Origin of the sequence: Actinacidiphila acidipaludis, assembly GCF_019890725.1 — a bacterium.
GTDB classification, from domain to species: domain Bacteria; phylum Actinomycetota; class Actinomycetes; order Streptomycetales; family Streptomycetaceae; genus Actinacidiphila; species Actinacidiphila acidipaludis.
Genome location: NZ_JAINZZ010000006.1, coordinates 57,672 through 113,907 on the forward strand (window position 1 = coordinate 57,672; position 56,236 = coordinate 113,907).

Consider the following 56,236-nt stretch of genomic DNA (forward strand, 5'->3'; position numbering starts at 1 on the left):
CAGCCGCGCCGCCTCGGACCGGACGTCGATGGCGAACGCGGGCGCGAAGGTGGCGAGTTTCGCGGCCTGCCGCTGGATCGCCTCGACCACCTTGGGGTGCTGGTGGCCGATGTTGGTGTTCACCAGCTGGGAGGAGAAGTCCAGATAGCGGTTGCCGTCGTAGTCCCAGAAGTAGGAACCCTCCGCGCCGGCGACCGCCAGCGGGTCGATGACCTCCTGGGCCGACCACGAATGGAAGACGTGCTTGCGGTCGGCCGCCTTCACCGCGGCCCCGGTCTCGGGGTCGGCGACGGGGGCGCCGGGCAGGGTGTCGGCGGGCTGAGCAGGCAGGGTGGTCATGGGTCCAGGCTAGGGAGGCCCGGCGCGAACGGCACAGCGGCAGCCTGTATGGCCGTGGGCCGCGACGGCGACACGCTGTCAAGGCGCCCGCCCGCACGACGGGTGCCGCCGCGTCTTCGTGTGGGTGACCGCCGTGTCTCCGTGTGGGTGAGCGCACCGTCTCCGCAACGGTGAACAGGCCGTCTCCGTGCGGGTGAAGGCGACGGGGCGAGCAGAGGGTGACGGTCCGCGCCCACCACTCACCCGCGGGCGTTCGTACGCATATTCTTCGGCCGTACGAGTGTGGGGCGGCCGGCTGCCCGCGCCGGCCGAGACGGGGGGCATCGATGGACGAGCTGCGAGCCGCCGATCCGCGGTGGATCGGCTCCTACCGGCTGCTGGGGCGACTCGGCACCGGCGGCATGGGCCGCGTCTACCTCGCCCGCTCCCAGCGCGGCCGCACCGTCGCCGTGAAGCTGGTCCGCGCCGAACTCGCCGAACAGGAGGAGTTCCGCACCCGGTTCCGGCGGGAGGTGCACGCCGCGCGGCGGGTCGGCGGCCGCTGGACCGCGCCGGTGCTCGACGCCGACACCGAGGCCGCGATCCCCTGGGTGGCGACGGGGTACGTCGCGGGGCCCTCGCTGCAGCAGGTCGTCGCGAAGGACCACGGCCCGCTGCCGGAGTCCTCGGTGCGGGTGCTGGCGTCCGGGCTCGCCCACGCGCTCGCGGACATCCACGCCGCGGGCCTGGTGCACCGCGACCTCAAGCCGTCCAACGTGATGATCACCATCGACGGCCCCCGGGTCATCGACTTCGGCATCGCGCGGGCCCTGGAGACCGTCGCGGACGACGGCGACGGCACCACCGTCACCACCACCGGGGCGATGGTCGGCTCGCCCGCCTTCATGTCGCCCGAGCAGGTGCGCGGCGACCGGGTCACCCCGGCGTGCGACATCTTCTGCCTCGGCTCGGTGCTCGCGTACGCCGCGACCGGGCTGCAGCCGTTCGGGGCGGCCGCGAGCGGCGTGCACGCGCAGATGTTCCGCATCGTGCAGGAGCCGCCGGACCTGGACGCCGTGCCCGCGGGCCTGCGCGACCTGGTCGCCGCGTGCCTGGTCAAGGATCCGCTGGAGCGGCCGTCGCTGGCGGAGGTGCAGGAACGGATCGCCGCGGCCGAGGCGGCGGCTCTCGAAGCGACCCGCGGCACGCGGGACGCGGGCGCCGCGGACGGCACGAGCGGCGGGCGCGTCGCCCCCGCGGAGCCGTGGCTGCCCGGCGCGATCGTCGCGCAGCTCGGCCGCCAGGCGGTGCGGCTGCTGGAACTGGAGGCGGCCGAGACGGGTTCGATGCCGGTGGTGACCGCGGCGGAGGCCGCGACCCGCGTGCAGCGTCCGGCAGCCGCCCCGCCCGCCGCACGCCCGGATGAGCCGGAGGCCGCACGCGGGCCGGAAGCGGCCGGGCGGCCCGCGCCTGAACCCGTCACCGCCTCGCTGCCCCGGCCGCGGCAGCCCGCCGAGGACAGCACCCTGTACGCCGGACCCGCGGAGCAGCCGGCACCCGCCGCGCACTCCACCACCGCCGCACACCCCGCCGCCGCACCGGCGGACCCCGCCGCACCGGCCGACCCCGCCGGCCGCCGGCCCGCCCACCGCGAGCCCGCCGGCCCCGGCCCCGAGTCCGCCGCCCCCGGCAGACGGAAGCGCCGCGGCGCCCTCGTCGCGGTCCTGGCCCTGCTCGCGGTGGTCGCGGGCGGTGCGACGGCCCTCGTGGCGCTGCGGGCCGGCGGTCACGGCAGCGGTGGCGACGCCGGCCGGACGCACACCGCGCCCCCGCAGACGGCGCCCGCCGGCCGGGCGGCCACCACGGCGCCCACGCCCGCCGCCGGAGCCGCCGCCGTCCCCGCGCCCGCCGGCCTCGTCGGCACCTGGCACGCGGTGTTCGACAGCGGGCAGGGCGGCCAGAGCAGCGAGAACGAGCGGACGCTGACCGTCCACCCGGACGGCTCGGTGGTGCTGACCGGCAGCGGCGGCACCTACGACTGCGCCTGGTCGATGCACGTCACGTCCGCCGGTCCGCCCACCGCCCTGAGCGCGTCCGAGGTCACCCGTGGCGAGCCGGCCGGGGCGTGCCTGCCGGGCGTGGAGACCTCCCTCACCCTCCTCGACCCCACCCACCTGCGCCGGGACAACAACCCCGACGCGGGCAAGGCGCCGCTGACGTACGAGAAGACGGGCTGAGAGCACGCGCCCACGCGGCCACGCCCGGCCCCGGACACGGCACTGCCCGGCGCCGAGGTGACGGCGCCGGGCAGGACGGCCGGGGGAAACCGGGACCGGAGACTCAGAGGAAGGGGTTGACCTCGATCGTCTCGGTACGGCCGGGGCCGACGCCGATCGCGGAGATGGGCGCGCCCGACATCTCCTCCAGCGCCTTGACGTACGCCTGGGCGTTCTTCGGCAGGTCCGCCACGCTCTTGGCCTTGGAGATGTCCTCCGACCAGCCGGGCAGGAACTCGTAGATCGGCTTCGCGTGGTGGAAGTCGGTCTGGCTGTAGGGGAGTTCGTCGACGCGCCGGCCGTCGATCTCGTAGGCGACGCAGACCGGGATCTGCTCCCAGCCGGTGAGGACGTCCAGCTTGGTGAGGAAGAAGTCCGTCAGGCCGTTCACCCGGGTCGCGTAACGGGCGATGACCGCGTCGAACCAGCCGCAGCGCCGGTTGCGTCCGGTGGTGACACCGAACTCGCCGCCGATGGTGCGCAGCTTCTCGCCGTCCTCGTCGAGCAGTTCGGTCGGGAACGGCCCGGAGCCCACGCGGGTGGTGTACGCCTTGAGGATTCCGATGACCCGGGTGATCTTGGTGGGGCCGACACCGCTTCCGGTGCAGGCGCCGCCCGAGGTCGGGTTGGACGAGGTGACGAAGGGATAGGTGCCGTGGTCGACGTCGAGGAGCGTGCCCTGGCCGCCCTCCATGAGCACGACCTTGCCCTCGTCCAGGGCGTTGTTGAGCACCAGCGTGGTGTCGGCGACGTAGTCCTTGATCTGCTCGGCGTAGCCCAGGTACTCCTCGACGACCTGGTCCGCGCTGATCGCCCGCCGGTTGAAGATCTTCACCAGGATCTGGTTCTTGTCCTGGAGGGCGGCGTCGACCTTCTGCCGGAGGATCGACTCGTCGAAGAGGTCCTGGACCCGGATGCCGACGCGGTTGATCTTGTCGGCGTAGGCCGGGCCGATGCCGCGGCCGGTGGTGCCGATCTTGCGCGTGCCGAGGAAGCGCTCCGTCACCTTGTCGATGGTCTGGTGATACGGCGTGATCAAGTGGGCGTTACCACTGATCAGCAGCTTGGAGGTGTCGACGCCTCGCTCGTTGAGGCCGCTCAGCTCGGAGAGCAGCACCGCCGGGTCGACGACGACACCGTTGCCGATCACCGGGACGCACTCCGGTGACAGGATTCCGGAGGGGAGGAGATGCAGTGCGTACTTCTGGTCGCCGACGACGACCGTGTGGCCGGCGTTGTTGCCGCCCTGGTAACGCACCACGTAGTCCACTGAGCCACCGAGCAGGTCGGTGGCCTTCCCCTTGCCCTCGTCACCCCACTGAGCACCGAGCAGCACAAGTGCGGGCACAGGCGTACACCCCTTCCGGGCGGGGCATGTCCAACGTGCAGAGTGCCGTCGAACCTGCCCCGGAATAGACGAAGCCCCTGACGCAAAGGCGCAAGGGGCTCTTGCACCGAGATTTTACCTGAGGAAGGACCACCGTGTCGGCTCACGTCCCGGCCGGACAATCCCTGCTCGTCGTCGTCGATCCCGCGGCACGGGCAACCGACGGCGAGTCCGTGCGGATCGCCAAGGACGTGCTGTGCGCGGGCGCGGCCTCCCTGAAGATCGTTCTGCCGGAAACGGCGGCCGAGGCCGAGCACGCGCTGGTGCACCGCGGCAGGCGGCATCCGGTTGTGCTCGGCGACGACGCGGCACTGCTGCGCACGGTCCGGATCCTGCACCGCGACCGGTCGTTGCGCGAGGCGCCGGTGTCGGTGGTGCCGATCGGGCCGCGCTCGACGCTGGCCCGCGCGCTGGGCGTCCCGGACCAGGTGCCGGCCGCCGCCCGCGCGGTGCTCGACGGCGCCGAGCGCGAACTGGACCTGCTGGTCGACGACAGCGGCGGCATCGTGCTGGGCGCGCTCAGCATCCCCTGCGGCAACCCCGTCGCGCACACCGCGGCGCACTGGTGGACGCCGGTGGAGAAGACCGCCCGCTCCCTGGTCCGCACCCTCACCGCGCCGATCCCGGTCAACGGCCAGCCGCCGCAGCGTCAGCAGCGGCTGCGGGTCGAGGCGGACGGTGTGCTGCTCGCCGACCTGGACCAGCCGGTGCACGAGGTGTCGGTGCGCACGGCGCCCGCCGGCTTCGCCGAGGTGTCGGTCCGCCGTGCCGAGGGCGACGCTCAGGTGCGGACGCGGGCCCGCACGGTCACCGTCTCCGGCCGGGACTTCCGCTACCGGGCGGACTCCGCGGTCACCGGCCCGGTGCGCACCCGCACCTGGACGGTCGAGCCGTCGGCCTGGCGCCTGACGGTTCCCCGCGTCACCAGGTGACGAGCATCTCCTCGGGCCCGCGGATCACATAGCCGGGACGCCACTTCGGCTCCTCGACCAGGCGCATGCCGGGGGCGTCGCGCAGCAGCGTGCCGAAGGACGTGACGAGTTCGAGGCGGGCCAGCGGGGCGCCCAGGCAGTAGTGGATGCCCGCGCCGAAGGACACGTGCTTGTTGTCGGCGGCCGGCCGCGTCACGTCGAACCGGTCGGGGTCGGTGAAACGCGCGGGGTCGCGGTTGGCGGAGCCGAAGAGCAGCGCGACCTCCGAGCCGCGCGGGACGACCGTGCCGTCCACCTCGATGTCGTCCAGCACCCACCGCTCGAAGAGCTGCAGCGGGGTGTCGTAGCGCAGCATCTCCTCGACGCCGTCCCGCAGCCGCTCCGGGTTCCGCTGGAGAACCGCCAGCTGGTCGGGGTGGTGGAAGAGCGCGAGCCACCCCAGGACGGTGGTGTTGACCGTGGCCTCGTGGCCGGCGTTGAGCAGCAGCACGCAGGTGGAGATCATCTCCTGCTCGCTGAGCACGTCACCGCCGTCGTGCGCCGCGATCAGGGCGCTGATCAGGTCCTCGCCGGGCTCCCGGCGGCGGACCGCGATCAGCTCCCGCAGATACGCGGAGAACTCCTCGCTGGCCCGCACGGCCAGCCGCGCGGTCTCCTCGCTCGGGTTCAGCTCGAACATGCCGGTGATCGCCGCGGACCAGGGACGCAGCAGCCCGCGGTCGGCGGGCGGCACACCGAGCATCTCGGCGATCACCGCGACCGGCAGCGGCTCGGCGACGCGGGCCAGCAGGTCGCCGCCGCCGTCGGCGCGCAGGGACGTGATGAGCTCGCCGGCCAGCCGCGTCACGGTCGGCGCGAGGTCCTCGACCATGCGCGGGGTGAACGCCTTCGAGACCAGGCGGCGGATCCGGGCGTGGGCCGGGTCCTCCAGGTCGAGCATCCCCTCGCCGTTGAGGGTGACGAACGGCTCGTGCTCGGGCGGCGGGGCCTGACGGCCGAACTCCTCGTGGGTGAAGCGGTGCAGGTAGGTGCGGCCCAGACGCCGGTCCCGCAGCAGCGCGCTGACGTCGTCGTGGTGCGGGATCAGCCACTGGTTCGTCGGCTCGAACCAGTGCGCCCGGCCGCCCGCCCGCAGCGCCTCGTACGCCGGGTACGGGTCGGTGACGAAGGACGGCTCCCAGGGCCTGAACAGCGACGTTGACGCCTTGGACGCTGTTGACGTCATGCACGCCGTTGACGCGTTCGACGCACTGAGCGGGGTCGGTGATGTCGGTGAGGTCGGTGAGGTCATGGCAGCTCGATCAGTCCGTGTTCCCGCAGGTAGTCCATCTGCGCGCGGACGGACAGCTCGGCGGCGGGCCACAGCGAGCGGTCCACGTCGGCGTAGACGTGCGCGACGACGTCGGGGGCCGTGTGCAGCCCCGACTCGACGGCGGTCTCCACCTGCGCGAGACGGTGGGCGCGGTGGGCCAGGTAGAACTCGACGGCGCCGCGCGCGTCGGCGAGCACCGGGCCGTGCCCGGGCAGGACGGTGTCCACGCCGTCCTCGACGGTCAGCGCCTGGAGGCGGCGCAGCGAGTCGAGGTAGTCGCCGAGCCGGCCGTCGGGATGGGCGACCACGGTCGTGCCGCGGCCCAGCACCGTGTCGCCGGTCAGCACGGCGCCGTCGGCGGGCAGATGGAAGCAGAGCGAGTCGGCGGTGTGCCCGGGCGTCCCCAGCACCCGCAGCTCCAGGCCGCCCACGGTCACCGTGTCGTCCGCGGACAGACCCTCGTCGCCGAGCCGCAGCGCGGGGTCCAGGGCGCGTACCGGCGTCCGCGTGAGTTCCGCGAACCGGGCGGCGCCCTCGGCGTGGTCCGGGTGGCCGTGGGTGAGCAGGGTCAGCGCGACGCGCTTGCCGAGCGACTCCGCGGTGGCGATCACGTTCGCCAGGTGGGCCTCGTCCAGCGGACCCGGGTCGATGACGACGGCCAGGCCGGAGTCCGGCTCGGACACGATCCAGGTGTTGGTGCCGTCCAGGGTCATCGGGGAGGGGTTCGGCGCCAGCACGCACAGCGCCCGGGCGCTCGCCCAGCCGCCGATCGTGGCCTCCGGCCGCCCCGGCGGCACCGCGGCGGTCACCGGCTCTCCCCCGCCGCCCGCACGACGCGGGTGAACTCGTCGTGCCCCGGCCAGGTCAGCACCACGTCACCGGCCGCGTCGAGCTCGGCCCTGGCCAGCACCGGCGCCAGGTCGCGTCCGGGCGCGGCCGCCAGGGCCGCGTCGGCGGTGGGGTACGGCAGCAGGGCGCGCAGCGTGGTGACGGTCGGCGGCAGCATCACCATCTCGCCGCGCTCGTAGCCCGCGACGCCTTCGCCGGGAGCCAGCCACACCGTGCGGTCGGCCTCGCCGGACACGTCCCGGGTGCGCTGCCCCTCGGGCAGGCGGGCGAGGAAGAACCACGTGTCGTAACGGCGCTCCTCGAACTCCGGGGTGATCCAGCGCGCCCAGGGCGCCAGCAGGTCGGAGCGCAGGGCCAGGCCGCGGCCGGCCAGGAAGTCGGCGAAGCCCAGGTCGCGGGTGACCAGGGCCTGGCGGTCGCGTTCCCAGTCCTCGCCGGTGGTGTCCGCGACGACCGTGCCGTCGTGCGGCCCGGCCAGCAGCACGCCCGACTCCTCGAACGTCTCCCGGACCGCCGCGCAGACCACGGCCTGCGCCCGCGCCTCCGGGACACCCAGCACCTCGGCCCAGTGGGCGGGGCCGGGACCGGCCCACCGCACCTCCCGCTCGTCGCGCGGGTCGACACCGCCGCCGGGATAGGCGTAGGCGCCGCCCGCGAAGGCCATCGAGGTACGGCGCCGCAGCATGTGCACCAGCGGCTCGCCGCCCGGGCCGTCCCGCAGCAGCAGCACGGTCGCCGCGGCGCGCGGCGCCACCACCTCGAGCTCGCCGCGGGCCAGCGCCCGGATCCGCTCGGGCCACGCAGCGGGGAACGCGGAGCCGTCCATCGAGGTCATGCCCCGAGGCTACCGGCTCGCCCCACGCCCGGTCCGCCCCGCCCGGAACCCCGCGAAACGCCCGGCCGGACGGCGGGCGAGGGGTGGCGGCGGGGCCTGCGACGGGCTGGTCACCAGGCCTGTGACGAGGTGGTCGCCGCGCTCCGCGGCGCGGGCGACGTCCCGCCTACGGCTCCAGCTCGACCTGGATCTCGACCTCGACCGGGGCGTCCAGCGGCAGCACCGCGACGCCGACCGCGCTGCGGGCGTGCACGCCCTTGTCGCCCAGCACCTCGCCGAGCAGTTCGCTCGCGCCGTTGACGACCGCCGGCTGGCCGGTGAAGTCGGGCGCCGAGGCGACGAAGCCGACGACCTTGACGACCCGGGCGATGCGGTCGAGGTCACCGGTGACGGACTTCACAGCCGCCAGCGCGTTGAGCGCGCAGATCCGCGCCAGGTCGTACGCCTCCTCGGGCGTGACCCCGGCGCCGACCTTGCCGGTGGTGGTCAGCTTGCCGTCGACCAGCGGGAGCTGCCCGGCGGTGAACACGTACGCGCCCGAGCGCACCGCCGGCTGGTACGCCGCCAGCGGCGGGACCACGTCCGGCAGGTTCAGCCCCAGCTCGGCGAGCCGGGCCTCGACGGTCCCGCTCACGCCTGCTTCTCCCGCTTGAGGTACGCCACCAGCTGCTCGGGGTTGTTCGGACCCGGCACGACCTGCACCAGCTCCCAGCCGTCCTCGCCCCAGGTGTCGAGGATCTGCTTCGTCGCGTGCACGAGCAGCGGCACGGTCGCGTATTCCCACTTGTTCGCCATACGGGCGACTCTAGTGCCTGGGCGCCCCCGCTCCCGCCTGGCCCGCCCTGCCGTCGCGCGCCCCGTGACCGGCCCGCCCGCCGCCGCGCGACCCGCCCGGCGACAGCCCCGCGGCCGGGCCGCGCAGAGCCCCGGAACCGGCCCGCGCGAGGGCCGCCGCGCCCCGCCCGGGCCGGACGAACCGCCGACCGGCCGAGTGTCAGGGGCGTTCACTGGTTAGGCTCGCAAGGTGAGCCCTCAACAGTCATCTGCGGTCCGGCTGCACGTCGTGACCGGCAAGGGCGGCACGGGAAAGACCACGGTCGCCGCCTCCCTGGCACTCGCCCTCGCCGCCGAGGGCCGCCGCGTGCTGCTGGTCGAGGTCGAGGAGCGGCAGGGCATCGCCCAGCTCTTCGAGACCGAGGCGCTGCCGTACGAGGAGCGGAAGATCGCCTCCGCGCCGGGCGGCGGCGAGGTGCACGCCCTGGCCATCGACGCCGAGCTGGCGATGCTCGACTACCTCGACATGTTCTACAAGCTCGGCCGCGCCGGCCGGGCCCTGAAGAAGCTCGGCGCGATCGACTTCGCGACCACCGTCGCGCCCGGCGTGCGCGACGTGCTGCTCACGGGCAAGACGTGCGAGGCCGTCCGCCGCAAGGACCGGGCGGGCTGGCCGGTGTACGACGCCGTGGTGCTCGACGCCCCGCCGACCGGCCGCATCACCCGCTTCCTCAACGTCAACGACGAGGTCGCGGGCCTGGCCAGGGTCGGCCCGATATACAACCAGGCCCAGTCCGTGATGTCGGTGCTGAAGTCCCCGCAGACCGCGATCCACCTGGTCACGCTGCTGGAGGAGATGCCGGTCCAGGAGACCGTGGACGGCGTCACCGAACTGCGCGCGGCGGGACTGCCGGTGGGCGCGGTGATCGTCAACATGGTCCGCCCGGTGCTGCTGACCGACTCCGACCTGGCCGACGTCGTCGACGGGCCGCGCCGCACGGCCGTCGCCAAGGCGCTGTCCCAGGCCGGCCTGGGCGGCGCGCGCCGCGGCGGCCTCGCCGAACGTCTCGTCGACCCGCTGCTGGCCCAGGCGAACGAGCACGCCCAGCGGGTCGTCCTGGAGCGGGCGCAGCGCGCGGAGATCGCCGGACTCGGCCTGCCGGTCCGGGAGCTGGAGCTGCTGCCGGACGGCGTGGACCTCGGCGGCCTCTACCGGCTGGCGGAGAGCCTGCGCAAGCAGGCGGTCGCGACCCCCGCCGGGCCGAGCCGGGCCGGGAACAAGGCGGAGTACGGCGAGGACGGCCCCTACGGCGAAGAGGGTTCGTACGACGAAGGGGATGCGTACGACGAGGCCGCCGAGGACAACGAGGCCGCCGAGGCCGCCGAGAACAGGGACGGGGACGACGCATGAGCCTGGAGAGCCCGGTGCTGGACATCGACCCGCTGCTGGACGACCCCAAGACCCGGATCATCGTGTGCTGCGGCTCGGGCGGGGTGGGCAAGACCACCACCGCCGCCGCCCTGGGCGTGCGCGCCGCCGAGCGCGGCCGCACCGTCGCGGTCCTCACCATCGACCCGGCCCGGCGGCTCGCGCAGTCCATGGGCCTGACGGAACTCGACAACACCCCGCGCGACGTGGCCGGAATCGATCGGTCCGCCGGCGGATCGCTCCAGGCGATGATGCTGGACATGAAACGGACGTTCGACGAGGTCGTCGTCCAGCACTCGGACTCCGCGCGCGCCCGGGCGATCCTCGACAACCCCTTCTACCAGTCGCTGTCCGCCGGATTCGCCGGCACGCAGGAGTACATGGCGATGGAGAAGCTGGGCCAGCTGCGGGCCAAGGACGCCTGGGACCTGATCATCGTCGACACCCCGCCGAGCCGCAGCGCGCTGGACTTCCTCGACGCGCCCAAGCGCCTCGGGTCGTTCCTCGACGGCAGGTTCATCAAGCTGCTGACCGCGCCGGCCAAGGTCGGCGGCCGGGCCGGCGTGAAGTTCCTCAACATGGGGATGTCGATGATGACCGGCACCCTCAACAAGGTCATGGGCGCCTCGCTGCTGCGCGACGTGCAGACCTTCGTGGCCGCGATGGACACCATGTTCGGCGGCTTCCGCACCCGCGCGGACGCCACCTACCGGCTGCTCCAGGCCCCGGGCACGGCGTTCCTGGTGGTGGCGGCGCCGGAGCGGGACGCGCTGCGCGAGGCGGCGTACTTCGTGGAACGGCTGGCCGAGGAGGACATGCCGCTGGCCGGCCTGGTGCTCAACCGCGTGCACGGCAGCGGCGCGGACCGGCTCACCGCCGAGCGCGCCCTGGCCGCGGCGGAGTCCCTCGAGGAGCTGGCTGACACGGCGCCAGAAAATCTTGCACCCGGCCGCATGGCGGATCACCCGGCGGGGAAGGCTGATTCAGGTGCCCCGGAGGGCGCCCAGGACCGTACCGAGCACCTCACCGCCGGACTTCTCCGTCTGCACGCCGAACGCATGCAGGTGGTCGCGCGTGAACGACGCACCCGCGACCGCTTCGTGTCCGTGCACCCCGAGGTCCCGATGGTGGACGTGACGGCCCTGCCGGGCGACGTGCACGACCTGGAGGGGTTGCGGGCGATCGGCCGCCTGCTGTCCGGAGACGAACCGGCGGCCGCGTGACCGTCGCGCGGGCAGGGCGTCCGCGCGGTCTGTCCCGCGCCCGCCTCACCCGTGCGTCCGCTCGGTCCAACCCGGTCTATCCCGCGGCCGCGTAGTCCGCCTCGTCGCCGAGCGGCAGCAGACCCGTGCTGCGCTCGTACTCGGTGCGGGCGGTCTCCAGCAGCCGGCGCCAGGAGGTCACCGTGGGGCGGCGGCGCAGCAGCGCCCGGCGCTCCCGCTCGGTCATACCCCCCCACACACCGAACTCGACCCGGTTGTCGAGCGCGTCGGCCAGGCACTCGGTCCGCACCGGGCAGCCGGTGCACACCGCCTTGGCCCGGTTCTGGGCCGCGCCCTGGACGAACAGCTCGTCCGGATCAGTCGTCCTGCACGCCGCTTGCGTGCTCCAGTCGGTTACCCAGCTGCTCATGCTGGCGCCGTCCTCTCCCGAATCGAGGCTCCCCCACGGCGGCAAACGGCATATTCACCGTTGCCAGTTGAGGACGTTACGGAAGGTAGGCGCGGCGCAACAGCCCTTTCAGGCCCAATCTTGCATGGCCCGAATGGACTATGCGTACTCGGGAGATCACCCACCGGAGTGAGCGAGGATGAATCCGGACACTTCAGGGCGAAGGACCCAGCCTTGCCTAGCTCGGGGACCAAGACCCCCGGCATATGTCGGAATTCGGGCAGTTCTCATCACTCACAAGAGTGAAGAGGGAAGACAGGCGCACGCACGACGATCGCGCCCTGTCTGTTACAGAGTAGGCGAACAGATGGGCGCTCGTCCTCAGATTCGCAACGTAGGCTGCTCCCCATGGCTCACAAGCGTGTCGGCGGGGGGCTGTCCACGGCCCAGCAGGCCGCCAAGTTCCTCGGTGTCAGTGTGCTCGCCGGTGTGGTGCTGGCAGGGATCGCCCTGCCCGCCGCCGGCGCACTCGGCCTGTCCGCGAAGGGCACGGCGGCCGGCTTCGCCGACCTCCCCGGCGAACTCAAGGCTCCACCGCTGAGCCAGGCCTCCAAGATCCTGGACGCCAAGGGCGGCCTCATCGCGACTGTGTACTCCCGTGACCGCACGGTGGTGCCGATCACGCAGATGAGCCCGAACATCCTCAGCGCCATCGTCGCCATCGAGGACTCGCGCTACTACCAGCACGGCGCCCTCGACCTGAAGGGCATCCTGCGCGCCCTCAGCCACAACGGCTCCGGCGGCAGCACCCAGGGCGCCTCCACGCTCACCCAGCAGTACGTGAAGAACGTGTTCGTGGAGGAGGCCGGCGACGACCCGACGAAGGTCGCCCAGGCCACGCAGCAGACCGTGGGCCGCAAGATCAAGGAGATGAAGTACGCGATCCAGGTCGAGAAGGAGCTTGGCAAGAAGAAGATCCTGGAGAACTACCTCAACATCACCTTCTTCGGCGAGCAGGCCTACGGCGTCGAGGCCGCGTCCGAGCGCTACTTCAGCACGCACGCCAAGGACCTCGACCTGACCCAGGCCGCGCTGCTGGCCGGCATGGTGCAGTCCCCGAGCCGCTACGACCCCATCAACGACCCGCAGGAAGCGCTCAAGCGGCGCAACACCGTGCTGGCGCGGATGGCCCAGCTCAAGGACATCACCCAGGCCCAGGCCGACGCGGCGGAGAAGAAGCCGCTGGGCCTGAAGGTCAGCACCCCCAAGAACGGCTGCATCACCGCCGTCAACGGTTCGGGCTTCTTCTGCGACTACGTGCGCGAGACCTTCCTGCAGAACGCCGCCTTCGGCAAGACGAAGGAGGCCCGCGCCAAGCTCTGGAACACCGGCGGTCTGACGATCAGGACCACGCTGGACCCGACGGCCCAGGCCGGCGTGCTGCAGGGCATCAGCAACCACGTCAACAAGAGCGACAAGGTCGCCGCGGCCGCGGTCCTGGTGGAGCCGGGCACCGGCAAGATCGTGGCGATGGGCCAGAGCCGGCCGTACGGCTTCGGCAAGGACGAGACCCAGATCAACTACTCGGTCAACGCCAACATGGGCGGCGGCCAGGGCTTCCAGAACGGTTCGACGTTCAAGCCGATCACCGCGGCCGCGGCGCTGGAGGCGGGCTACAAGCCGTCCCAGTCCGAGGACTCGCCGAACAAGATGACGTACCCCGACGTCACCAACTGCAGCGGCGCCACCCTGCACGGCACGGACCAGACCGGCAACGAGGACCCCTCGGAGAAGGGTCCGTACATGATGCCCGAGGCGCTGAAGAAGTCGATCAACACCTACTTCCTCCAACTGGAGAGCCAGGTCGGCCTCTGCCCGATCGTCAACATGGCGTCCAAGCTCGGTCTGACCCGCGCCGACGGCAAGCCGCTGAACCAGATCGCGTCGCTGACCCTGGGCACCAACGAGGTCTCGCCGCTGAGCGTCGCCGCCGCGTACGCGGCGTTCGCCAACCGGGGCACCTACTGCACGCCGGTCGCCGTCCAGGCGGTCACCACCAACACCGGCAAGAGCCTGGCGGTGCCCAAGACGATCTGCTCGCAGGCGATGTCGCAGAACACCGCGGACACCATCAACACGATGCTCAAGGGCGTCGTCGACGACGGTACGGGTACCGCGGCCAACCTGGACGACGGCCGGGACACGGCCGGTAAGACCGGTACCACCGACGACCGGTGGGCGGCCTGGTTCGCCGGCTACACCCCGAACATGGCCGCCGCGGTCTGGCTGGGCGACCCGCGCCACGTGCAGAGGATGATCAACGTCACCATCGGCGGCCACTACTACGACAAGGTGTACGGCGCCGACGGCCCCGCGCCGATCTGGAAGGACGCGGTCGCCGCGTCGCTGGTCGGCAAGCCGGTCATGACCTTCATCACGGTGCCGCTCGACCTGCCGAAGACCGACCAGCCGAAGTCGCCCGACCCGAACAACCCCAACAACCCGACCGACGGCAAGCACCACGGCAAGCACGGTGGGCCCGGCGGCGCGACGGTGATGGGCGCGACCGGAGGCATCATCGGCGGCGTGGGCAACACGACCGGAGGCACGACGGCCGGCACCACGACGGGTGCGACCGGTGGGAGCAACGGGGCGCCGAACCCGTTCCCGACGTTCACGCTGCTGCCGTCCGGCGGTGGGGGGCCGGGGACGCCGTGACCAAGGGATGGGCGGGCCGTCAGGTCCGTTCGAGCCGGTCGGTCCGGTCGGTCCGGGCCGTCGCGGGTCCGTAGGGCCGCGCAAGGCACACGTAAGGGGTGCCCCACAATGTGGGGCACCCCTTACTCGTCTCCTCGTCCGGCGTGCGTCGGGCCGGACGTTGCCCGGGGCTCAGCCCGCGAGCTGCTTCTTCACCTCGGCGGCGACCCGGCCGCCCTCCGCCTGCCCGGCGACCTTCGGGTTGACCGCCTTCATCACGGCCCCCATGGCCTTCGGCCCCTCGGCGCCGGTCTCCGCGATCGCGGCCCGCACGAGCTCCGCCAGCTCCTCGTCGCCGAGCTGCTTGGGCAGGTACGCGGCCAGCAGCTCGCCCTCCGCGCGCTCCCGCTCGGCCGACTCGGGCCGGCCGCCCTGCTCGAACGCCTCGGCCGCCTCACGCCGCTTCTTGGCCTCCCGGGTGATCACCTTGAGCACCTCGTCGTCGGAGAGCTGCCGGGCCGTGGAGCCCGCCACCTCCTCCTTGGTGATCGCCGAGAGCGTCAGCCGGAGGGTGGCCGAACGCAGCTCGTCACGGCTCTTGATCGCCGTGGTGAGGTCGTCGTGCAGTCGCTGCTTGAGCGTCGTGGTCATGCCCCGATTTTCGCACTCGCGGCGGGGCGGTGCCGCGTATTAACGGGCGCGGTTCGGCGGGCGCCGCTCAGGGGCACGGGCGGGTGGGCCTCAGGAGGCAGGGGCGGGCGGCGGGCGACGCCGGGCTCGGCCGCGCCCTCGGTTCTCCGTGACGTCTGACACGATGGAGACATGCGCGCGCGATACGGAGTACCCCTGGGTGTGGTGGCGGCCGGCGCAGCCGGTGTCGCCTATGCGGCCGGCTTCGAGGCACGGTCCTTCCGCTTGCGACGCGTCGAGGTACCCGTCCTCCCCGCGGGCATGCGCCCGATCCGCATCCTCCAGGTCTCCGACATCCACATGGTGTCCGGCCAGACGAAGAAGCGGCGCTGGCTGCAGTCGCTGGCCGGGCTGCGTCCGGACCTGGTGGTGAACACCGGCGACAACCTCTCCGATCCCACCGCCGTGCCGGAAGTCATCGACGCGCTGGGGCCGTTGATGCAGTTCCCGGGGACGTACGTGTTCGGGTCGAACGACTACTACGGCCCCAAGTTCCGCAATCCGGCCCGGTACTTGGTGGAGAAGGCCCGCGGCCAGCACGGGCTCAACGGGAAGAGCCACAGCGCGCACGGGGTGATCCGGAACCCGTGGGGCGAGCTGCGGGACGCGTTCGAGGCGGCCGGCTGGGTGGGGCTGAGCAACTCGCGCGGGCGGGTCAAGCTGGAGCACGGGCCGGTGCTGGGCCTGACCGGCCTGGACGACCCGCACATCAAGCGCGACCGGTACGGCGCGGTGACGGGCGGGCCCGACTTGGACGCCGACTTCAACCTGGCCCTGGTCCACGCGCCCTACCTGCGGGTGCTGGACGTTTTCACCGCCGACCGGTACCCGCTGATCCTGGCCGGCCACACCCACGGCGGCCAGGTCTGCATCCCCTTCTACGGGGCGCTGGTCACCAACTGCGACCTGGACACCGGCCGGGTGAAGGGCCTGTCCCGGCACACGGCCACGGGGTGGACCTCCTACCTGCACGTCTCCGCGGGCTGCGGCGCCAACCGGTTCACCCCGGTGCGCTTCGCCTGCCCTCCCGAGGCCACCCTCCTCACCCTCACGTAGCCCCCGCGCGGCCCGGGCCCCGACCTCGGCAAAACCGGATTTCGTCTCCGGGCGCGGGTCCGCTAGAGTAATCGTCGTTGCACCGGGGTGTGGCGCAGCTTGGTAGCGCGCTTCGTTCGGGACGAAGAGGCCGTGGGTTCAAATCCCGCCACCCCGACTGGTGAAACAGCAGGTCGCCGGACCAGATACGGTTTCCGTATCTGGTCCGGCGACCTTCGTTTGTGCACCGGGGAGCCACAGGGGGAGCCACAGGCGTCGGATCAGCCAGGCTCGCCGCCCGCCTCTCCGTCGCCTACCGAGAAGATCTCGTCCATGGCGCCGGCGCCCTCAGTGATCACCGGCCGAAGCTGCTTCCTGTAGACCGCTTCTGTTGTGGCCGTGCTGGTGTGACCGACGACACGCGCGATGACCTCCAGCGGGATGCCGTGGTCCGAGAGCAAGGACACGAAGCTCTGCCGGAGCTCCCGCGGCGTCCACTCGCGAGCGAGCCCAGCTTTGACGACGATGGCCTTGAAGTCGCGTCGTACGTGTGAGGCGTCCAGTGCGTTGGCTGTCCTCGTTGCGAAGACCAGGCCCGTGCCGGACCACTCCAGCCCGGCCCATGCGCGCTCCTGCTGCTGCCACCTCCGATGCTGCTCCAGCACCTTCACGACGTGTTGCGGCAGAGCCAGCGTGCGGCGGCTCCTCCGTGTCTTGGTGTCACCGTGCCGGCGCACAGACCGCCAAACCTCAACGTGCGGAGCTGTGCCCTCTGCCGGCGACAGATGGACGTGGTCCCACGTGAGGGGGCGGGCCTCTTCCGTCCGAATGCCAATGAGCAGCGACAGCACAACGTAGGCGTACAGCCTGGTTCCCTGTGCTGCTGCGAGGACGGCTTTCGCCTGGTCCAGCGTGAGGGCCTTGCTTGGCCGGCCGGGGCGTCCCTCCGGCACGGTGACCAGTTCGGCGACGTTGCGAAGCACCTTGTCCCGTCGCTGGGCGTGTGTGATGGAGCGCCGCAGCACCGAGTGCGTCTCTCGCAAGGAACGCGTGGCGAGCACGTCGGCGCGGTCATCCAACCAGTCGTCTACGTCGTCGGCCGTCAGGTCCTTGAGCTTGGCCTTGCCGAGGAACGGGATCACGTGGTTGTCACCGAGGCTGCGGCACTTGTCGACGGTCTTCTGATCCCGTCCCTTGAGCCCGCGGGCGATCCAGTCATTCACGGCGTCGGACACGGTGTAGTTGGCGGGCGTCTTCACGCCCGTCTCGACCTCCTTCTTGAGGTCACGAAGCTTGGCGCGTACTTCGGTCTTCGTCTTGCCCCGGACCTTCACGCGCCGCCGCTTGCCGGCCGGGGTGAAGCCGAGGGAGACGGCTCCCACGAACCTGTTCTTGGACGCGTCCCAGTAGATGGAGTCAGCGCCGTTTCCCGCCTTACGGGGTGTCTTCGGTTCCGTCGTCATGCTGCGTCGTGTCCTTTCAGCGGAAGGGCCGCGCTCGTGCGAGCGCGGCCCTTCGTCGGGTAGATGGAGGCGGTTCAGGCGGCGTTGATGGCCTCGGCCTTGAGCAGGTCGATGTACTCCTCGATGTATTCGGTCGGGATCAGGCGGCGACGGCCGACGCGGACCGTCCGCAGCCTCCCCAGCCGGATCTCCTCGTAGGCGGTCGAGCGGCCCACGCCGATCACTTCGGCGGCCGACTCGACACAGTGCAGGCGCCGCGCAACGGTGGGCGGAGCAGCGTCCGTGACAGCGGTGGTCACTAGGTCTCCTTCGCGCTGATGACGGTTGCAGGGAGATGAGGGAGCCAGCCCCCTCCCCCTCAGAAGTCCGCTACATCCGCTTCACCGCTACATCGCAGGTCAGCGGCTTGTTCGGCGTAGCGGTGAGGTGGCGTGTAGCGGCTGCGGCCGTTTCCGCGCGCGGTGGCGGCGGTGCGGGTGCAGCCGCTACACGTGGGGGTGTCCGCTACGCGGGCGGGTGCTCTGAGCTGGGCTGTAGCGGCTGAAGCGGATGTAGCGCTTCTGCGGGAAGGGGGGCGCAGTAGCGGGCCCACGCGTCGGTGAGGTCTTCGGCGTAGTAGCCCTTGAGGACCCCGCCTGCGGTGCGGATGTTGCGGGAAGCGATGGGCTCGTTGTCGGCCGTCATGTACTCCCCGAGCATCCGCGACAGGCGGCGGGAGTCCAGCGGCTTGCCCTGGAGATCGGCCCAGGGGGCGTCTTCCAGGGCGTTCAGCCGGTCCAGGACGGCCACGGTCGGCAGCCGGTCCACACCGATCAGGACGTGATCCCGCAGATCGGTGAGCAACCGGATGCCGAGCGAGTGCTTGTCCCCGATCTGCGATGCCTTGACCAGCGTCACGCAAGCCGCGCGGGCACGTGCCGGCCACTCACCGCCCGCGGCATCGGCGACCGCGAGCAGCGGTTCCCACACGTCCGCCGGCCGGTCGGTGACGCCCTCGGGCATCTGCGGCCAGGCGTTGACGACCTGGCCCCGCACGCTCTCCGCCCACCTGGCCAGGCGGTCACGGAGCTTGCCGCCCTCGTGCTCATGGATCCGGGCGCGGAAGGCTTCCACGCGCTCGTTGCGCGCCCGCCGCCGCATCCGCACGATGACCGAGCGCGTGAGGATCGTGTCCGGCAGCGAGCCGAGACCGGCGACGGCCACCGCGCAGTAGGACGGGAAGGCTTGCACCGTCTGGTTACCGCCATCGCCGATGCACCGGTAGGTGACACCGGAGCGGCGGTGACCGGCGTTAAGGAACCCGCGCAATTCCTCGTTGTCCCCGGCCTTGGGGCCAAAGATCGTGTCGATCTCATCGAACAGGATGGTGGGGCGACCGTCTCCACCGGACACGGCGCGAAACAGGGCGGCGGCCGAGGCGTTGACCGCGACCATGGGGTGAGGGGTGAGGGTTTCGACCACTTCCAGGGCCCGGGACTTTCCGGATCCCGGTTCGGGGCTGAGGAAGGCCAGGCGGGGTGTGGAGTCGAAGCAGTCGAGCAGGTGCGCGTGCGCGTCCCACAGGGTGACGGCCACGTAGGCGGCTTCCCGGGGGAAGACGTTGAATCGGCGGTGGAAGGCTTCCACCTCGTTGAGCAGGGCGGCGCCGTTCTCGCTCATACGGCCAGCCTCCTTTCCGGTACGGGGTGACGCAGGCGGCATACCTGTCGGTGGTCGTTGTGGGCTTGGACGAGGGCGAGCACGTCGCGTCGGCCGGAGGCTTCGACGTGCCGGCCGCACAGGCAGTCCGAGGTGGCCCACGGGATCGTGTTCCAGCTCGGCGGCGCGATGACGTGCAACCACGCAACGGGCTGGCGCTCGTCTGTCGAGCGCGGGTGAGGGAGAAGGGCTGGAAGGACGCCTTCGGCGACGACCTTCGGCGCGTTACTCGCCGCGGGAGCTCCGGGCGGTGTGGCGGAGCCGGGGTGGTCGGGGGTGGGCGTGGGGCGTTTCAGCGGCGGGGTGGTGGGGGTGGTCATGAGGCTTCCTGCCGGGGTCGCACGGTGCGCTTGGAGTAGGCCAGTGCGCTGCGGATCGTGGCGCGGCACTCGACCGCGGTGAGTCCCGCCGACTCCCCCGCCGCCTGAAACGCCTCTTCCACCGTGGCGCGGCCGATGTCCCCGCGAGCCACGTACCGGCCCACCCGGATCACCGCCCGCAGCAGTTCCGTGTTGCGCGCCCCGACATCGCGACGCGCGGCCACAGCGGCGCTCTCGCGTTCCAGGGCTACCGCAGCGCAGCGGGAGGCGTCGCGGACCGGCGGGACGCGGAACGGGCCCGCCACGGGCCCCTGAGAGGGCGTCAGGGCGCTTTGCAGCCATTCGGGCAGGTCTGCAACGGGTGCGTCGCCCAGGACCGTGTACGAGCCCCCAGGGGTCACGGACCCGGGGGCGACGACCTGTCCGCCCCATGCCCGGGTATCCACGCGCGGGGCAAGAGTCCCTGCGGAGTTGGTCAGCCGGACGCCGGGCGGGGCGGTGAAGTACAGGTGCGTGCCGCCGCTCGCGGTCCGGATCGTGCGCGTGGTGGGGACGGGCTGTCCGGCGCGCTCGCAGAGCGCCAAGAAGTTCGCCGCGCCGTCAGGCGTGCCCTTCTCGTCTGTCGGCTTGCACCTGTCGAGATCGACCACCAGCAGCCCGGCGGGACCGGTGGCGATCCCAACGTTGAACGGACCGGCAGCCCAGCACCGCTCGATACGGGCGGGATCGGTGGTGGCGCGCTGCTCGAACGTCTTGTGCCCGGTGCGGCAGTCTCCGGTGCGGTGACAGGCACGCTCGCCGTGCAGGTTGGGGATCTTCCGCCCGGGCCATAGCGGGATGACGGGCCAGCCTCGTTCGGCGGCGTCCAGCGCGGCGCGCAGGAGGTGTTGGTTCATGCGGCCACCGCCAGGGTGTGGGTGGTGAGGAAGGCGCGGCCGATCCATTCGCCGTAGGCGGGCGGGACGGCTTCGGTCAGTTCCTCGCGTACGTCGTCCACGTGATGCCCATCGCGGCTTGCAGTTCGGGGACGGTGCCTTTGCCGCCGCCGTTGCCGTAGGCGGCGACATAGGGGCCGTCTTCGTACTTGCCGTGTCGCCATCCGCGTACCTTCCCGCGATGCGGCAGGTGCGCCGGCCGCAGGGCGCTCCACCCGCCCAGCTCGAAGTTGCGGTGCCGCAGCACGCCGAGTCCGAACATCTCCCCGCACAGAGTGATGTCCTTGCGGATCTTCGCGCGCCCGTTGGGCTGCTCCAGCACGTACGGCAGGCCGGAGCGTTCGAGCAGGGCCCGGGTCGGCGCGACGAGGTCGACGTGTTCGCGACCCCAGCCGCGTGCGGTGTTGGTGCCCACGGTCAGAGCGCACTTGGCCTGGCAGGGCGGCGCGGCGTTGACCAGGGTGTAGCGGCGGATCTTCCCGGTCCGGATCAAGCGGTCGAGGTGTTCGAGGGCGTCGGCGACGGTCAGCCGGAACGGGTAGTTGGGGCGGTCGACGTGGTCCACGCCGTGGACGTCGAATCCGGCGCGTGCGAAGCCGGTCGCGATCCCGCCGGCGCACGAGTACAGGTCCAGCAGTAACGGCCGATCGGGCCGTCGCCGGTTGCGGATGGGATGGGTCATGCTGGGTGTCTCCAGTTCCTTGATGGGGTGCTGGTTGCCGGGACGGCCGTGGTCTTTGGTGAGAGGCGGCCGTCCCGGGTGCGGTCGGGTGGGGGCGAGGTGTGCGATCGGCGGATGTGCCGGATGGTGTCGGGTCGCGTCGAAGACTTCGTGGCTCGCCAACGGTTCAGAGGTTCTTCGCTGTCGCAGTGAAGACGTCAGTACGTCAAGGTCAGAAGGGGGCAGTGGTGGTGTCGCTGCAAGAAGTGCACGACTTCCTCGTCAAGTGCATCGGTGAGGAGGTGAAGACCGCCCATGCAGTGCAGCCGAACCTGGACGGCGAATGGCCGGCGTCGTGGTGGCAGGGTGCTGGCCCGGACTTTTCGACGCTGATCCTCGCGGGGCCAGAGGGTCCGGACTTCGACGCGGGTACGCCAGAGAGAGCTGCCTTCGTCGTGAAGAACGACCCCGCGCATGTTCTCCGCTTCGTCGATTACCTGCGATGGATCGTCAAGCAGCACGAGCCTGTTCTCGTGCCTGCGGAGAAGGATGGCGAGACGGTCGCCGAGGAGGTCTGTCCCATCGACGGCGCGGAGTGCGAAACTCTGCACTTCATGGCGGCCGAGATCTTTCACGACCGCTCGGGCTTCAAGAGGGAGTGGCGGCGGAAGTAACGGCAAGGGTGAGCGATCTTGACGATCGGAGCTCTCCTCGATTTGCCGTTCCGTCCGTAGACCGGGCGGCACCCAGCGTGCGGGCCTGCCGACGAGGTGCAGTCTTCAGTATCCGCCGAGTCGTACGGGCGGGATGCTGGCCGGAAGTTCGGCCAGGACCTTGGTGCGCCAGTTCAGGGCGTAGGGCAGGCAGTTGGCGCAGTTCTTGTGGGTGGTGTGGCCGGGCATCGGGGGTCGTCTGCGGGCGTGGTAAGACCAGGCGGCCGAGTCGGCGGAGCCCATGAGGTGGCCGACCTTCTTCAGGCCGAGGGTTTTGAAGCCGAAGCCGTGTAGGCGTATGCCGTGAGTGGCTAGGGTCGTGACGATCGCGGCGCCGTCGTTGGTGGACTGTCGACGGCAGACCGACCCCAGGCCGACGAGCAGTTCGCGGGTGAGGTCGATGCCGGCACGGTGGTACAGGCTCACGCAGTGCTCGTAGTCCGGGAGCTCCCAGCCCTGGAGCACGGGAACGATCGGCAGGTCCGGAGCCAACTCGCGCAGGTGCAGGTAGTTGGCCACGGTGCGGCGCTGGTGTTCGGCGACGCTGAGGCCGGTTCCGGTGAAGTGCTGTCCGCCGTAGGTGCCGCCGTGGATGATCGCGGGTTCGCACATCCAGTCCTGCGGTGCGGCCCAGTCAAACGGGCCGACCTCATCGCGGATGCGCCGCAGGTCATCCACGTACTGCTGCGGGGTGGTGGTCCAGCGTCCGAACCGCTGCAGGATAGTGAAGCCCCCGGAGTCGATCGCGTAGCGACCGATCGCGCGCGGCAGGCTGCGGGCAGTGCCCACGCCGAAGTGCTCGTACTTCAGGAACAGCGGCACGTCGGTGAGGGCGATCCAGTGCCGTTTGTGAGTGGTCAGGTAGAACCTCATGCTGCCTCCTTCGATGCAGCAAAGGAGGCCCAGTCGCCCAGCGAGCATTACGGGCGGCTCAGGATGGGGCACCCTGGGGGTCTCCTGTTCTGATTCGTCGGGATGGGGAGACCGGGGGCGGCGGGCTGTCCTTGTCCGGGAGTGCCGTCGCCCTCGGGCGTCTTCAGGTGTCTGCGCCGCGCGTGCCGCCGCGCGCGACGAGCGCCGCAGCGCGCACCACCGCGAGCGCCTGTTCGCCGGACACGTGGGGATGTTCGTTCCAGCGGGGGTACGGCTGGACGATGCCGCGGGCCCGCAGCACGTTGTTGATGTGGTCCCCCGCGGCAGTGGCGGTGTCCTCGGTGCCATAACCGAGGAGGAACACGGTTCGCTGTGCGCCGAGGATGCAGCGGCGCCCGCCGCAGGTGCGGAGGCGCTCGCCGGTCTGGGCCCAACCCCATCGCTCCAGCACGAGGGCGGTGAGGTCGAGGTGCTGCGCGGGGGTGATCCGCAGCCGGGCGACGGCTTCGCCGCGGCGGGCGGGGTGCAGGGACAGCAGTCGGTCGGGCAGCACTCGCCACAGCCCTCCGGGCAGGCTCATGCCTGCCGGGTCGCCTGCGGGTGCCGGCGGGAGTGCGGCGAGTGCGTCGCGCACGAGCTGGTCGGTGGTGGCGGTCACGAGCCGGTGCGCGGCGAGGGGCTGCGGGTGTTGGGTGGCGAGGTAGTTCTCTATGTCGCGGATCAGGTCGGCTCCGAGGGCCGGGAAGTCGCTGCCCTCGCCGGTCGGGCGAATGGTGGTTTGGTTCATGGGCGAGCCTCCATGCCCAGTCAGCCGCGCATCTGCGCGAGGGTGTGGGCAGCGCTGGCCATGAACTCGTTGATGGGCCCGGCAGCTCCGGTGGCCGCGGCGTAGAAGCCGAACAGGAACACCACCAGGGCGGCGCCGCCGGAGGTGGCGCGGGAGCGGACTGCGAAGAACGATGCGACGCCGAACAGCAGCACGGCGGAGATGGACAGGATCACGGGCAGGGTCTCCGTTCCCGGTCAGCGGGTGCCGTCGCGGTGGATGCCGCGGGCGATGTTGTAGGCGCGCCGGCCGCGGCGTATGTGGACGCCGTGGCCCTTGCAGCGGCGGCAGGTCTTGCCGCGCTTGGGGCGTCCTTTGCGGTCGGTGGTGGTGGCGAAGCCGAAGCCGTGGCAGTGCCGGCAGGTCGCGAACGGCTGGACCGCACACACTCCGACATAACCGAGCGTGACGAGCAGCAGGCAGGCGATAGCAAGGACGGGGAGGGTCATGAGGGTGCCTCCGGGGCGGTTTCCTGGGGTTTCCGCAGGTGGGTCGCTATCCGCTAGCGGCCTGATCAGATGTGGTTTGGGGCGCTAGCGGGGCCGCTAACGTTAGCGGGTGCTGCCGCTAGCGTTAGCGACCCAGCGGGGTCAGGACGCGTCCCGGTTTCCGTCACGCTCCGCTATCGCGGTGGTGATGTGGGAGCGGTCGATGCCGCGCCGGTTGACGACCTTCCCGTCCACGCGCCGCCCGACCTGGATCGTGGACACCCCGTGCGGCTTGAGGGCTGCCGCCAACGCGTCTGGCTCCCAACCGTCGTAGACCTCCGGCCGCAGCTCCGCCAGGCGGGCAACGACCGTCTCGGACCACACCTTGGCCTCCGACGCGGGCACGACGGCGAGGATGTCGGCGAGCAGGTCGTAGCCGGAGGCCGTGACCTCGGGTTCCTCGCCCAGGGCGTAGCCGGACAGCAGGCCGGCCTTCTCCCGGACCGCGCGGGCGCGGGCGGCGATGTCGTCGGCGTCGCGGCCGTCGACGTAGAGCGCCCGCACGATCCGGGCGTCCGATCCCTCACCCACGAAGTAGTGGATGCCCTTATCATTCCAGGCGAACATGGTCGCCCGGACCCCGCGTTTGTAGGCGGAGGTACCGAGCACCATGTCGTTCTCCAACTGGCCCATGACCTTCAGGCACCACCGGGCCGACGCGTTCGCGCTGATCCCGGTGGGCAGGGCTTTGGCGTCGGGGCGCTGGGTGGCGAGCAGCAGCACGATGCCGGTGGCGGGGCCGCGCTTGACCAGGTCGGTGGCGATCTCCTCGAACTCCTTGGCGTGCTCGGGGTGCTCGAAGAGGACCTGGCACTCGTCCACACCCACGATGATCGGGTGCAGCCCGAGCGTGCGCTTGTCGGCGAGCGTGCTGGTGACCTTGGATTCCGGGCAGATGTCCCGGGGCAGTGACCGGATCACCTTGGTGCGGCGCCGCAGTTCCTCCCGCAGGGCGCGGAAGTCGTTGAGGCAGTAGGTGATGGCTTCGTCGTCGTCGCCGGCCGCGTGCCGGTGGGAGACGGCCGTGCCGACCGGGTCGAGGTCGCCGGTGCCCTTCATGTCGTAGGTGTGCAGCTCCGCCCGCGGGTCGAGTGCGGCGATGAGCAGCAGCAGGCGCAGGAGGAAGGTCTTGCCCATCCGCGGGATCGCGCCGATGACTCCGGCGATGTACATCAGGGTTGCTTCCACCCAGCGTCCGCGCTGGTCGGTGCCGTACGCGACGGGCTTGAAGAGGTCCACGTTCCCGGACCGCAGCAGCGGCCACTTGGGCTGCTTGGCGCGGGACATGTCCTGGTCGCCGACCCACAGCACCAGGTGCCCGGTGTGCTCGTCCGGCACCGCCTCCGGCCACACACAGCCCAGCGGGCGGCGCAGGCCCGACGCGAGCCGGTCCCGACGCTCGATCACGTCCGTGACCGTCACGCCGTACGGGAGGTTGCCTTCCGCGCGCCAGCCAGGGCCGTCGCGGGTGATCGGGGCGGTGAACTCGAAGCCGTCCCGGCCGTTGCCCTGCGCCTGGTTGATCGCCGGGATACCCAACGCGCCCAGCGCGCGGAGCACGATGTCGGAGGTGAGCTTGGTGGCCTTGGGCACTTCCACCGCCCTGTGGACGACCGGGGCGTCCGGCTTGCGGCCGGCGAACCCCAGCGCCATCACCACCGCGCCGACCGACACGGCCTGCAGCCACCCCGGGGCCAGCACGTACATCGCCAGGGCCGAGGCGAGGCCGACGAACAGGGCCAGCACCGCCACCAGGGTCCGCATCTTGACCCGTGCGTCACGCAGCCGCGACAGCTTCAGATACTCCGCCGCATCCTCCCGCCGCACCGCGGCCAGCCGGACCGGCTCGCCCTCCCGGTCGGCCACCCACCGCAAGGATCCGCCGATGAACTTCGCCGCGCCCGCCGGAGCCTGAAGGGACAGGCGGGCGGCGTAGACCGGCGTCCGCAACGCGTGGAAACCCGCCACGTGGGCGTAGTGCTTGCCCACCCACACCGAAGCCGTCTTCAACTCCCCCACCGACCGCAGCCACTCCGGGACCACCGGACGCCGCCGCGCATTCCGCAGGCGACCCAGATACCCGGGACCCGACGCCGGGCCCGACGAGTCGACCAGCACCCGCCCCAACCCGTCGCCCGACACGTCGGCGCCCGTGTCGAGTCCGGAGTCGGGCGACGCGGCACCCGACCGGTCGGCCGACTCACGGACCGCGCGGGCCTTGTCCAAGTCGACTACCTCGCCGCCGAAGTCGGCGGACAGGTCGGCTTCCAATCGCTTGAAGAACTCGTTCTCGTCCTCGTGCTTCACTGATGTTCCTTCCAGAACTGGAGGGGTGAGCGGGCCCGACCGACGCTGTGAGAGGTGGGCGGTCGGGCCCGCGGTTGTTGGATCCGCCTTCAGGCGGCGCGCTGATCCTCGGGATAGGCACACGGCACGCACGTGCCGAGCGAAGTCGGGATGACGTACCGGCATCCACGCGGCAGGCCGGGCAGGTGCGGCGGGCGGTCATCGCGGCGGCGAGCGCCGCCCGCTTGGCGGTGGTCATGGGTCGGACGGGCTTGGCCAGGTCGGTTCGGTACAGGAATGCCACCGAGCAGCCGCTCTTACGGCGGAGGGATCGGCGCATCACCTGAGCCACCACCGGCTGACCACCCCTTCGCGCGAAGCTGTCGGCGGGTGGCCATACCGTCCGGGGCCGGGCGCCACGGGAAGGTGGGGATCCCCCAGCGGGCGCCGTCGTTCTCCAGACTGCGATGTGTGTCATGAGACACCGGGGTTGTGATGATTGCCGCATCTTTGTGACCTTGAGGGCTGTGGGGCGGCATCATTCGGTGCATGCAGATCGAGGCGATATCCGCGGTAGCGGCTTCTGGAGCGGCGATCCTAGGCATCCCTGCGGCACTGATTGTCGGGTTTCGTCAGGCCCGTGCCGCTCGCGAGGCCGTCGCGGACGGTGCCCAAGCGGCGAGCTCGCAGTGGCGGAACAACAACCGTCGCGATGCCGTCGTAGCGTTCATCTTGGCGGTTGAGCAGGCGCTGGAACTGGCGCGCGCGATCAAACCTGCTGACACCCCAGTCGACCTTGAGGACGCGAAGTCGATGAGGCGGGAGCTCCGCAAGACGCTGGCCGTGGTTCAGCTGGAAGGTCCCGCAAGCATCGCCGAGCTAGCTGAGGAGGTCCAGAAGGCGGTGGACGGCACGCTATGCGCGGTGATGGCTGAGCATCGCGGCATTGCGCCAACTCTCGCGCTAAGAGCTGCTGCTGCGCGGGGGGATGAGGCGGCGTTGGCCTTGCAAAGGCGCCTTAACGGGCGGAGTTCAAACTCCTCACCGGCTGACGCGCAACTGTGGCGGGATGTAGTCCAGGCCGGCATCCTCACCTCTCGTCAGGTATCCATCCTCAGCGTTCGAAACCGCGCGAGGCGGGAGGGGCGGGTCTACGCAGGGCGCCCAAGAGTTCCGTTCGCAGGTCATTACCAATCGAACCGCCAGGCCCTCGAAAACTTCATCATGGTGGTGCGCGATCACCTGGACTCTCCGTCGGGGGCTCCATTGTCGCGACGTCTATCCGCTTGATCACACGCGCATTGCCCACGATCATTTCCTGGCGTCGCCCGCGGTGAGGAGGGGCACGATGGTGGCTGATCGGTTGGCGACCTGCTCACGGGGGCGGTGTTCTCGGCGAGGAGAGTTGCGATGACCGTGGCGGCGGCGTCAACCTGCTCTTGGAGTCGTTGCCGCTCCTGTCTCATCCAAGCCCGCGTCCGGCGCAAGCCCGCCGAACCCCACATCCCTGCGGTGGAGGTAGTGTTCCAGCTCCATGCGCCGGACCCGCAGGTCACGACTGGTGCCACTACTAAAAGAGGCCCCGAGCCCGGTCAACCGCCAGGGCCGCCTCCGATGATCACTCGACGTTGATGTTGAACCTAACCGGGCGCTGCGGAGGAAGCTACGACGATCTCAATGAGACACATCTGAGTGTCTGGAGAACCGGTCGGGTCGTAGCAGGTGCCGAACGCCGGAGACATCAGGCAGCCACCGCCTCAGCCCCACCGCGCTCGCCGCGCAGCACGTCACGCGCGGTGCGAGCGTGGGCGGCGCCGCACTGCACGGCCTGCCGGATCCGGTCGGCCGTCAGATGCTCGATCGGCCACGACCCGGTGACCGTGCGGGCCTCGGCCAGCACGTCATCGAACGTGCGGCGACCCGGCTTCGGCCTGGCCGCAGGGTTGGCACTCCGGCGCCGGCCGGTCGGCTTCGGTGCCTCCGGACCGCCCGCGCCCGGCGCCACAGGGGCGGCGACCGATTCGGATACGGCAGGGGCAAGCTCACCGAGCTTGAGCAGCACGCGGGTGCGGCGGTCGGTCTGGGAGCGCCACCGCCGACCATGCTTTTGCCGCAGGTCGGCGCGGGCGAGTTGCCGCTTGCGCTCCCGGGCGAGCGCGTCGGTGTAAGAGGTGATCTCCCACAGCGTCATGCGCCGCCACAGCGCGAACGTGGTGATCGGGGCGAGGACCCAGCGCGAACGGCGGATCTTCTCCATCCGCCGGCCGGTCACCGCGCCGATCCGGACCGCGTAGACGTGCGCGGCCACCTCGGACAGCACCACCCACAGCAGCGGCATCGTTCCGTGTGCCACCTTCGCCGACAGCGAGTGCCCGGCCGCGATGTTCAGCCAGCAGGTGACCCCGGTGAGGAACCAGGGCACCCAGCGAACCCACGACAGGGCCATGTCCATCCGGATCAGCAGCAGGTTCACCACGGTGAACACCGGGATGGCCAGGTCGATCCCGACCGGCAGCATCTGCGGAGTGGCGAACCCCCACCGCGCGCCCGCGGCGGACACGGTGTCAAAGCTCATGGCCAGCCCCACACCACCGACACCCACCCCGAGCAGGGCGGCGCCCGCGAGTAAGGCACGCTCGCCACGCGTCAGCGGCGGCACCTTCGTCTGGTCGGTGCTCATGCCGCCGCTCCCTTCCGGCGCGGCCGGCGGCGCACGGGCTGCGGCAGCGAGAGGACGTTGAACAGCTCCGGGGCGTATGCCTCGATCACCTCGGCGGCGACCTGGCTCACCCGGTCCGGCATGGTCGGGTCGTCGGCCAGGATGTCGCGGGCCGCGGCCAACCGCGCCGCCCGCTCCTCCTCGGTCTCGCCCTCCTCCCCCAGCCACAGCTCAACCGGGGTACCGAGGGCCAGTTCCACGAAATCGGTGTCGGAGACCGCCTGATGACGGCCGATGTATGCACACATGTCTGCTCTCCGGTGCTCGACGGGAAGGGAGAGCCACGGCGGCGGGCGAACCTTGGTCGGGAGTCCCGCCGCCGTGGCCAAGAGAGAAGGGAGCCCCGGGCCGGAGTCGATCCGGCGCCCTCACGGCGGGATGCCGGGGCAGGTCGCGCTGTACATCACGCGGGAGTCGGACCCGCGCAGCCGCCTACTTGGCCGAGGAGAGGCGGCATGATCCCCATTCAGTTGTCAAAGGACGGTCGCTCCCGACGGGTGTGGCAACCCCTGAACAGGGGCTCCCGTGTTGCCACGGGACCCATCGACACAGAGAGTGGGTTACCTAGGTAGCTCACTAGACACAAGCTACCTAGGTAGCTCGTGAGGGTCAACCCTCTCGACGCGAGAGGGGGAAAACTACCGTTGGATACGCTCCTAGGTATGGACTGGAAGCCAGAGAAGCCGCCAAGCGCCAAGGAGATCGCCGGTCGGTTCCGTGACGACATCGCCGCAGGCACCTACCCGCCCGGACGCCAGCTCCCGGGCGCCAAGGGCGTCGCCAAGGCACTGGGAGTCGCGCTCATGACCGTGCAGAGTGCGTACAAGCAGCTCGCTGAGGATGGCCTGGTGGAAGGCCGGCCGGGCAGCGGCACCTACGTCATCGAACCGCAGAAGGGCCAGCCCAGCGCGAGCGAGACCGCTCTCGGGCTGCGCGAACTTCAAGACCACCTGAGCCATGTCACCTCCCAGCTCTCCGAACTTCGCGACCGAGTCGCCCGGCTGGAAACCGTTCAACCTGGCCGTTCTGACGAGAACCAGTAAGCCGGAAGATGCGCGCATGCGCAGTGGACAGGGGTTAACAGTGCCCGCGTGTTAACTGTTAACTGCCCACGTCAGGCGATGCGTTGGCATCATGAGACAGATCCCGCATCGCCTGACGCATGGGGCAGCGATGAAAACGAAACTGCAAGCGGCGCGCACGGCACGGGGCTGGTCTCAGGCTCAGCTCATGGACGCCATGGCCGACGCTGCCGACCGGCTCTGCATCGACTTACCGGCGCCATCCAGCCTGAAAACACAGGTCTCGATGTTCGAGAACGGGCGCCGCATACCTGGGCAGGACTACCAAACGATCTTCTGCGAGGTCTACCACTCAAGCCGTACGGACTTGGGCCTGTGCGTGGAGTCGGCCCCGTCGCAGCTCGAATCGCTGCCCAGACTCCCTACGCCTCAGTCGCTCTCTCCGAAGGCCAGCCCCGGCGTTCTCGACTACCTGAAGTCCGTGTTCGTCCAGCACGCGAACGCTGAACCCCTGGTCGGCTCGCGCTTCCTGGTACCGGCCGTGCAGAGCCAGATGCCGCTCATCGAAGAACTGTGCAAGGACGCTGACGGCCCGATGCGCGATGACGTTGTGCGGGTGGGCGCCCGCTACTCCGAATTCCTGGGCTGGCTCCACCAGGACACCGGCGACTCCCGAGAGGCGATGCTCTGGACGAACCGCGCACTCGACTACGCCTCCGAACTCGCCGACCCGGCGCTCAGCTCGTACGTCTTCCAGCGCCGAAGCAACATCGCAGCGGAGGCCGGCCAGGCGGGCTATGCGGTAGGGCTGGCGAACGCCGCCTTACGCGAGGAACGGAAGCTGCCCAACCAGGTGCGAGCCGTAGCGTTACGGGCCCGCGCGAACGCACACGCCATGCTCGGGCACGATGACGACTGCCGGCGAGCATTCGATGAAGCCAGGACGTTCGCCGACCGCGCGGCCGAGGACGGGCCGAGCCTGGCCCCGTATTGCTCGGTGGCCTACATCGACATGGAGGCGGCGAACTCCGCCCTCCAACTCCACCGCCCCGAAGATGCCGTCAGGACGCTGGAGGCCAGCCTCACCCGATGGCCGGCAGAACAACAACGCGACCGCGGGCTGTGCCTGGCCAGGCTCGCGACGGCCTACGCGCAGATGGAAGACGTTGAAGCCGCCTACAAGACGGGCCAAGAAGCGGCGGCCATCGCCCAAGCGACGGGATCGGCCCGCATCCTCGCTGAGCTTGGAAGGCTGCAAGTCCACCTTGCCCGGTGGAGCAAGTTGGTTGAGATCGCCGAACTCAACCGCACGTTGGGCACTATGAAGGGGAACTGAGCCGGACCGAGGGAGAGCCGTGAGCCTGCTGCCGACCATCACGACCGTTGACGTCCAAGAACAGGCACCGCACGTCGCGGTGCTGCCTATCGGATCGTTCGAGCAGCACGGCGGGCACCTGCCGCTCATCACCGATGCTGCAATCGCGTGCGTGATCGTCCGCGAGCTAGCCGCCGCTTACCCGGTGCTGCCGCTACCGCCCATCACCATCGCGTGCAGCCACGAACACGGCACCTGGCCGGGCACGGTCAGCATCAGCGCCAGGACGCTGCACCTCGTGGTCACGGACATTGCGCAGTCCCTCGAAGCGCAGGGCATCCGCAAGCTCGTGCTCGTCAACGCACACGGCGGCAACTACGTGCTCTCCAACATCGTGCAGGAGGCCAACCTCACCGAGCCTCGGATGTCCCTCTTCCCGCAGGGCCGGGAATGGCAGCGCGCACGCGACCGCGCCGGCCTGGTCTCTGACGCTCACGGCGACATGCACGCCGGCGAGATCGAAACGTCCATCCTGCTCCACGCCGAACCGTCCCTGGTGCGTTCCGGCTATGAGAACGCCGACCACGACGGCGGCGAACGTCCCTTCCTCCTGATTGAGGGCATGCGGGCGTACACCGATACCGGCGTCATCGGCTTCCCCTCGTACGCTACTGCAGAAAAAGGGAAGAAAATACTAACTAGCCTGACGGAGGATTTCGCCAATCACCTTGAGGCCATGGGAAGCTAGCCATGGCGCGCCAGATAAAATCCTTCTCGGCGGGTTAAGCCGTTCCATCAACCAAGCCCACACTTCTCATTCATGCCCGATCACCGAATAGCCGAATGACGCCTTCATCCGTCAGGCCGTCACCTTCAGTCGATGACGGCTCAGAGAAAAGATCCTCGCGAGTTGGCACTCTGGCAGCCACAGTGCGGAAGAGCCCGGGCGTCACTCTAGCCTCCCTCGCCAACGCCAGTTCTCCTATGCCGACCTGACCCAGCAGTTCTACAGCACGGGGATAAAGCGATGGCTGCTCCACGGCAGGCATTTCGCCAGGTTCACGCCTTCGCCAACCCTTTGACGAGAGGTAGGCGATCGCGTTCCTATATGTAACATCACTCATAACGCCCAACGACCGGGCGCGGTACAGCAAAGCCTGGAGACTTACCCCATAAGCCTCCTTCAAGCTGGCAAGAACCCGCCAGTTTGCCTTACTTGGCAGCAAATCTCGCACCTCACTCTCAGGCAGCAGCAGTTCAGCAGCGAACCGGTGCGCCTGATTCTCTACGACTTTACTGCCCGGCTCAGCGTCAACATGCATGACAAGATGCCCAAGCTCGTGGGCTACATCAAAACGCTGGCGATAGTAATCCTCTTTGGCGGGATTCAAAACGATCGTCGGCCTGTAATCATGATCAAAAGAATACGCATCAACAGCAGCGACCTGCACAGGACTGAAAACAACGACTACGCCATTATTCTCAGCCAGCCTGACCAGGTGTCCAATCGGCCCCGCCTTCAGATCCCAATGCTTACGTAGCAACCGGGCAGCCTCTTCCGGCACAGAGCTAACCACGTCGTCGACATCTACGCTTAGGCGGGGAAGATTTGGCTCCGGAAATTCGACGTGCCGCTCAAGAGCGGCACCAACATCCCCAGCAATCACGCCGTACGCATAGGCTTGATCGCGAGCAAGCTGCGTCGTAGAGCGCAACGAGCGAAAGTGCGGCGTTGCGTTGCTGCCAGCAAACTGTTGCGGTCCCGGCAGGAAAAAGCCCGGATCCACGCCAAGCGTCAAGCACAACTGGGCGACCGTGGCTGGCGCCGGCCGCTTTGTATTACTTTCGTACGCTGCGACAGCGGTTGCACTCTTGTCGATCTTCGAGGCTAGTGCATTCTTTCGAAGCCCAACCAACTGCCGCGCCAATGTCAAACGCCGACCATCAAAAAGGCGAGAGGCGTCACCAACCTGCACTTCGGTGCGGCGCGAGGAATTCATGACTAACCACCCATTTCGTCACTTGTCGTTCCCCTCCCGTGCCGCGCGGCGGAGTCGAACAGGGGCGTCCTGAACGCCGCTCGGCGCCGGACGAGGACTCGGAGTCACTGGAATCGGCCCCGAACCGGGAGTCCCGAAGTCGCTAGCAAGTAGATCATGCTTCCAGTACCACGCCTCGCCTCCCCCTCGGTTCAAACGAGAACGCCCTAGGTAAAGTTCTCGGAGGCCCAAGTCGAGGTTCACGCTGTGAGCGACGATCAGAGTCGTCAGTTCGGAGTCTTCAGGCTCCTCGGCCAAGGCTTGCAGGACAGCCATCAGAGACGGGTCATCGCCATCGTCGAAGGGAAGCATGGGGTGCGTGTCCAGCCACCCCTCGGGCTTCGCTTGGGAAGCAACCCGTCGCTTCGTGGGACTCTTCTGTGACCAGGGGATGGCGTCGCTCTCGCCATAGACGAACGAGGCGAGCAAGAACCGCCACCTGCCGCTCCGCCAGCCTGGCGAGCGGTTGAGGTGAGACCAGGTGACCTCACCTGGAACCACTGCCGGCATCTTCTCGTACTCGCCAGGGAAGAGACCGGCTGCCACCGTGTCCAAGCCCTCAGAAGCGGCCGAGAGCTCCGCGACGCCGTGTCGACCCGTGGAGAAAACCCTGTGCAGACGGTCACAGAAGAGCCTGTGAGCGGTCGACCCAACCCAGCCCTGGTCATGCCCAGTGTCCGGGTCGAAGTCCTCCATCGTGCGGCGGTAGGCCGACGCGTTGGCCCAAGCAAGGGCCACCAGTACATCGCTAGACGCGAGATCCTCAAGCGCATCCTGCTGCTCGCTCATGGCAGGCGACTGTACCCCATCCCAGCAAGCCGCGCATGAAAATAAACCAAGAGCGCCATCATGCGCCTCGCAGTGAACCGAACAAGTGATCCACTACTGGCGGAAGACACCTGCAAACGACGCCGACAGCCAGCGGAGGTGGCCGATCACGAGTCAGCTTGGGAGCCCACATCCCCGGCGTACGTCATGGGGTAGGAGTGGAGCGCTCGCAGTTGAGCGCTTGTCACACCCGCAGAACCTTGCTACAGTGACCCTGTCACCACGTACGGTGACTTCACATACTAACCCGAGGCGTTTGCCTCCAGAGGGCGAGACCAACTGGTCTCGCCCTCTTTGTTGTCAGAGGGGTGCCGGTTGACCACTGCTTCGGGTCCTGATGGCCAAGACGCCAGCTCGGCTTACAGCCGCCACGTGACGACACGCTTGCTCGACTTCACTAGCGCATACACATCTTGGCATCGGCGACTCTGGGCAATCGGTTCGTTCCTGTCCCTTGAAGAGCTTTTCGAAGCTGGCCAGTGGGTCGAGAAGAAAGTTTTGGGCCAAACTACACTCGACTGGCATAAGCACTCCCTTGATCGTCTAATCGGCCAGGATGCCGCAATGGGTGACAAGGTTCGGAAGAAGGAACTACAGGAAATCCTTCGAGGTGACCTCTCCATCGCAAGCAGCAATCGTCGGCGGCTCCGGTTCTTCATCGACCGTTGCAGACCAGGCTACTTGGAACGGTGGGCTGACAAAGTCACGGAAGCGAGTCCCCCGCGGGCCGAACTCGTCGCTAGATCCGTGGCGTCACACCTGCTTGACGACGGGCATAGCTTTACGGGGCTACAGCGTTGGATCAGAGATGGCCGGGAGGGTCTGTCTGCGTTCGACGTGATCCGCGAAGCTAACCTGCTCGCAGAAAAAGGGAGTAGCGTCTTCGAAATCTACGTTCCTTTTAAATCTCTACCCAAAGCAGATGATCTCACTCAGGGTCTGTCTCATTGGGTCACGGCCCAGAACGCACCGGCGTGGCTCGCGCATTGTGATTACGCTGCCGACCAAGATGAGATCGGTGGGTTTATCTACCGCGCAGAGGCCCGAGACTTCGAACGAGCCGTCGAGATAGCGAGCGACCTAGTCGATCGCGTGAAGGCACGCGCCAAGTTTTCTCGATCCGGCGGAACGGTTATTTCTTGCCCGAATGTATGGGTAAAGGGCGTCGCCGGCCCGCAACCGCTGGCTACGGCCAATCGAGGCGCCTATGTCCTGTCCCTGGCGGCAGAAAAGCAGATCTATTCCGTGGGAACTGGCCTTCAGAAGCCCGGAGGCGATCGAGAAGAGTTCATCGACGACGCCTTGGAGCTTGCTGCCACACTCAACACGGGAGCATTGGCCCCAGCTGTATCAGGCGCATGGGCGGCACTCGAATCCCTTTTGACGGAACCCCGAGACCCGACCGAACCCGGAAAGGTGGTCGCCGCTGTCCGTGCCGCCCAACTCGTAGCTTGCTCATGGAGTCGTGCCGAATTGACAGCAATCTCCCACCAAGTCCGGCACCGCACCGGGGACACCATCGCCAGCGACCTCAAAGCATTGCCTAACAACCGGGAGCGAGCTGAGTACATTGCGCGCCTAGTCGAGGCTGGTAGCTTTATCCCGTTGAAGCAGAACTGGCGTCTACGCAGCGACGTGGCCGCAATCGATCGCATGCGAGAGGTACTAGCCAATCCATACGCTGTCTTGAACCGCGTGCAGTTCTATCTCGAAGCGTCGCTGCGTGGTTTGTACCGCGCCCGGAACGTCGTAGTGCACGGAGGGTCGACCAGCGGGGTTGCGCAGGCCGGAACGTTGAGGGTCGCCGCTCCCCTGGTTGGGGCGGCTCTAGACAGAATCACTCACGCCTACCTCGTTTCGGGGACCCCGGTCCTGGAACTGGCCACTCGCGCTGAGTTCAACCTCGCGCACGCTGGCGACGAGTTGGGGCCGCATGTCTGCAATCTCCTTGAGTAGCCATGTGCCGCACCAACTAATCGACGAGTGGGGAGCCACTGAGGGAGCCACCACCCACGATCCGCTGTGTACGTCCGCGGACCTCGGTGGACACATCACACTCCCGGACGGCTAGCCCGACAGGTAGCTAGGCTGCATGTACCCCCCGTTATGACCGCTCGGGAGCAAGCGGTCTTTAAGTAAAGTCAGATTGTCCCGGGTCTTCTACGATGAGCCGGAAGCCGAAGTGTTGTTGGAGGGGGCTGCGGCGACGAGCAGGTCCGTGGGGGGGGCCAGGAGGTCGCTGGAGCCCTGGGGAGTGTCAGCCGTCCGCACGGAAGGGCACGTTCCACTCCAGTGTCTGGTGACAGGCTGGATCGACTTGACCGAACCAGGTGGTGCCCTAGGGGCCGAATGACACAGAATGCGGGGGTGAGCGAGCGCACAGCGGCCGTATCGGCGCGGCTGCCGGGACAGTTGGAAGGTGCAATCTGATGAGCAAGGTCCCGGAGAACGGTGAAGAGAAGGCGTCCGAGACCTCCAGTCCTGTAGCCGGCGAGCCTGCTGAAGCCAAAGCCGGCCCGGTCAGGTCCGGGCCCTCCTGGAAGCAGATCGCCGTAGCGGCCGGCGGCTTTGCTGTCACCGTAGCGGGCACAGTCGTCGTCACCCTCGTCGCGACGCACAACTCCGCGCGTATGGCGAACGCGGCGGCGTACGCCCACGGCCTGCTTGACGGGGCCAAGGCCGCGAGGAGCGGTTACGACTTCGACGAGGATGACGACTACTTTGACGACGAGGACGACTAAGACGGTTCCACCAGCCGATCGAAGTCGGGATCCCGGCGGCGCCCCTCAGGTACGGCAAGGCTGCGGGCTAAGGACCGACGGCTACTAGATCAGCGCCGACCAGGGCGTGGGTGTCTAGTTGATGGGCTCGGGTTCGCCACTAGCGAGCTCGGTCCAGGTGTCGGAGAGGATCTTGTTCTCGACCTGACTGATGTGCGCCGGGGTGTTCGAGGCTGCCGCTGCGACGACGGTCTCCCCAGTGCTCTTCAGCTTCACCGTCTTCTTGGTGCCGTTCTTCTCCTGCAGACAACCCGTGATCCGAATCCAATGCCGGCGGTCACGCCGCCAGTCAATGGCAGCCAGACGCTGCTTGAACTCGTCAAAGGACACTGCCGGAGTAGGCACCGACTGTTCCGCGATGATTTCGGTGAACCTCTTCACCAACTGCTCAGTCGTATCGTCTCCGGTTGCAGTCTCCTTCTGCATCGCGTCCATGATCGGACCGAGTTTGTCGCGCCGCACCTGGTTGTAGGCCAGTGCGAGAGCCTTAAGGGCGAATGCCCACCCATGGACATACAGCCGTCGGTAGGTGTCCGCCTGCTTGGTGTCGTTCCAGGCACCACCGAATTGACCTTCCAACATTTGCAGGAACTCACGGCAGTACGGCAGAACCGCCTCGATGTGATGGTGCTTGATGTGCTCGCGCTTGCGGTTGCCGTGGGAGATCACGTTGAGCAGCATCTGTTCGAGCGTCGATGCGTCGACGATATTTTGCACCGCCGTGAGCGTGGCTCCCGTACTGCGGCCATCGGCGACGCGGTTCTCGAAGATGGTGCCCTTGACTGCCTGGTTGCGCAGCTTGGCCAGGGCGGACGAGGTGTCGAAGGTCGCCACCAGGTTGGTGTTCTTCTTCGTGCCGCGTCCATTGCGATCTGCGAAACTCTGGGCCGCCGCGTCGACGTCAACTTTTAGTTCGACCTCGAGTGTCACGAAGAAGGTGTCAAGTGCACCGTTCTGGAGAGCGAGACGATTTTGCGCTGCCTCGAAGAGGGCGGCGGTCTGGGTCTGCCCATCGGCCTGCATGATGGGCCGTTTGGGCAGGTAGATTTCGCCGTAGAGGGCCGCCGGGTTCGCTTCATCGAATGCGACGAAAATGGGCTGAGGGTCCTCCTCGAACTCCTCGACCGACTGCCACCCGGTGACTGTAGGCAGGTAAGCGACCCGCTCACCGCGGACGGCCTCCAAAATGTACCGACTGAAGTCACCACGGTTGGCGGCCTTCGCGCCCTTGAAGTCGCTCTGCGTCTTCAGGTGAGCGGCCTTCATGCCGTTGGCCTCGTAGTCGACAGCTCGCGGCGGATCGGAAGGGTTATACCTTACGAGGTCCGTAAACTGCCGCAGGCTGGGATGGACTGTGACGCAGATGCGGTATCCGCCCTCCGCACCTTTAAGGCACAGCGTGCCGCGGATAGCGTGCCGCTTCTCACTCTCATGCTGGAAGCGAAAGCGATGCTGCTCGAAGTTGGCTCGTGCCTCCTCATCCGAGCTGACACGCAGGATGCGCAGGCCCCCATATGCCTCATCCTCGGGGATTTCGTCGATGTTAATCAGCTTCTGCTGACTGATGAATGGCGTACTCATGGCGTCTCCTGCTGGGAGGGCTCGGCGCCCGTCGAGGCGAGCAGCCCGGACTGGCCTGGAATCACGGGAAGCGATGTGGGCTCTTCGAAGGTCGGGACGCCACCTGCGTGAGCAAGGGCGGGAGGCAGTGCGACTAGCTCGATCGAAAGGTTCATCCTCTCAACGGTGTAGCGAAGCTCGGGCTGAAAGTTGAACGCTGCGATGACGCCACGGATCAAACAGTCGTTGCCGGCGGCTTCCTCAGCCCGGCGCGCCATGGCCACGTAGACCAGGATCTGCCCAAGCGCCTCGTAACTCGCACTGATCTTGAACTCCCACAGGCGAGTGACGTTGCTCCGGTCAATGGTGCGCATATCCCCGCGCACGGCCGTGCCGTCGTAACTGTTCTCCCGGGCGATAAGCAACTCGCCCGGACGGTGCTGGGCCAGTTCCGAAGCGTAGTAATCCCGCACTCTGCACTCGCGCTCATGCAGCACTCGATCCCCCGTCGTTACTTCCAACTCTCGTCTCCATCAACCTCTGCCTCGGAGAGGCTAGTTGATGCCTCGTCAGGTAGCAAGTCAATCTCCGAGATGTATATCCACATCGCCGAGACGACAGCGTGCACGCACGGCTGGACATGGACGGCAGCCTGCGTGAGTACTGCGCCCGGTACTCCAACCCTCCGCAGACGCCGCGGGCCTCCGCTCTGTCCCGCGGCGACCGACCTCATCAGAGCAGTGGAGGGTGTCGATACCGATCGCGTCTGATGACATGCGACAGCTCACGACGGTGAGGCCTGGGGCTGTGTGCAGTCGACTACCCCGCCATCGGAACTGACGGTCGTCAACGGAGGTTTGACGGGGCGCGTGTCGAAGGTCCCGGCCGTCAGTTGAGCGGGCCCCAACTGGGTTGGGAGCTCCGGGAACGGGCCGCGACAAGGCGGAGCACGAGACGCAGAGTCACTCGGATACTGCGTGATACCCCCTTCAGTCCATGCCCGAACGGGCGCAATGCTCCTCCGACGGGGGCCAAACCAGGCAGCCACGCCAGGACTGTCCCGGACGATAACGAACGGCGCTGGAGCTGAATGAGCAGGTCAGCGACCGCGAGACGAAGTCGCAAAGGGGCCTCATCGCGTTCGGGACGAAGAGGCCGTGGGTTCAAATCCCGCCACCCCGACTCCAGAGCAGCAGGTCAGGGCCCGTTTCCCTTCGGGGAGACCGGCCCTGACGCGTTCGTGGTGACCACCCGGGAGCGGGTCGGGAAGAGAAGACCGGTTGCACGAGGCCGTCGACCGGCGGGAGAGCGCATACGGCCCCCTCACCCCCGAGGAGCCGGCCGAGGCGGAGGCCGGGCGCCGGTACGTCGAGGAAGCCGCACGGACATCCCCACATGCGCCGGGTCCGCGGCGACCGCACCGTGATCGTGAAGCTCTGACGCCCCGTCTGCCCGAGTGGTGGCCGCGGTTCGACCGGCGTCCGCGCCCGGACCGGTCCCTGCGTTGCGTGTCATTCCGCCCCCTCGACACATCCCGGTCGGCCGGCCCCGGGACACCCCGGGCTTCCCGACCGCGAGCGGGGAGCATACCGGCCCGCGCCGACAGGTTCGGGGGCCGCCGGGAACGGTTCGGCCGCCGCCGGACGGCCCGCGTGAGGCGGACGACGTGAAGGGGGCGGACCCGGGCGAAATCCGGGCGCAGTGGTGTGCCTCACGAAAACCCGACAAACGGAACTTGTGGTTCCGCCCGGGCGTCTTCCTCTGGCAAGGACGAACGGAAAGGTGGGCAGGGTCCGGCATGGGCGAGGCATGGGGCGGTGACCGGCGTCCGGCCGACACGGGACACGGCGAACACACGCAGTCGCCGTACCGGACGGAACCGGTGACGAACGCGCTGCCCGCACCGGCGGAGACCCACGCGCTGCCCGCGCAGACCGGCCGGGACCGGCAGACGCAGAGCACCGGCGACGACGGCGGGACGCGCACCGGCCCGCGGCACGACGGCACGGGTCCCGGCGACCGGGATGACGAGAGCGCGGGCGGCGTCGGCACGACGCACAAGGCCAAGGGCCGCGAGGGCAAGCTCGACCTGAACGTGCCGCAGGTCGCCGGCAGCGCCGTTGCGGCGGTCGTGGCCGCCAAGCTCGCCTCGAACCTCGGCGTCTACGGCACCATCGCGGGCGCGGGCGTGGTCAGCGTCCTCGGCACCTGCGGCGGCACCATCCTGCAGCACCTCTTCCGGCGCACCGGCCACCACATGCAGGAAGTCGCCGTCCAGGCCCGGCCCGGCGTGCGCCGCGTGCGGGTCCGGACACGTCCGCGCAGCGGCGCGGCGACCCAGGCGGGTCCCACGGAACTGCTGCTGCCGGAGACCGACCCCGTGACAGTCTCCCCTCCGAGCCCCACCGTCGCGTTCCCCAGCACCGCGGTGTTCCCCAGCACCGCCGCGGACCACAGCACCGCCGCGGACCACGGCACCGCCGCGGACGACGGCACGCGGACCGACGGCCCGCTCGCGTCCGGCAGTGACAGCGGCCACCACGGGCCGGACGGCTACGGCGCTCCCACCGCGTACCGCGCCCGCAGGCGCGGCGGCTGGAAGCGGCCCGTCGTGGCCGTCGCCCTCGCCTTCGGCCTGACCATGGTCGGGATCACCGGCTACGAGGCCGTCGCCGGGGAGAACATCAGCGGACACGGGCACGGCACCACCATCGGCAACGCCGTGACCGGCCACAGCTCGTCCCACTCGGGCGGCACCGGCCACACCCCCGCGCCCGGGACCGGTGACACCCCGTCCCCCGGCACCACCAGCAGCCCGCACCGCAGCGACCCCAGCGGACGCCCGGGTCCTGACTCCACCCCCTCGGCGCCCCGGCCCACGGACACGCCCTCCACCGACCCCGGTTCGGGCACCGGCGCGGGCGGCGGCAGCGGCACCGGCGGCACCCACGCCACCCAGCCTCCGACGTCCCCGCCCCCGACGTCCGCCTCGCCCTCCCCGACCGCCACCCCGGGCGACCAGACGGGCACGGACAGCGGCACGGGAAGCGGCACGGGGAGCGGCGCCGGATCGGGTACCGGCAACGGCTTCACGGGCTGACTCCGCACCCGCCCACGCGATCCACAGCGCCGTCAACTCGCCTCACCGCGCTCGTCGTTCGATGTCAGGCAGCAGATCAACTCCCGCTCGCGCAGGGCGGTTCGGCTCAAACCCGCAGCGTGATGGCTGACAGGTCACATTGACGGCGTCTCCGAACCGCCCTTACTGTGCCGGTAACTGTGAGGGAGCGAGTAAGCCGGTGCAATTCCGGCACGGTCGCGCCACTGTGTGCCCCCGGCCTCGGCCGCGGGCGAGTCAGACACTCCTTCCTCGCGCCCGCTCCATCGAACTGGGACGCACGATCCCCAAGGAGGGCTTCACATGAGCAGTCTGTCCGCGTCTGCCGCCACCCCCACCCCCGAGGCCGACGCCCCCGCCGTTCCGGTCGCCGTCCCCAACGCCCGCGCCGCGCTGCTGCTCATCGGCACCGCCGTGCTCGCGCTCGCCGTCTACTACTTCATCGGCGTCGACCAGGGCGCCACCTCCGTCTTCGGCAACGACATGCACGTCCACGAGTTCGTGCACGACGCCCGTCACTTCCTCGGCTTCCCCTGCCACTGAGCCACGGGGACACCGGGACCGACCATGGTCAAGCGCATCATCGGGCGCGGCCTGCTGGCCGGCGCCGTCGCAGGGCTGCTCGCGTTCGCCTTCGCGCGGATCTTCGCCGAGCCGCAGATCAACAAGGCCATCGCCTACGAAAGCGGCCGTGACGCCGCGCAGGAGGCGCTGAACAAGGCCGCCGGCATCCCGCCGGACATGGCCGACCCCGACCTCTTCTCCCGTACGGTGCAAGCCGACGTCGGCCTCGGCGTCGGCATGGTCTTCTTCGGCATGGCGATGGGCGCGCTGTTCGCGGTCGCCTACCTGCTCTGCCTGGGACGCACCGGCCGGCTGCAGGCCCGCACGCTCTCGCTGCTGGTCGCCGGCGGTGGCCTGCTCGGCTTCTACCTGGTGCCGTTCGTGAAGTACCCGCCGAACCCGCCGGCCATCGGGCACCCCGAGACCATCCAGCAACGCGGCAGCCTGTACCTGGTGATGGTGCTGTGCTCGATCGTGTTCCTGGCCGCCGCCGTCTGGCTGGGGCAGCGCCTCAAACCGCGGTTCGGCAACTGGAACGCGACGCTGCTCGGGGCCGCCGCGTACGTCGTGGCGATCGGTGTCGTCATGGCGCTGCTGCCCTCGCTCGGGCACCTGTCGGACAACGTGCAGCTCTACGGCCGGCACGCCACCGAAACGCCGCTGCCGCTGACCGACAAGCAGGGGAACATCGTCTATCCGGGCTTCCCGGCGGACGTGCTGTTCGCCTTCCGCCTCTACTCGCTCGCCGCCCAGCTCGTTCTGTGGGGCACCATCGGGCTGGTCTTCGCGCCCATGGCGCAGCGGCTCCTGCAACCGGCCCCCGCGGGGCCGCCCACCTCGGCGACCCCCGCCGCGTCCGGTCCGGCACCGGACCCGGTGACGACGTGACGCGGGCCGCCCCACCCCGATGAGCGACGACCCCACCCTCGACGACGGACCGGCCTCCGGTGAAGCCGGCTCCGGTCACGCAGCCCCTGGTGACGACCAACTGGCCGCCCTGGGGCCGTTCTTCGCCGTCGAACGCCACGACCCGGCCGATCCCCCGGCCGGGACGTGGCGGCCGGTGTCGGAGATCGCGGACGACCCGGCCGTCCTGGACGAACGGGTCGCCGCGGTACGGCAGTTCCTGGCCGCCGGGAGCCGCGCGCCCGTCGAACGCATCGAGGTCCGGGTGGCGGCGTCCGTCGCCCACCTGGGCCTGGCGGCTCGCCTCAGCTCGCCGCTGCTGGCGACCGCGGTGCTGCACGGGCGGGTCGATCCCGTCACCCTGGCGGATCTGCGCCGCCAGGACACGCTGGGCGGGGCGTTCCCGCTGTCCCTGCCCCGGCCGGGATCTCCCGGCACGACCGACGTCGCCGGGGTCCTGCTCGACGACCTCGCCGCTCCCCTGGCCGCCGCGTTCGGCCGTTTCGGCGTCTCGACGCACATTCTGCGCGGCAACGCGGCGTCGGCGCTGGCCGGTGCCGCCCGCGTGATCGCGGCTGCGGGCGGCGGCGGGACCATCACCCGAGGAGCCGAAGCCCGCACTCTGGTCGAGGAGTTGCTGCGGCATCCGTTCCTGGCCGGCACCGGCGGATACGGCAACAGCGGATACGGCAACGGTGGCGGCGGATATGTCAGCGGATTCCGGCGGCACAGTTGCTGCCTGATCTACCGCGCCGCCCCGGACCACAACGGCGCCCTGTGCGGGGACTGCGCGCTGAGCCGCCCCGCCACGAGCCCGCGGTAGGGACGGCGCGGTCCCTCATCCGGTCCCTCATCCGTACGACGCCGAGGGCAGCCAGACCCGGCGCCCCCGTCGACCGGGCACCCCCGCCCGTACCCGCCTCCGCGGTCACCCCCGGAAATGCATCACCGCATAGGTGCCGCTGGTCCGCCACTCCTCGCCGCTCGCCTCCAGTTCGGCCAGGGTGTCCGGGGCCAGCCCCACGGCCACGTCCGACTTGAGTGTGCGCAGGGCGAGCACGGGCGTGGGGAACCCTGCGGTGAGGTCGGCGAACGGGGTGGTGCCGGGCCAGCGCCGATCTCCCACCAGACGGCGGTAGTTGAGGTCGCCCTTGGAGATCGTGAGGGTGGCCTGCGCGAGGTCCGCCCGAAGGTCGTCGGGCATCTCCGCGTACGGGAGCGGCGCACAGGAGAACGGGTGGGCGTGGACGGCGAGCCGTCCGCCGGTCAGGGCGTCGCGCAGCCGTCCGCCCACGATCCCCGCGTGTCCCGGTGCGTCCGCGATCCGGCGCACGCAGTCGAGGACGTCGGCGGTCGTCGCGTCCGAGACGTAGTACGGCTGCGGTTTGACGTGCAGGACGACGGCCGCGGCCCGGCCGGTGTGCAGCAGGTGGTCGACGAGGAGGAGATCGGGGATCAGCTCGCGGCCCGCGTTGTCGGCCAGGACGTACACGGCGCCCGGCGGGGACGACACGAGGTGCCGCCACATCGCGGCGCTGTCGTCGGCGACCAGGTGCTCGCCCTTGCCCCCCGGGTCACCGGAGGAGATACGGAAGCCGAGGTCGGCCTTGTTGCCCCACAGCGCACCGGTCAGCAGAGCCTGGTCCTGTTCGTCCGGGGGGAGTTGGGACACGGTGTCGAGCGCGGCCAGTTCCTCGGCGACCTCGGGGCTGTCCAACTCGGCCCGTTTGAAGGGCGCGAAGGGATCGACGCCCTGCCAGGGCCCGGGCCGGAAGTAGCCGAGGGCCTCCAGCAGCCGGCGGTAGAAGTAGCTCTCGGACCACAGGAACGGCACCTCGAACCAGGTCCGCCCGAGACGGCCGGTGCTCCACGCGGCCCAGCGGTCCCCGTCGTGCGCGCCCTCCGGCAGCGGCGTGATCACGCCCGCCTCGCACTCCCGCAGCAGCACGTCCAGGGCCCGCGCGAGCTCCGGCGGGTAGGGCGTCGCCTCGCGGACCTGCCGGACCAGCGCCGGGTGCCGCTTCGCCAGCACGCTCCACGCGAACGACCCCACCTCCGCGCACGTGATCACCGGCGCCTCGCCCGCACCCGCCATCCCGACCAGCCTCCGCATCCGCGTTCGCGTTCCGCATTCGCATTCGCATTCGCATGCTCAGCGTCCGCCCGCGCGTCCGCAGCGGCACCGGCACCTGAACCGGGACCACCGTACGTTCCCCGGACCCCGGCCTCGGGCATCCCGGCCGCGCGACCCCGGTCCCGGGTCACTTGCCCGCGCCGACCGGGTCCACGGTGATCGCGGGCTTCGCGCTGTCGGAGACGGGGACGTTGATGGCCAGCGACATGGTGTGGGAGTGGGTCTCGTTGGGCGGGGTGACGATCAGGGTGGTGAAGGTGACGCCGGACCCGCCGCTGGTGTTCGCGGGGTAGTAGAGGGTGAACCGGGTCTCCTGGCCGGGCTGCAGGGTGACATGCGGAGCGGCGACCTTGCTGCGGGCGGCGCTCACCGTGCCGAGGGAGCCCTTGAGGTCGGCACCGGGGAAGCCGTGCATCGTGCAGGCGTGGGCGCCGGTGTTCTGCATGTTGATCAGCATCTCGCCCTCGCCCATGCCGTGCGAGGCGGTGAAGGACAGGTGCGCGGTCTGGCAGGAGGTGCCGCCGGCCGCCTGGACGGAACCGTTGCCCGACCCGCCGGTGGCGGTGCTGCCGGAGGCGGGAGTGCCGGCGCCGGAGGGCGCCTGCGTGCCGTCGGTGCCGCCGGTACCGTTCGTGCCGTTCGTGCCCTCGGACGTCGTGGCACCGTCCGTCGAGCCGCCTGCCGACGCCGAGACCGAGGAGGAGGGCGACCCGGCGCCGTCGGTGCTCGCGTTGCTGTCACAGGCCGTGAGCGACAGACCGGCGGCGACAGCGGCCAGGGCGGCCAGCGAGATCGAACGCACGCGCATAGTTCTCTCCTCCAGAACGACTCCCCACTCCCGCTGAGCAGGGCCTCTGCACCCAGAGACAGGACCGCCGCCGCGTCCGTTGCAGGGCGGGCCGGGTCAGGACACGGCTGTGACACGAGGGACGAACGTCTGTGACGCGGCCGGCCGGGGGCCGGGAGTGGCGCTGCGTCACATCAGGCGGAGTCGCCGGAAAGGCGCACGGCATGGGACGTGCGGCGGCCCGTGCCATCCGGTGCCGCGTGGCGTCAGGCGGCGTCGCCGGCGAGGCGTGCCGTGCGCAGCGCGCCGACGAGCAGGCACGGCACCGCCGCCAGCACTTCCAGGCCCGCGCTCGCGAGCAACGCCGGGACGGTGCCGATCGCGGCGGCCAGCACGCCGGTCCCGGCGACGGCCAGCGGCACCACGCCCAGGCTGAGCAGCGTCTGCACGCTGCTGATCCGTCCCCGCAGCTCGTCGGGCGTACGGGCCTGGCCCAGCGCCCCGCAGCTCACCCCGACGACCGCGCCCGCGACCCCGACCAGGGCGGCCGCCGTGACGGACAGCGCCAGCGCGGGCAGCACGGCCATCGCGGCCAGCGAGGCGGCCTGCGCGAGGACCGCCACCGCGACGACCACACCGATCCGGCGGGTCACCTTCCAGCGCAGCATCACCGCCGCGCCGACCGCGGCCCCGATCCCGAACGCCGCCAGCAGCAGGCCGATCCCGCCCGCACCCCAGCCGCGCTGGTCCGACAGCAGGGCCAGTCCGACATTCATCGGGCCGACGAACCCGAGGTTGGTCAGCAGTCCGACGAGCAGCAGCGCGCCGACGACCCGGTTGCGCCCGATCGCGGTCAGTCCGTCGCGCAGCGAGCGCAGGTACGGCGTCCGGGGCGCGGCGGCGGCGTCCGCGGCGGCGGACTCAACGGGCAGCGGACGCGGGCGGATTCCCCACACGGCCACCATGGAGACGGCGAAGCTGAGCGCGTTGACCGCGCAGGCCCAGCGGAACCCCCCGCCGGCGATGAGGAGGCCGCCGAGCGGCGCGCCCGCCACCAGGGCGCCGCGCAGCGCGAGTTCACGCAGCGCGGCGGCCTGCGGAAGCTGGTCGGTCTCCAGCAGCCGGGGCCGTACGGAACCGGCCGCCGGGAGGAAGAGCGCGTCGATCGCGCCGAGCAGCAGCGAGACCGTCACCAGCATCCCGACGCCGGGGTGCAGCACCGCCAGGGCCGCCGCGCCGAGCATCAGCACGGCCCGGGCGGCGTCGCTGCCGAGCATCAGCCGGCGCGCGTCGAAGCGGTCGGCCAGCGGCCCGGCGAACAGCAGGAGCAGCATGCGGGGTATCGCCGAGGCCGTCATCACGGCGCCCGCGGACGCGGGCCCACCGCTGCGGACGGCCGCCCAGCTCAGCGCGACGTACCAGACCTGGTCGCCGACGGTGGACGCGCCTTCGCCGATCAGCAGCCGGACGAAGGAGCGTTCGCGGTAGGCGGGGCGGACGGCGGGGGAGGCACTCTGCGCGGGTGCGGGGGCCACGGTGGCCGGGGTGGCAGAGGCGAGTGCGGGTCCGGCCGCGGTGGCCGGGGTCGTCGGACGGGCAGCGGTCGAACGTACCTCGGGCCGTGCGGACTTGAGCGTGCTCATCTCAGGACTCCGGTCGCTCGGGAAACGCGTGGAAGAACAGGAAGACGTGCTCGCGGCCGTCGTCGGGCCGGGCGTCCTGCCGGGCCGCGTCGCGGTACCGGCGGAGGACGGTGTGCAGCTCGTCGCAGAGTCCGGCCAGCTCCTCGGCGCTGAGCCGGAGATACGACTCGCTGCTGGTCATGGCCTGTTGCCAGGCTTCGGGCCATTCATCGGCGCCGCGCTCCCACACCGCCAGCCGTTCGAGCTGCTCGTTGACCATCTGCGCCTTGGCGGCGTCGGCGATGGCCCGTGCCTCGGGGGAGTCGAAGTCCCGCTGGGAGAAGCTGAACGCGCCGGGAGCCGCGCGGTAGACCCGCTCGCGCCGGTTGCGCGCCAGCTCCGGCGCCTCCTCCAGGAAGCCGTGCCGGGCGAGTTCACGCAGGTGGTACGCGATCTGGCCGGCGTCCGCGCCGAGCCGCTTGGCCAGGACCGCGCCCGTCGTGGGCCCGAACTGCGCGAGCTGACGGAACAGTTGACGGCGCAGCGGGTGGGCGAGGCCCTTCAGGGTCTCGGGGTCGGTGATGCGGCGGGTCTCACTCATGGGCATGAGCCTAGATGCAGAAGACTTCTTCTGGAAGAGATTTCCCAGAAGAAGTCTTCTGCATTGACGTCGCGCAGAGGACGAAGAGGGGTGAACCAGGGCGTACGGGCGGGCTCGGCGTCGCTCGTCAGAGGGTGGGCGGCGGCGTGCGCGCCTCCGCGTTCTCCGTGGGCGGCCACGACTCGACCGCGACGACCGCGGAGACCGGCAGCGGGCCGTAGATGTGCGGGAAGACCTCACCGCCAGGCGTCGGCGGCTCGTACCGGATCGTGGCATCGACGAGGTCCTCGTCGATGACGAGGACGACCAGATCGTCCCGGGCCGGCGGTGAACCGTAGAGGAGCGCCGCGACGTGCGGGAGCTGGTGGGGCAGCGAACAGTGGATGAAGCCCTCGTCCAGAAGGGTGCGGTCGCGCGTCGACATCTCGTAGCTGCCGGCCGCGCGGGCCTCGTCCCACAGGTGGCGTTCGGTGAGGTGGAGGATGTGAGCCATTCCGTGAGCCTAGGGGCGTGCGCCCTCCACCGGACCGAACGACGTACCGCTGACCGCGCGGGTCGGGAGTGCGCGGGTCAGGAGTGCGTGGCGGGCCGCGGGTCGCGCCACATGGGCCACATGTGCGGGCCGTCGGGCAGGTCGACCGTCCGGCCCATGAAGACGAAGCCGAGCCGCTCGTACAGGCCGCGGCTGCGCATGCTGCTGGCCTCCAGGTAGGCGGCCAGACCTTCGCGGTCGCACCGCTCCAGCACCGACTCGATCAGGGCAGCACCCACGCCCTGGCTGCGGACCTCCTCGGAGACCGCGATCAGCATCAAGTACTCGTGGGGCCGGTCGCCGGGGTGGGCCGCCTCCATCAACCGGGCGATCTGCTCGACCCGTTCGTTGGCCGGGTCGACCAACTCGCGGAATTCCGCGGGACCGTCACCGTCGGCCTCGTCTCCGCTCTCGCCGTGGCCCGCTTCCCCGTCCTCGTGGGCCGGCACGCTCAGCCACAGGGCGCACGCGGAGCCGTCCTCGGTCACATCGACGTAGCCCTCGGCCAGGGCGTTGTCCAAGAAGGCGCCCATCAGGCGTATATGGGAGGTCCTGCGGTGCTCGGGGTCCGGGAAGACCCAACTGCTCACCGGGTCGTGGTGGAACACCTCGTCGAGCAGCTTCGCCACCGCGTCACGGTCCTCGGCCCCCGCCCTGCGGATCGCCACACCCATTCCGACAGCCCCACCCTTCGGTCAACTGAACGCCCACAACAGGCAGTTGCAGCCTAGACGGTTCGGGGAACGGCGTCTGTACGGGCTTCGAACGCCCGCAGGACGGCGATCATGTCGGCTTTACCGTGCCCGAGTTCGACGGCCTCGCCGAACAACGCGTGGCACACGTCGAGCAACGGCGACGCCAACTCGGCCTGACGCGCGGCCGCTGCGATGAGCTGGTTGTTCTTGAGCACGTCGAACACCGCTGCCTGCACGGCGAAGTCACAGGTCATCAACTTCTGTGCCTTCATCCGCGACACTCCGCTGGCCATCGGACCCGCGTCGAGGACCGAGCGGAAGGTGCCGCGGTCCAGGCCGTACCGGTCGGCGAAGTGATAGGCCTCGGTGAGCCCGGTGACCATGGTGATCAGGAAGAGGTTGACCGCGAGCTTCATCAGCAGCGCGTCGGGCGCCGACGAACCGCACACGAAGCTCTCGTGGCACATCGGCGCGATCAACTTCCGTACGTCCGCGACCGCTTCGGGCGGCCCGGCGAGCATCGCCACCAACCGCCCTGCCTCCGCCGGCTCCCGCGATCCCGAGACGGGAGCCTCGACGTAGGTCCCGCCCGCGGCGACGACGTCCGCCTCCAGCCCGCGCGAGTACGCCGGGGACGTCGTGCCCATGTGGACGACCGTGCGCCCGGCGACGTGACGCGCGAAGGCAGGCGTGTCACGTCCGAGCACGGCGTCCATGGCGGAACCGTCCGCGAGCATCAGGAAGACGGTGCCGGCGTGCGCGAAAACCTCCCCCGGATCACCGGCGACCCGCGCTCCGGCCAGCCGCAGTTCCCCGGCGGCGGCAGGACTGCGGTTCCAGACGACCAGGTCGCCGGCCCTGCCGTCGCCGCACCGCTCACGGGCGAGGTTGAGAGCCATGGGCCGGCCCATCACTCCCAGCCCGAGGAAGCCGATGTCGTCCACCACCGCAGCACCCGCCCTCCGCGCGGCAGCCGCGCCGGACGCGCGCCGCCTTGCCGTCTATGACACTCGTCATAATACTGGTCACTATGACGAGTGTCATAGTGACCGGGACGCGACCGGGCCCCGAGCCTTTCGGGGCAGGGACGGCACAGGCGCCGGCGCCGCAGGCGACACCGGCGGCGCGGTCGGCCCAGGGGACCGAGGCCCGGGAGACCTCCGCGGGCTGGACCGTGGCGCCCGCACGTCCGGGCGACCGCGCGGCACTCGAAGCGCTGTTCGCCGCCTGCTCCGAGGACAGCGTCCGGCTGCGTTTCTTCGGCCGGTCGCGGGCTTTCCCGCGGGAGTACCTGGCCGCCGCCCTCGCCGGTGTACCCACCGCGCACGACGCGGTGGTGGCCTACCGCGGCGGCGACCGGACGCGCCTGGCGGGTCTCGCCAGCCTGGTCGCCGGTCCTTCCGCGCCGGCGGCGGACGGCGCGGCACCCCGCGCGGGGATGGTGGGCCCGGCCCAGGCGGACCCCGCCGAGCTGGCCGTACTGGTCGCCGACGCCTGGCAGCGGCAGGGCGCGGGAACCGCCATGATCACCGCGCTGCTGGCGCGGGCACGCGAGCGGGGCGTCGTCCACGTCCGCGCCTCCGTCCTGCCCGGGAGGAGGGGACTGCTGGCCGCGCTGTCCCACCGCCTCCCGGCGGAACCGGGCCGTTCGTCGTACACCAGGGACGGCCTCAGCGTGGTCTATAAGCTGCGGTGACAGGCGGGTGAGCGCACGCCCCGGCGTGCGCGGCCGGCGGGCCCGCGCCCGCCGTGGGTGAGGCAGCACGACGGGAGGTCGGTCATGACGTCGTCCGAACGCGGTTCGACGAGCGACGCCGGGACGCCGGCAGCGGCGGGGACCTCCGACCCGACCGCCACCGGCCCGACCGCCCCCGGCCCCGCCGCCACCGGCCCGGCCGCCCCCGGCCCCCGCACGTACGGCCCGCGTGAGCGCATGGTGTTCAGCGCGGCACAGCTCATCCGGCGGGACGGCGTCGCTTCGACCGGCATGCGGGACGTCGCCGCGCACGCCGAGGCGCCCCGCGGCTCCCTCCAGCACTACTTCCCCGGCGGCAAGGAACAGCTCGTCAACGAGGCGGTGGCGTGGGCCGGGCGGTACGCGGGCCGGCGCGTCGCCCGCTTCCTCGCCGCCATGGACCAGCCCACGCCCGGTGGGCTGTTCGCGGCGATGGTCCGGCAGTGGACGGACGAGTACGAGACCCTCGGGTTCGGCTCGGGCTGCCCGGTGGCAGCGGCGACCGTGGACTGCGCCGAGTCCGTCGCCTCGACCCGGACCGCGACGGCCGCCGCGTTCGCGACGTGGAACGCCCCCGTCACCGAGGCCCTGACCGGCATGGGCGTCCCGGCCACGCAGGCGCCCGCGCTGGCCACGCTGATGATCAGCACCCTGGAGGGCGCCATTCTCATCGCCCGCGCCGAGCAGGACGTGCGGGCGCTGCGGACAGTGGCCCGCGAGCTGGGGCCGATGCTGGACGCGTGCGTGGTCCGCGACGCGTGAGGTGACCGTTCCGGCCGGGGGCCCGGTCCTGACCCAGCGGTGGCGAACAGTGGAGCGCCGCACCCGAACGAGTGGTTTGCGCCGATCTGCGGCCTGTGCGTGTTCCGCCTAGGGTTTGGCCTGCGGGCTGCCGCCGGGCGGCGCATCCCCCGCGCCTGGCCGCAGCGCCCGGCTTCCGCGACGCGCAAGGAGAGGTGCCATGGCCGAGCCGATTTCCGAGCCCGACGACGTTCCCGCGGAGGGCCCGCTGCAGGACCCGGGCAGCGCGGCGACGGCGCCCACCGCCGAGTCGGCGATGCGTCCGGGCAGGATCGTCGTGGGCGTCGACGGCTCGGAGCCGTCCCTCGAAGCCCTGCGCTGGGCGGGCCGGCAGGCGTCGCTGACCGGTGCCGCGCTGGAGGCGGTCATGGCGTGGGAACTGCCGAGCCACTGGGGCTGGGGCGGTCTGCCGGGTCTGCCCGAGGACTTCGACATGGAGGAGCCCGCCGCCGAGGCCCTGTCGGAGGCGGTCGGCAAGGCGCTCCCCGCCGAGCAGGCCAGGAGCGTCAGCCAGGTGATCGTCATCGGCAACGCGACCGAGGCGATCCTGGACCGGGCCGAGGGCGCCGAACTGATCGTCATGGGTGCGCGCGGCCTGGGCACCTTCCGCGCCACCCTGCTCGGCTCGGTGAGCAACTCCGTGATGCTGCACGCGTCGTGCCCGGTCGTGGTGGTGCGGGGGGCGGCGGAGCAGTCGGAGGTGAGCGGGCAGTAGGGGTTGCGGGCGGGGCCCGCCTCGGCGGGAGGGTGCCGGGCGGTACGGCGCCCGGCGAGACGGCGCCGGGCGAGACGGCGTCCTGTCGGACGGGACGGTACGAGGCAGTACCGCGTCCAGCCGGACGGGACGGTACGAGGCGGCACGGCGTCCAGTACGACGGACAGCGCCGGACGGTACCGCGTCCAGCCGGACCGGACAGCCCCGGGCAGTACCGCGTCCAGCCGGACGGGACAGCCCCGGGCGGCACGGCGTCCAGCCGGACCGGACGGTGCCGGGCCGGAGCGGGTGGCGCCGCAACTGGGTGACTCTGTGGCCGTGGGGCCGGGCCGCCCCCGGCCACCCCGGGCCGCCCGCGGACCGCGAGCCGCAGCCCGCACCACCGCCAGGGGTCGCAGCCTGAGCCACCGCCCGGGAGCGCAGCCCGCACCGCTGCCAGAACTGCCCCCAGCCAGGGCAGGGGCGACCCCGGGTAACACCGCAACGGGCCCGGCCGCCCGGACCGGCCCCACCCCCTCCCCGACCCCTCCTGTTGCTTTCGTCACGCTCTGCCACCGCCCCCACCTGCGGGTTCCGGGCGTTGTCCACAGGCTGCGCCGAGGGCCTCACCGAATGTGCGTGCAGCGGAGCATCATGGGTGCATGAACGAGATCACCGGATCCACGGGTGGATCCATGCCGGAGGCCGGCGCCATGCCGGAGTGGGAGAAGCGGTTCCGCGCGCCTCGCGTCGGACTCCCTGAGTGGGCCGAGGACGCCCCGCACCGCAGCCTGTTCGTCTCGAACGTGACGGGGACGTACGAGCTGTACGCGTGGGACCGCACCGAGGGCGGGCGCCGTCAGGTCACCGACCGGCCGAACGGCACGACGGAAGGCACGCTGAGCCGCGACGGCGAGTGGGTCTGGTGGTTCTCGGACACCGACGGCGACGAGTTCGGCGTGTGGATGAAGCAGCCGTTCGGCGGCGGTGACGACATACCGGCCGCGCCGGCCCTGGCCCCCTCCTACCCCGCGGGTCTCGCGCTCGGCGTGGGCGGCGTCGCGGTGGTGGGCCGCTCCACGGACGACGAGGGCACCTCGGTGCACGTCGTGCCCGCCGACGGCGGCGAGCCGTACGAGATCTACCGGCACGAGGAGTCCGGCGGCGTCGGCGACATCTCCGAGGACGGCACACTCGTCGTCATCGAGCACACCGAGCACGGTGACGCGATGCACAGCGCGCTGCGGGTCGTGCGCGTGGCCGACGGCTCCACCGTCGCCGAACTGGACGATACCCAGGGCGGCACCCGCGAACTCGGCCTCGACAGCCTCGGCTTCGCGCCGGTGACGGGCGACGCGCGGCTGCTGGTGGGCCACCAGCGGGCGGACCGCTGGCTGCCGATGATCTGGGACACCTCCACCGGCGAGGAGACCGCCCTCACGATCGACCTGCCCGGCGACGTGCACGCCGAGTGGTACCCGGACGGCTCGGCGCTGCTGGTGGTGCACGACTTCCACGCCCGCACCCAGATGTTCCGGTACGACCTGGCGGACGGTTCCCTGACCGAGCTGGACACCCCCGCCGGCTCGGTGAGCGGCGCCACGGCCCGCCCGGACGGCACGGTGGAGTACCTCTGGTCGTCGGCCGCGCTGCCGCCGGCGGTGCGCTCCACCGCCGGGCAGATCGTGCTGGAGGCCCCGGGCCTGCGGGCCCCGGACTCCGTGCCGGTCGAGGACGTGTGGGTGGACGGTCCCGGCGGCCGCATCCACGCCTTGGTGCAGCGCCCGGCCGGCGCGGGCACGCCGGACGGTCCCGCCGGGCCGCTGCCGACCGTCTTCGAGATCCACGGCGGTCCGACGTGGCACGACTCCGACGCCTTCGCCGCCGGCCCCGCGGCCTGGCTCGACCACGGCTTCGCGGTGGTCCGGGTCAACTACCGCGGCTCCACCGGCTACGGCCGCGAGTGGACCGACGCCCTGAAGCACCGGGTGGGCCTGATCGAGCTGGAGGACATCGCGGCGGTCCGCGACTGGGCGGTTGCCTCGGGCCTGGCCGACCCGTCCCGGCTGGTGCTCACCGGCGGCTCCTGGGGCGGCTACCTCACGCTGCTGGGCCTCGGCACCCAGCCGGACGCCTGGACGGTCGGCATAGCCGCGGTCCCGGTCGCCGACTACGTGACGTCCTACGCCGACGAGATGGAGGCCCTCAAGGCCCTCGACCGGACCCTGTTCGGCGGCTCGCCCGAGGAGGTCCCCGAGCGCTACGAGGCGTCCTCGCCGATCACCTACGTCGACAAGGTCGCCGCGCCGGTCTACATCAGCGCCGGCATGAACGACCCGCGCTGCCCGATACGCCAGATCGACACCTACGTCGAGCGCCTCCGCGACCTGGACAAGCCGCACGAGGTGTACCGGTACGACGCGGGCCACGGCTCGCTCGTGGTCGAGGAGCGGATCAAGCAGGTCCGGCTGGAGCTGGCCTTCGCCCTGCGCCACACGGGCGGCGCGGCGTAGTCCTGGCGGAGCCCCGCCCGTCCCCGGAGGGGTCCTCCGGGCGGGGCTCCGCCGAACTCGGCGGCCGGGTGCGGTGGCTGGATTCGGCGAACAGCCGCGGGGCCCGGCTCGGCGGCCGAGCTCGGGCGGCCGGGTGCGGTGGCCGGTTCAGGCCGAGGTCGTCGCGGAGGGCTCGGCGGGGTCGGCGGCCGGTGCCGGGCGGGGCACCAGGCCCAGGGCGGCGTCCGCCCGCGCCTCGCCCTCGCGGCGGACGAACCGGAACCACATGAAGATCACGAAGCCGGCGAAGACGAACCACTGCCCGGTGTAGCCGAGGTTCTGGAACTCCTTGATGTCCAGCCCGCTGTCCAGCGGCGCGGCCGGGGGCACCGCCTTCAGCGGGGCGCCGGGGTGCGTGTCGGTGATCCAGCCGTTGTAGACGGGATACGGGAGGAGGTTGACCAACGACGCGGCACTGATCATGCCGAGCTGGCCGGACGGCAGCGCGGTGGTGGTGACCCCGGCGCTCTCCGTGGTCTCGGGGTACTGCACGGCTCCGGTGACCGTGACCTGGCCGGCGGGCGCCGCGGGTACGGAACCGCTGTGCGCGGCGGCGGACGCGTCGCCGGGCAGCCAGCCGCGGACGACCGGGAGCGCGGCGCCGCCGGAGACCCGCAGCGGGGTGAGCACGTAGAAGCCGTTGTGGCCGTCGAGGTCGCGGCCGGGGACCAGCAACTGGTGGGCGGTGTCGTAGCGTCCGGTGGCGCTGACCGGGCGTCCCGAGTCGCCGTCGGAGACCTGCGCACTTGTGCCGGGCAGGACCCGGGCCAGCGGCACCGGCGGCTGGGCGGCGGTCCTGCTCTGGTTGTGCTTGGCGGACTTGT

At 70.4% G+C, this 56,236-nt stretch carries 53 protein-coding genes, 1 tRNA gene and 2 pseudogenes (2 of these 56 only partly in view); 22 read left to right on the top strand and 34 right to left on the bottom strand.

Annotation, left to right across the window (positions count from 1 at the left end):
• On the bottom strand, positions 1-339 hold the 5' portion of the coding sequence (locus K7862_RS07345) for an aspartate aminotransferase family protein (protein WP_222961616.1). The gene continues 1,068 nt to the left of window position 1, outside the view; 339 of the gene's 1,407 nt are visible here — the first part of the coding sequence; its start codon is at positions 337-339; its stop codon lies off the left edge, out of view.
• A gap of 326 nt (positions 340-665) precedes the next feature.
• On the opposite strand from K7862_RS07345, the gene K7862_RS07350 reads away from it, so the two are divergent.
• Positions 666-2,555, top strand: coding sequence for a serine/threonine-protein kinase (locus tag K7862_RS07350; RefSeq protein ID WP_222961617.1), 1,890 nt, complete (start codon positions 666-668; stop codon positions 2,553-2,555).
• 103 nt (positions 2,556-2,658) lie between these two features.
• On the opposite strand, the gene K7862_RS07355 is transcribed toward K7862_RS07350, so the two are convergent.
• Positions 2,659-3,942, bottom strand: coding sequence for an adenylosuccinate synthase (locus tag K7862_RS07355; protein WP_222961618.1), 1,284 nt, complete (start codon positions 3,940-3,942; stop codon positions 2,659-2,661).
• Between the two features lie 134 nt (positions 3,943-4,076).
• Here K7862_RS07355 and K7862_RS07360 point away from each other — a divergent pair, with 134 nt between their 5' ends.
• Positions 4,077-4,913 (top strand): diacylglycerol kinase family protein, encoded by an 837-nt coding sequence (locus tag K7862_RS07360; protein WP_222961619.1) that lies wholly within the window; start codon positions 4,077-4,079, stop codon positions 4,911-4,913.
• Here K7862_RS07360 and K7862_RS07365 read toward each other — a convergent pair.
• The 5 genes from K7862_RS07365 to sp36 all read right to left on the bottom strand — a co-directional run bounded on the left by K7862_RS07365 (position 4,903) and on the right by sp36 (position 8,704).
• A complete protein-coding gene (locus K7862_RS07365) occupies positions 4,903-6,138 on the bottom strand; it encodes a cytochrome P450 (protein ID WP_222961620.1) in 1,236 nt (411 codons plus the stop codon). The two genes, K7862_RS07360 and K7862_RS07365, sit on opposite strands and share 11 nt — an antisense overlap.
• A 62-nt stretch (positions 6,139-6,200) precedes the next feature.
• Complete coding sequence (locus K7862_RS07370) at positions 6,201-7,034, bottom strand: MBL fold metallo-hydrolase (RefSeq protein ID WP_222961621.1); 834 nt, start codon at positions 7,032-7,034, stop codon at positions 6,201-6,203.
• Entirely contained in the window at positions 7,031-7,909 is an 879-nt protein-coding gene (locus K7862_RS07375) for an NUDIX hydrolase (protein WP_222961622.1), read from the bottom strand. Before K7862_RS07375 ends, K7862_RS07370 begins: the two co-directional genes overlap by 4 nt.
• A 166-nt stretch (positions 7,910-8,075) precedes the next feature.
• On the bottom strand, positions 8,076-8,543 hold the full coding sequence (locus K7862_RS07380) for a RidA family protein (RefSeq protein ID WP_222961623.1): 468 nt from the start codon (positions 8,541-8,543) through the stop codon (positions 8,076-8,078).
• Positions 8,540-8,704 carry a Sp36 family protein gene (gene sp36, locus K7862_RS07385; protein ID WP_222961624.1) on the bottom strand — a complete coding sequence of 55 codons (165 nt, stop codon included), beginning with the start codon at positions 8,702-8,704 and terminating at the stop codon, positions 8,540-8,542. The genes K7862_RS07380 and sp36 overlap by 4 nt, the downstream gene beginning before the upstream one ends.
• 229 nt (positions 8,705-8,933) lie before the next feature.
• On the opposite strand from sp36, the gene bagA reads away from it, so the two are divergent.
• Together bagA and bagB are read left to right on the top strand one after the other, a co-directional pair.
• On the top strand, positions 8,934-10,094 hold the full coding sequence (gene bagA, locus K7862_RS07390) for an ATPase BagA (protein ID WP_222961625.1): 1,161 nt from the start codon (positions 8,934-8,936) through the stop codon (positions 10,092-10,094).
• Positions 10,091-11,335 carry an ATPase BagB gene (gene bagB, locus K7862_RS07395; RefSeq protein WP_222961626.1) on the top strand — a complete coding sequence of 415 codons (1,245 nt, stop codon included), beginning with the start codon at positions 10,091-10,093 and terminating at the stop codon, positions 11,333-11,335. The genes bagA and bagB overlap by 4 nt, the downstream gene beginning before the upstream one ends.
• Positions 11,336-11,411: 76 nt before the next feature.
• Here bagB and K7862_RS07400 read toward each other — a convergent pair whose 3' ends face one another.
• Entirely contained in the window at positions 11,412-11,744 is a 333-nt protein-coding gene (locus K7862_RS07400) for a WhiB family transcriptional regulator (protein ID WP_222961627.1), read from the bottom strand.
• A 387-nt stretch (positions 11,745-12,131) separates the two neighbouring features.
• Between K7862_RS07400 and K7862_RS07405 the strand changes: the two genes are divergently transcribed.
• Positions 12,132-14,441, top strand: coding sequence for a transglycosylase domain-containing protein (locus K7862_RS07405; protein WP_222961628.1), 2,310 nt, complete (start codon positions 12,132-12,134; stop codon positions 14,439-14,441).
• Between the two features lie 171 nt (positions 14,442-14,612).
• Here K7862_RS07405 and K7862_RS07410 read toward each other — a convergent pair whose 3' ends face one another.
• Complete coding sequence (locus K7862_RS07410; RefSeq protein WP_222961629.1) at positions 14,613-15,071, bottom strand: GatB/YqeY domain-containing protein; 459 nt, start codon at positions 15,069-15,071, stop codon at positions 14,613-14,615.
• A 171-nt stretch (positions 15,072-15,242) separates the two neighbouring features.
• Between K7862_RS07410 and K7862_RS07415 the strand changes: the two genes are divergently transcribed.
• Both K7862_RS07415 and K7862_RS07420 read left to right on the top strand, forming a co-directional pair.
• Positions 15,243-16,166, top strand: coding sequence for a metallophosphoesterase (locus K7862_RS07415; RefSeq protein WP_222961630.1), 924 nt, complete (start codon positions 15,243-15,245; stop codon positions 16,164-16,166).
• A gap of 83 nt (positions 16,167-16,249) precedes the next feature.
• Positions 16,250-16,323 (top strand) — tRNA-Pro (locus tag K7862_RS07420).
• Positions 16,324-16,426: 103 nt separating this feature from the next.
• Here the strand turns inward: K7862_RS07420 and K7862_RS07425 are convergent.
• The 5 genes and pseudogenes from K7862_RS07425 to K7862_RS07445 all read right to left on the bottom strand — a co-directional run bounded on the left by K7862_RS07425 (position 16,427) and on the right by K7862_RS07445 (position 21,243).
• Positions 16,427-17,608, bottom strand: a complete 1,182-nt coding sequence (locus tag K7862_RS07425) for a site-specific integrase (RefSeq protein ID WP_222961631.1) — start codon at positions 17,606-17,608, stop codon at positions 16,427-16,429.
• A gap of 74 nt (positions 17,609-17,682) precedes the next feature.
• Complete coding sequence (locus K7862_RS07430; protein WP_222961632.1) at positions 17,683-17,907, bottom strand: excisionase family DNA-binding protein; 225 nt, start codon at positions 17,905-17,907, stop codon at positions 17,683-17,685.
• A gap of 205 nt (positions 17,908-18,112) precedes the next feature.
• Complete coding sequence (locus tag K7862_RS07435; RefSeq protein WP_222961633.1) at positions 18,113-19,267, bottom strand: DUF3631 domain-containing protein; 1,155 nt, start codon at positions 19,265-19,267, stop codon at positions 18,113-18,115.
• Positions 19,268-19,622: 355 nt separating this feature from the next.
• On the bottom strand, positions 19,623-20,522 hold the full coding sequence (locus K7862_RS07440; RefSeq protein WP_222961634.1) for a bifunctional DNA primase/polymerase: 900 nt from the start codon (positions 20,520-20,522) through the stop codon (positions 19,623-19,625).
• Positions 20,519-21,243 (bottom strand): annotated as a pseudogene (locus K7862_RS07445) (DNA methylase). Before K7862_RS07445 ends, K7862_RS07440 begins: the two are co-directional and overlap by 4 nt.
• 224 nt (positions 21,244-21,467) lie before the next feature.
• Here K7862_RS07445 and K7862_RS07450 point away from each other — a divergent pair.
• Positions 21,468-21,896, top strand: a complete 429-nt coding sequence (locus K7862_RS07450; protein ID WP_222961635.1) for a DUF6221 family protein — start codon at positions 21,468-21,470, stop codon at positions 21,894-21,896.
• A gap of 105 nt (positions 21,897-22,001) precedes the next feature.
• On the opposite strand, the gene K7862_RS07455 is transcribed toward K7862_RS07450, so the two are convergent.
• From K7862_RS07455 to K7862_RS37350, 6 genes and pseudogenes are all read right to left on the bottom strand, one after another.
• Positions 22,002-22,808 carry a deazapurine DNA modification protein DpdA family protein gene (locus K7862_RS07455; RefSeq protein WP_222961636.1) on the bottom strand — a complete coding sequence of 269 codons (807 nt, stop codon included), beginning with the start codon at positions 22,806-22,808 and terminating at the stop codon, positions 22,002-22,004.
• A 163-nt stretch (positions 22,809-22,971) separates the two neighbouring features.
• Positions 22,972-23,595: a DUF6197 family protein gene (locus K7862_RS07460; RefSeq protein ID WP_222961637.1), complete on the bottom strand. Its 624-nt coding sequence runs from the start codon at positions 23,593-23,595 to the stop codon at positions 22,972-22,974.
• Between the two features lie 20 nt (positions 23,596-23,615).
• Entirely contained in the window at positions 23,616-23,810 is a 195-nt protein-coding gene (locus tag K7862_RS07465) for a hypothetical protein (protein ID WP_222961638.1), read from the bottom strand.
• 21 nt (positions 23,811-23,831) lie between these two features.
• Positions 23,832-24,083, bottom strand: coding sequence for a hypothetical protein (locus K7862_RS07470; RefSeq protein WP_222961639.1), 252 nt, complete (start codon positions 24,081-24,083; stop codon positions 23,832-23,834).
• Between the two features lie 141 nt (positions 24,084-24,224).
• Positions 24,225-26,429 (bottom strand): cell division protein FtsK, encoded by a 2,205-nt coding sequence (locus tag K7862_RS07475; RefSeq protein ID WP_222961640.1) that lies wholly within the window; start codon positions 26,427-26,429, stop codon positions 24,225-24,227.
• An 89-nt stretch (positions 26,430-26,518) separates the two neighbouring features.
• A pseudogene (locus K7862_RS37350) lies at positions 26,519-26,806 on the bottom strand (RRQRL motif-containing zinc-binding protein).
• 151 nt (positions 26,807-26,957) lie between these two features.
• Here K7862_RS37350 and K7862_RS07480 point away from each other — a divergent pair.
• Positions 26,958-27,698, top strand: coding sequence for a hypothetical protein (locus K7862_RS07480; protein ID WP_222961641.1), 741 nt, complete (start codon positions 26,958-26,960; stop codon positions 27,696-27,698).
• 451 nt (positions 27,699-28,149) lie between these two features.
• On the opposite strand, the gene K7862_RS07485 is transcribed toward K7862_RS07480, so the two are convergent.
• Positions 28,150-29,088 (bottom strand): DUF2637 domain-containing protein, encoded by a 939-nt coding sequence (locus K7862_RS07485; protein ID WP_222961642.1) that lies wholly within the window; start codon positions 29,086-29,088, stop codon positions 28,150-28,152.
• Positions 29,085-29,375, bottom strand: a complete 291-nt coding sequence (locus K7862_RS07490) for a hypothetical protein (RefSeq protein WP_222961643.1) — start codon at positions 29,373-29,375, stop codon at positions 29,085-29,087. The genes K7862_RS07485 and K7862_RS07490 overlap by 4 nt, the downstream gene beginning before the upstream one ends.
• Positions 29,376-29,789: 414 nt before the next feature.
• On the opposite strand from K7862_RS07490, the gene K7862_RS07495 reads away from it, so the two are divergent.
• The 3 genes from K7862_RS07495 to K7862_RS07505 all read left to right on the top strand — a co-directional run bounded on the left by K7862_RS07495 (position 29,790) and on the right by K7862_RS07505 (position 32,212).
• The gene (locus K7862_RS07495; RefSeq protein ID WP_222961644.1) at positions 29,790-30,170 is read left to right on the top strand and encodes a GntR family transcriptional regulator; all 381 of its coding nucleotides are present in this window, start codon (positions 29,790-29,792) and stop codon (positions 30,168-30,170) included.
• A 187-nt stretch (positions 30,171-30,357) separates the two neighbouring features.
• Positions 30,358-31,485 (top strand): NsdA family TPR-like regulatory protein, encoded by a 1,128-nt coding sequence (locus tag K7862_RS07500; RefSeq protein WP_222961645.1) that lies wholly within the window; start codon positions 30,358-30,360, stop codon positions 31,483-31,485.
• Positions 31,486-31,504: 19 nt separating this feature from the next.
• Complete coding sequence (locus K7862_RS07505; RefSeq protein ID WP_222961646.1) at positions 31,505-32,212, top strand: creatininase family protein; 708 nt, start codon at positions 31,505-31,507, stop codon at positions 32,210-32,212.
• A gap of 70 nt (positions 32,213-32,282) precedes the next feature.
• On the opposite strand, the gene K7862_RS07510 is transcribed toward K7862_RS07505, so the two are convergent.
• Both K7862_RS07510 and K7862_RS07515 read right to left on the bottom strand, forming a co-directional pair.
• Positions 32,283-33,464: an XRE family transcriptional regulator gene (locus tag K7862_RS07510; protein WP_222961647.1), complete on the bottom strand. Its 1,182-nt coding sequence runs from the start codon at positions 33,462-33,464 to the stop codon at positions 32,283-32,285.
• Positions 33,465-33,482: 18 nt separating this feature from the next.
• A complete protein-coding gene (locus tag K7862_RS07515; protein WP_222961648.1) occupies positions 33,483-34,292 on the bottom strand; it encodes a hypothetical protein in 810 nt (269 codons plus the stop codon).
• A gap of 411 nt (positions 34,293-34,703) precedes the next feature.
• Here K7862_RS07515 and K7862_RS07520 point away from each other — a divergent pair, with 411 nt between their 5' ends.
• Entirely contained in the window at positions 34,704-36,287 is a 1,584-nt protein-coding gene (locus tag K7862_RS07520; protein ID WP_222961649.1) for a hypothetical protein, read from the top strand.
• Positions 36,288-36,760: 473 nt separating this feature from the next.
• Positions 36,761-37,072 (top strand): hypothetical protein, encoded by a 312-nt coding sequence (locus K7862_RS07525; protein ID WP_222961650.1) that lies wholly within the window; start codon positions 36,761-36,763, stop codon positions 37,070-37,072.
• Between the two features lie 114 nt (positions 37,073-37,186).
• Here the strand turns inward: K7862_RS07525 and K7862_RS07530 are convergent, their stop codons facing one another.
• Together K7862_RS07530 and K7862_RS07535 are read right to left on the bottom strand one after the other, a co-directional pair.
• Positions 37,187-38,692 carry a DNA sulfur modification protein DndB gene (locus K7862_RS07530; protein ID WP_222961651.1) on the bottom strand — a complete coding sequence of 502 codons (1,506 nt, stop codon included), beginning with the start codon at positions 38,690-38,692 and terminating at the stop codon, positions 37,187-37,189.
• Positions 38,689-39,192, bottom strand: coding sequence for a hypothetical protein (locus tag K7862_RS07535; protein ID WP_222961652.1), 504 nt, complete (start codon positions 39,190-39,192; stop codon positions 38,689-38,691). Before K7862_RS07535 ends, K7862_RS07530 begins: the two co-directional genes overlap by 4 nt.
• 1,277 nt (positions 39,193-40,469) lie before the next feature.
• Here K7862_RS07535 and K7862_RS07540 point away from each other — a divergent pair.
• The 4 genes from K7862_RS07540 to K7862_RS07555 all read left to right on the top strand — a co-directional run bounded on the left by K7862_RS07540 (position 40,470) and on the right by K7862_RS07555 (position 44,082).
• Positions 40,470-41,771: a hypothetical protein gene (locus K7862_RS07540; protein ID WP_222961653.1), complete on the top strand. Its 1,302-nt coding sequence runs from the start codon at positions 40,470-40,472 to the stop codon at positions 41,769-41,771.
• A gap of 321 nt (positions 41,772-42,092) precedes the next feature.
• On the top strand, positions 42,093-42,332 hold the full coding sequence (locus tag K7862_RS07545; protein WP_222961654.1) for a CbtB domain-containing protein: 240 nt from the start codon (positions 42,093-42,095) through the stop codon (positions 42,330-42,332).
• A 24-nt stretch (positions 42,333-42,356) separates the two neighbouring features.
• A complete protein-coding gene (locus K7862_RS07550) occupies positions 42,357-43,241 on the top strand; it encodes a CbtA family protein (RefSeq protein ID WP_222961655.1) in 885 nt (294 codons plus the stop codon).
• 19 nt (positions 43,242-43,260) lie between these two features.
• Positions 43,261-44,082 (top strand): (2Fe-2S)-binding protein, encoded by an 822-nt coding sequence (locus K7862_RS07555; protein WP_222961656.1) that lies wholly within the window; start codon positions 43,261-43,263, stop codon positions 44,080-44,082.
• Between the two features lie 105 nt (positions 44,083-44,187).
• Here the strand turns inward: K7862_RS07555 and K7862_RS07560 are convergent, their stop codons facing one another.
• The 7 genes from K7862_RS07560 to K7862_RS07590 all read right to left on the bottom strand — a co-directional run bounded on the left by K7862_RS07560 (position 44,188) and on the right by K7862_RS07590 (position 50,574).
• Positions 44,188-45,354 (bottom strand): damage-control phosphatase ARMT1 family protein, encoded by a 1,167-nt coding sequence (locus K7862_RS07560; protein WP_222961657.1) that lies wholly within the window; start codon positions 45,352-45,354, stop codon positions 44,188-44,190.
• Positions 45,355-45,520: 166 nt separating this feature from the next.
• Positions 45,521-46,201: a DUF4232 domain-containing protein gene (locus K7862_RS07565; protein WP_222961658.1), complete on the bottom strand. Its 681-nt coding sequence runs from the start codon at positions 46,199-46,201 to the stop codon at positions 45,521-45,523.
• Between the two features lie 245 nt (positions 46,202-46,446).
• Positions 46,447-47,823, bottom strand: coding sequence for an MFS transporter (locus K7862_RS07570; protein WP_222961659.1), 1,377 nt, complete (start codon positions 47,821-47,823; stop codon positions 46,447-46,449).
• Position 47,824: 1 nt separating this feature from the next.
• Positions 47,825-48,403: a winged helix-turn-helix domain-containing protein gene (locus tag K7862_RS07575; RefSeq protein ID WP_222961660.1), complete on the bottom strand. Its 579-nt coding sequence runs from the start codon at positions 48,401-48,403 to the stop codon at positions 47,825-47,827.
• Between the two features lie 127 nt (positions 48,404-48,530).
• On the bottom strand, positions 48,531-48,896 hold the full coding sequence (locus K7862_RS07580; RefSeq protein WP_222961661.1) for a DUF952 domain-containing protein: 366 nt from the start codon (positions 48,894-48,896) through the stop codon (positions 48,531-48,533).
• A 77-nt stretch (positions 48,897-48,973) separates the two neighbouring features.
• Positions 48,974-49,609, bottom strand: a complete 636-nt coding sequence (locus K7862_RS07585) for a GNAT family N-acetyltransferase (RefSeq protein ID WP_222961662.1) — start codon at positions 49,607-49,609, stop codon at positions 48,974-48,976.
• A 53-nt stretch (positions 49,610-49,662) separates the two neighbouring features.
• A complete protein-coding gene (locus K7862_RS07590; RefSeq protein ID WP_222961784.1) occupies positions 49,663-50,574 on the bottom strand; it encodes an NAD(P)-dependent oxidoreductase in 912 nt (303 codons plus the stop codon).
• A gap of 86 nt (positions 50,575-50,660) precedes the next feature.
• On the opposite strand from K7862_RS07590, the gene K7862_RS07595 reads away from it, so the two are divergent.
• The 4 genes from K7862_RS07595 to K7862_RS07610 all read left to right on the top strand — a co-directional run bounded on the left by K7862_RS07595 (position 50,661) and on the right by K7862_RS07610 (position 55,373).
• Positions 50,661-51,326 (top strand): GNAT family N-acetyltransferase, encoded by a 666-nt coding sequence (locus tag K7862_RS07595; RefSeq protein ID WP_222961663.1) that lies wholly within the window; start codon positions 50,661-50,663, stop codon positions 51,324-51,326.
• A gap of 237 nt (positions 51,327-51,563) precedes the next feature.
• The gene (locus K7862_RS07600; RefSeq protein WP_222961785.1) at positions 51,564-52,127 is read left to right on the top strand and encodes a TetR/AcrR family transcriptional regulator; all 564 of its coding nucleotides are present in this window, start codon (positions 51,564-51,566) and stop codon (positions 52,125-52,127) included.
• Positions 52,128-52,422: 295 nt separating this feature from the next.
• The gene (locus K7862_RS07605; RefSeq protein WP_222961786.1) at positions 52,423-52,881 is read left to right on the top strand and encodes a universal stress protein; all 459 of its coding nucleotides are present in this window, start codon (positions 52,423-52,425) and stop codon (positions 52,879-52,881) included.
• 641 nt (positions 52,882-53,522) lie between these two features.
• Positions 53,523-55,373, top strand: a complete 1,851-nt coding sequence (locus K7862_RS07610) for a S9 family peptidase (RefSeq protein WP_262412795.1) — start codon at positions 53,523-53,525, stop codon at positions 55,371-55,373.
• Positions 55,374-55,520: 147 nt separating this feature from the next.
• Here K7862_RS07610 and K7862_RS07615 read toward each other — a convergent pair whose 3' ends face one another.
• Positions 55,521-56,236, bottom strand: partial view of an SURF1 family protein gene (locus tag K7862_RS07615; protein WP_222961664.1) — the 3' portion only. It continues 124 nt past the right edge of the window; the window shows 716 of its 840 coding nt (coding positions 125-840); the start codon falls outside the window, past its right edge — the gene reads right to left on this strand; the stop codon is at positions 55,521-55,523.

Bases quoted from the DNA above. Each gene is read 5' to 3' on its own strand.
- K7862_RS07580 (WP_222961661.1), bottom strand. From the start codon at position 48,896: ATGGCTCACATCCTCCACCTCACCGAACGCCACCTGTGGGACGAGGCC.
- K7862_RS07565 (WP_222961658.1), bottom strand. From the start codon at position 46,201: ATGCGCGTGCGTTCGATCTCGCTGGCCGCCCTGGCCGCTGTCGCCGCC.
- K7862_RS07440 (WP_222961634.1), bottom strand. From the start codon at position 20,522: ATGAACCAACACCTCCTGCGCGCCGCGCTGGACGCCGCCGAACGAGGC.
- K7862_RS07405 (WP_222961628.1), top strand. From the start codon at position 12,132: ATGGCTCACAAGCGTGTCGGCGGGGGGCTGTCCACGGCCCAGCAGGCC.
- K7862_RS07605 (WP_222961786.1), top strand. From the start codon at position 52,423: ATGCGTCCGGGCAGGATCGTCGTGGGCGTCGACGGCTCGGAGCCGTCC.
- K7862_RS07550 (WP_222961655.1), top strand. From the start codon at position 42,357: ATGGTCAAGCGCATCATCGGGCGCGGCCTGCTGGCCGGCGCCGTCGCA.
- K7862_RS07410 (WP_222961629.1), bottom strand. From the start codon at position 15,071: ATGACCACGACGCTCAAGCAGCGACTGCACGACGACCTCACCACGGCG.
- K7862_RS07555 (WP_222961656.1), top strand. From the start codon at position 43,261: ATGAGCGACGACCCCACCCTCGACGACGGACCGGCCTCCGGTGAAGCC.
- K7862_RS07490 (WP_222961643.1), bottom strand. From the start codon at position 29,375: ATGTGTGCATACATCGGCCGTCATCAGGCGGTCTCCGACACCGATTTC.
- bagB (WP_222961626.1), top strand. From the start codon at position 10,091: ATGAGCCTGGAGAGCCCGGTGCTGGACATCGACCCGCTGCTGGACGAC.
- K7862_RS07600 (WP_222961785.1), top strand. From the start codon at position 51,564: ATGGTGTTCAGCGCGGCACAGCTCATCCGGCGGGACGGCGTCGCTTCG.
- K7862_RS07480 (WP_222961641.1), top strand. From the start codon at position 26,958: ATGCAGATCGAGGCGATATCCGCGGTAGCGGCTTCTGGAGCGGCGATC.
- K7862_RS07530 (WP_222961651.1), bottom strand. From the start codon at position 38,692: ATGAGTACGCCATTCATCAGTCAGCAGAAGCTGATTAACATCGACGAA.
- K7862_RS07585 (WP_222961662.1), bottom strand. From the start codon at position 49,609: ATGGGTGTGGCGATCCGCAGGGCGGGGGCCGAGGACCGTGACGCGGTG.
- K7862_RS07400 (WP_222961627.1), bottom strand. From the start codon at position 11,744: ATGAGCAGCTGGGTAACCGACTGGAGCACGCAAGCGGCGTGCAGGACG.
- K7862_RS07435 (WP_222961633.1), bottom strand. From the start codon at position 19,267: ATGAGCGAGAACGGCGCCGCCCTGCTCAACGAGGTGGAAGCCTTCCAC.
- K7862_RS07460 (WP_222961637.1), bottom strand. From the start codon at position 23,595: ATGAACCAAACCACCATTCGCCCGACCGGCGAGGGCAGCGACTTCCCG.
- sp36 (WP_222961624.1), bottom strand. From the start codon at position 8,704: ATGGCGAACAAGTGGGAATACGCGACCGTGCCGCTGCTCGTGCACGCG.
- K7862_RS07545 (WP_222961654.1), top strand. From the start codon at position 42,093: ATGAGCAGTCTGTCCGCGTCTGCCGCCACCCCCACCCCCGAGGCCGAC.
- K7862_RS07595 (WP_222961663.1), top strand. From the start codon at position 50,661: ATGACGAGTGTCATAGTGACCGGGACGCGACCGGGCCCCGAGCCTTTC.
- K7862_RS07495 (WP_222961644.1), top strand. From the start codon at position 29,790: ATGGACTGGAAGCCAGAGAAGCCGCCAAGCGCCAAGGAGATCGCCGGT.
- K7862_RS07575 (WP_222961660.1), bottom strand. From the start codon at position 48,403: ATGAGTGAGACCCGCCGCATCACCGACCCCGAGACCCTGAAGGGCCTC.
- K7862_RS07570 (WP_222961659.1), bottom strand. From the start codon at position 47,823: ATGAGCACGCTCAAGTCCGCACGGCCCGAGGTACGTTCGACCGCTGCC.
- K7862_RS07540 (WP_222961653.1), top strand. From the start codon at position 40,470: ATGGGCGAGGCATGGGGCGGTGACCGGCGTCCGGCCGACACGGGACAC.
- K7862_RS07515 (WP_222961648.1), bottom strand. From the start codon at position 34,292: ATGAGCGAGCAGCAGGATGCGCTTGAGGATCTCGCGTCTAGCGATGTA.
- K7862_RS07375 (WP_222961622.1), bottom strand. From the start codon at position 7,909: ATGACCTCGATGGACGGCTCCGCGTTCCCCGCTGCGTGGCCCGAGCGG.
- K7862_RS07560 (WP_222961657.1), bottom strand. From the start codon at position 45,354: ATGGCGGGTGCGGGCGAGGCGCCGGTGATCACGTGCGCGGAGGTGGGG.
- K7862_RS07500 (WP_222961645.1), top strand. From the start codon at position 30,358: ATGGACGCCATGGCCGACGCTGCCGACCGGCTCTGCATCGACTTACCG.
- K7862_RS07350 (WP_222961617.1), top strand. From the start codon at position 666: ATGGACGAGCTGCGAGCCGCCGATCCGCGGTGGATCGGCTCCTACCGG.
- K7862_RS07415 (WP_222961630.1), top strand. From the start codon at position 15,243: ATGCGCGCGCGATACGGAGTACCCCTGGGTGTGGTGGCGGCCGGCGCA.
- K7862_RS07425 (WP_222961631.1), bottom strand. From the start codon at position 17,608: ATGACGACGGAACCGAAGACACCCCGTAAGGCGGGAAACGGCGCTGAC.
- K7862_RS07485 (WP_222961642.1), bottom strand. From the start codon at position 29,088: ATGAGCACCGACCAGACGAAGGTGCCGCCGCTGACGCGTGGCGAGCGT.
- K7862_RS07470 (WP_222961639.1), bottom strand. From the start codon at position 24,083: ATGACCCTCCCCGTCCTTGCTATCGCCTGCCTGCTGCTCGTCACGCTC.
- K7862_RS07455 (WP_222961636.1), bottom strand. From the start codon at position 22,808: ATGAGGTTCTACCTGACCACTCACAAACGGCACTGGATCGCCCTCACC.
- K7862_RS07510 (WP_222961647.1), bottom strand. From the start codon at position 33,464: ATGAATTCCTCGCGCCGCACCGAAGTGCAGGTTGGTGACGCCTCTCGC.
- K7862_RS07365 (WP_222961620.1), bottom strand. From the start codon at position 6,138: ATGACGTCAACAGCGTCCAAGGCGTCAACGTCGCTGTTCAGGCCCTGG.
- K7862_RS07525 (WP_222961650.1), top strand. From the start codon at position 36,761: ATGAGCAAGGTCCCGGAGAACGGTGAAGAGAAGGCGTCCGAGACCTCC.
- K7862_RS07610 (WP_262412795.1), top strand. From the start codon at position 53,523: ATGAACGAGATCACCGGATCCACGGGTGGATCCATGCCGGAGGCCGGC.